The organism is Thioalkalivibrio nitratireducens DSM 14787, from assembly GCF_000321415.2.
In the GTDB taxonomy this organism is placed as follows: Bacteria; Pseudomonadota; Gammaproteobacteria; order Ectothiorhodospirales; family Ectothiorhodospiraceae; genus Thioalkalivibrio; species Thioalkalivibrio nitratireducens.
This window is the reverse complement of the sequence record NC_019902.2, coordinates 2,386,314-2,443,545: the sequence shown is the minus strand read 5'-3', so window position 1 is coordinate 2,443,545 and position 57,232 is coordinate 2,386,314. Positions and strand designations below refer to the sequence as shown.

The following is a 57,232-nucleotide window of genomic DNA, read 5'->3' as shown; positions in this document are numbered from 1 at the left end:
AAGGCCTCGACGTGCTGTATCGCCGCTTCCACCGAGCGTCCCCAGGTGTAGAGCCCGTGGCCGCTGACCAGGTAGCCGGAGACGCCGGGGTGCCGATTCATGTAGTCGTCCACCTGGGCGGCCAGCTGTGGTACGTCCTGGGTATTGGGGAACACCGGGACGGGCAGCGAGGTCTCGTGCGACGTGATTGCGGGAAATGCCTTCAGCACCACGTAGTCGTTCAGCGTGAGGCCATAAGGGAACAGCCGGGAGAGCACCGTAGCGTTTGCCGAGTGGGTATGCAGCACCGCCCCGATGCTCGGGTCGCGCCGGTACATGATGATGTGCAGGAAGGTTTCGGCGGACGGTGTCTTTCCGGGCGACAGGATGTTGCCCTCGAGATCGACCACCATGAACCCGCTGTCGTCCAGGTGCCCCTTGTGGCGCCCGGAGACGGTGATCACGATCTGCTCCTCGTTCAGCCGCGCGGAGAAGTTGCCGGCGGTCGCGGGAACCCATCCGCGCTGGGCAAACAGCCGGCCAGCGTCGGCGAGAAGCCGCACCTGCGCCTTGTATTCCAGGGAATCTTCAATCATGCATATGCCGGCAAAAGGGCAGAAGCTTACGCGAGCCCGGGACGTAAGAAAACATCTGAGAAAACTCCCGCGGCTGGCAAGCCCCCCGGAGGTGCGCGCAAACGCAGCGATTCGCATCGCCGCCCGGCTTTGCCAATGCCGATTCCAGCATGCTGGCCGTCGAACGGCTCCATCAGAACCCTACTTCACGCGCATGCCGGGCCGGGCGCCTTCGTCGGGGGCGAGCAGGAAGAGATCCCCGCCACCCGGCCCGGCTGCGAGCACCATTCCCTCGGACACGCCGAAGCGCATTTTCCGCGGCGCCAGGTTCGCAACCATCACCGTCAGCCGGCCATTGAGATCCTCCGGGCGGTAGGCCGAGCGGATGCCGGCGAACACCTGGCGCTGCTCCGCCCCCAGATCCAGCGTCAGGCGCAGCAGCTTGTCCGCACCTTCGACGTACTCGGCAGTCGCGATGCGGGCGATGCGCAGGTCGACTCGGGCGAAGGTCTCGAAATCGATGGTCTCGGCGATCGGGTCCATGGCGGGAGTCTCTCCGGCGCGGGGGGTGGGCGCGGGTTTTGTCGGCGCCAGATTGGAACTCGAGGCCGCGAGCAGGCCTTCGACCGCAGCCGGCTCGATCCGGGTCATCAGAGGTTCGTAGGGCTGGATGCTGCCGCCGGTCAGCGCCTGCGCGCGCGAGGCCCAGTCGAGTTCGGGCCGGTTCAGGAACGCGCCGGCGCGGGCCGCCAGCCGGGGCAGTACCGGCGCGAGATAGATGGCCAGGATGCGGAACAGCTCCAGCCCCTGGGTGCAGATCGCCTGCACCTCGCTGGCACGCTCTGGATCCTTTGCGAGCACCCACGGGCGGGCCTCGTCGATGTACTGGTTGGCCTGGTCGGCCAGCGCCATGATCTGGCGCATCGCCTGGGCGTACTCGCGTGTTTCGTAGTGTTCCGCGATCTCGGCGCCTTCTGCCGCGAAAAGCTCGTGCAGGTCGGGGCGGGGCAGGGTACCGGCAAGGCGGCCGTCGAAGCGCTTGGTGATGAAGCCCGCGCAGCGGCTGGCGATGTTCACCACCTTGCCGACCAGGTCGGCGTTCACGCGCTGCACGAAGTCGTCGAGGCTCAGGTCGATGTCGTCGACGCCGGCGCTGAGCTTCGCCGCGAAGTAGTAACGCAGCGCCTCCGGGTTCAGGTGGCCGAGGTAGTCGCGCGCGCGGATGAAGGTGCCGCGCGACTTGCTCATCTTCTGGCCGTTCACGGTCAGGAAGCCGTGGCAGAAGACCGCAGTCGGCGTGCGAAAGCCGGCGCCGTGCAGCATCGCCGGCCAGAACAGGGTATGGAAATAGGCGATGTCCTTGCCGATGAAGTGGTACATCTCGGTATCGGAGTCCGGGCCCCACCAGGCGTCGAAATCAAGCCCGTGCTTTTCCGCGTAGGCCTTGAAGCTCGCCATATAGCCGATCGGCGCGTCGAGCCAGACGTAGAAGAACTTGCCTGGCGCATCCGGGATCTCGAAGCCGAAGTAGGGCGCATCGCGGGAGATGTCCCAGTCCGCGAGACCGGCCTCGAACCACTCGTTCAGCTTGTTGCGGATCGCGCTTTGCAGCCGGCCGGAGCCGGTCCAGTCGCGCAGAAAGGCCGCGAAGTCGGTGAGCCGGAAGAAGTAGTGCTTGGAGTCGCGCGCGACCGGGCGGGCGCCGCTGATCGCCGAGACCGGGTCGATCAGGTCGGTCGGGCTGTAGGTCGCGCCGCAGACCTCGCAGGAGTCTCCGTACTGGTCAGCCGCGCCACACTTCGGGCAGGTCCCCTTGATGAAACGGTCCGGCAGGAACATGCCGGCCTCGGGATCGAAGGCCTGCTGAATCGTGCGCGTCGCGATGTGACCGCCGGCCTTCAGCCCTTCGTAGATTCGCGTTGCGCAGTAGCGGTTCTCTTCCGAGTGGGTGCTGTGGTAATGGTCGAAGTCGACGAGGAACTCGGCGAAGTCGGCCTCGTGTTCCTCGCGGACCCGTGCGATCAGCTCTTCCGGCTCGATGCCCTCGGCACGGGCTTTCAGCATGATCGGCGTTCCGTGGGCGTCGTCGGCGCAGACGTAGATCGCCTCGTGGCCGCGCGCGCGCTGGAACCGGGCCCAGATGTCGGTCTGAATGTACTCGACCAGGTGCCCGAGGTGGATCGGGCCGTTTGCATACGGCAGCGCGCTGGTGATCAGGATCCTGCGCGGGGTTACGGGATTCACGGGCGTCATCGCGGGGGGCTGATCCTCGGTGGGAGCGGGGGCGCTGAGCGGAACCCGATATTTTCGGGTCTGCGGGCAGTCTTGTCGAGCCACGGGGTCCCGGTGCCGCTTTCCGGCCCGGGGTTCGCATCGCGGGGCGCCCATTTTGCCCCGGCATGTGCGTGATTTGGCGGCGCCCTTGACGCCCGGTACTATGCGCGTCCTACACAAATATCAGGAAACCACGCAACCATGTCCGAGCTATCGCGTCTGCAGATCGAAACGGCCCTGAAAACGGTTCAGGACAGGTACATCGAGAAGGACCTGATGGCCGCTGGCGAGGTCAAGGATATCCAGATCGACGGCGCCCGTGCTACGGTCATGATCGAGCTCGGTTACCCGGCCGCGGGTTACTTCGACGAGTTGCTTGCGGAGGTCGAGAAGGCCTTGCAGACCGTGCGTGACCTCGAGGGCGCGGAGGTGCAGATCTCCAGCCGCGTGGTCTCGCATGCGGTGCAGAAGAGCCTGCAACCGATGCCGGGCATCAAGAACATCATTGCGGTGGCCTCCGGCAAGGGTGGCGTCGGCAAGTCGACTACCGCAGTAAACCTCGCGCTCGCGCTGGCCGCTGAGGGCGGCAAGGTCGGTGTGCTGGATGCAGACATCTACGGCCCCAGCCAGCCGCGGATGCTGGGCATCAAGGACCAGCCGGAGTCGAAGGACGGCAAGACCATGGAGCCCCTGCAGAAGTACGACCTGCAGGCGATGTCCATCGGTTTTCTGATCGAGGAAGACACTCCGATGATCTGGCGTGGGCCGATGGTCACGCAGGCGCTGGAGCAACTGCTGCGCGACACCAACTGGCACGATCTCGACTACCTGGTTGTCGACCTGCCGCCGGGCACCGGTGATGTGCAGCTGACGCTGTCGCAGAAGATCCCGGTCAGCGGCGCGCTGATCGTGACCACGCCGCAGGACATCGCGCTGCTGGACGCCCGCAAAGGATTAAAGATGTTCGAGAAAGTCGACGTTCCGGTGCTCGGTATCGTCGAGAACATGAGTATCCACATCTGCTCGAACTGCGGTCACGAGGAGCACATTTTCGGTCACGGCGGCGGCGAGCAGATGGCGAAGGACTTCGGGGTCGACCTGCTCGGCGCGCTGCCGCTCGACATCCAGATCCGCGAGCAGGCGGATGGGGGCGAGCCGACCGTGGTGCGCGAGCCCGACAGCAGGATCGCCGAGATCTACCGGGAAATCGCCCGCCGCACCGGCGCGAAGCTGGCCGAGCAGAGCAAGGACTACAGCGGCAAGTTCCCGAACATCGTGATCAAGAACACCTGACCGATGCCGATCAAGTCGGACCGGTGGATCCGGCGCATGGCCGAATCCACCGGCATGATCGAGCCGTTCGAGCCGGGGCAGGTGCGGTTCCGCGGGGATCACCGCATCGTGTCCTACGGCACCTCGAGCTACGGCTACGACGTGCGCTGTGCTGATGAATTCAAGATCTTCACCAACATCAACAGTTCGGTGGTCGACCCGAAGTCCTTCGACGAACGCAGCTTCGTCGACGTGAAGGCCGATGTCTGCATCATCCCGCCGAATTCCTTCGCGCTCGCGCGCACCGTCGAGTATTTCCGCATCCCGCGCAACGTGCTGACCATCTGCCTTGGGAAATCGACCTATGCTCGCTGCGGTATCATCGTGAACGTGACCCCGCTGGAGCCCGAGTGGGAGGGACATGTAACGTTGGAGTTCTCGAACACCACGCCGCTGCCGGCCAAGATCTACGCCAACGAGGGCATTGCCCAGATGCTGTTTCTGGAGTCCGACGAGGTCTGCGAGACGTCGTACCGCGACCGTGGCGGAAAGTACCAGGGCCAGCGGGGCGTCACGCTCCCGAAGACCTGAGCGCGCCAAGCGCGGGCTGCCGCCGCGGGCTGGCCCGGAGGGCGGGCGCAGCGTCATCCACCGCTCGGCGCTTACGCCGATCCCGTTCCGGCACCACGCGACTGCCCCGGTGTGGGAACGGCGGTGACGGCCTTCGGCGGCCGGGTCAGAAATTCTCGGTCGAGGTGAACAGGCCGACCCGCAGGTCCTTGGCGACGTAGATCTCGCGGTCGTCCACCCGCACCGAGCCGTCGCCGATCCCCAGCACCAGCTTGCGGGTGATCACCCGCTTCATCTCGACATGGTAGGTCACCTTCTTTGCGGTGGGCAGTACCTGGCCCGTGAACTTCACCTCGCCGACGCCGAGCGCCCGCCCACGCCCGGGGTTGCCCAGCCACGCCAGGTAGAACCCGACCAGTTGCCACATCGCGTCCAGGCCCAGGCATCCCGGCATCACCGGATCGCCGGGGAAATGGCAGGCGAAGAACCAGAGATCGGGGTGGATGTCGAGTTCCGCGACCATCTCGCCCTTGCCGTACTGCCCGCCGTCGCTGTTGATCCTCAGCACCCGGTCCATCATCAGCATGTTCGGAACGGGCAACTGGGCGTTGCCCGGGCCGAACATGTTGCCGTAGCCACAGGCCAGTAGCTCGTCGCGGTCGTATTGATCCTTTTGCATCACTGATCCCGGCGGAAACCGGGTATTGGACCGAAACCGGCCGGCAAAAGCAATTATCGACCCGGCTCCGGCCCATCCCGCCCGTTCAAGGATGGCGAGTGGGCCATGCGGGAGGCTCACCATCAGACCGCGTTGCCAGACACGCCGGCGCGGCAGTGCCCCAAACCGGCCGTCGACCCTGCATCGGGGTCCCGGATCGGCCATACTTCGCGGTCCGATGGGGCGGTTGGGGAGGTTGCGTGACGGTAACGGTTCTGATCTGGGTTGCGGCTGTGGTCGCCGCCATCGTGCTGCTGGACCTGGCGCGCCACCCGATCCGGCGTTTCCTGGTGGCCACCGCGACGCTGCTCGCCCGGATCACCTGCGGTCTGCGGACCCAGTTCGTCCGGTTGCGCGACCGCGTTGGCCGCTGGCACGGCGCCCACCTCGCGCGCCTGGAAGCGGGCCAGCTTGTGGATGCCATCGATGCGCTGGAGCGCGATTACGCGCGCCTGATCGGCCACGACCTCGCGCAGTTGCCGGCATTGCGGCAGGACACCCACCAGGTGCTCAGGGAACTGGAGGCGGCCTACGCACGGGAGGAGACCGGGCTCACCGACGAGCCCCCCTGGGTGCAGCGACTCGAGGTGCTCGCCCGGACACCGGCAGGGGACCAGCCGCAGAGCCAGCGGCTTGCACGGGACATGCAGGAAACCGTGCTGCGTATCGCGCGCCTGGCCCTGGAGGAGCACCGGCAGCACGCGCGGGCACTGGTGAACACGCGGCGGCGGCTGCGGGAGCCGCTCGGAGAACTGGTGTCTCGCCTGGCTTCGCTGCAGGAACGCCTCGCACAGCTGCAACAACAGGCGCAGGGTCTGGACGACACGCTGCAGCGTTTCGAACGCCATCGCGGGCACCGGTCCCTGCGCCTCCCGGTCTATGCCCACGCCGGGAGCCAGTGGGTATTGCACGCTGCGGGTCTCGCGCTTGCCGGGCTGGCCGTGTATGTGTACCAGCAGGTGTTTGCAGGCTCGTTCGAACTGCTGTTCCCGGGCGCTTCCGGTACCGAGGTCAGGACCGCTGATCTCGCGATCTGGGCGCTGCTCGGCACCGCGGGCCTCAGCGGCTGGATCCTGGCCGAGACGCGCGTCGCGGCCCCGCCCGGGATCACCCCGCTCGGTAGCCTGGGGGCGCTGCCGAGGGCCGTGGTCGGCGTTCTGGCCGGAGGGGTGTTGCTGGCTACGGTGATCGTGTCGATGGTGAACGGTTATCTGCGCGACTGGCTGATCTACCGCGTGGAATTGATCGACGTACTGATGGCGGGTAACGACGCCCCCCCGGTTCCGGACGTGAACTGGGTGGCGCAACTGCTCGGCGGGCTGCTCGGGCTGGTGCTGCCGCTGGTGGTCGCGCTCGCGCCGCTCTGGCTGGTCGGCTTGATGGCCGCCACGCGCGTGCTGTTCGGCGCCGCCCTCTGGTTCCTGCTCGCGCTGCTGGCCGGGCTGCTGCAATGGCTGGCGGGGGTCTCCTGCCACCTGCGTCGTTGGCTGCCGGCAGGCTTCGATCTGCTGATCGTCCTGCCCGAAGCGGTACGGCGCTGGCGCTACGGAGGTGCGGAGTTCCGCAGCTGACGGTTCCCGATGGGGAGGCACCGCGCGCGATGGCTGGTAGACTGGCGCGCGTTTGACTGGATACGGCAGGCAACGGCCGGGAGAGAGATGCCATGGGTTTAAGGTTCGCCGTCGTCGCGATCGTCGCAGGGCTTGTCGTGGCGTTTTCCATGCAGGCAGCGGCGCAGGACGCGACGCGCTATGTCAGCGAGGAACTCGAGGTCGGTGTGCGCGCCGGCAAGACGCTGCAGCACCGGATCATCCGCAGCGCGCGCAGCGGCCAGGAAGTGACGGTGCTGCAGCAGGATGCAGACGGTCACTCGCTGATCCGTTTTGCCAATGGCACCGAGGGCTGGATCCTGACCCGGTACCTGCAGGACGAACCCCACTCGCGCGAGCGGCTCGCCGCGGTCCAGGCCGAACTCGACGAGATCCGGTCGGGTACCGATGACCAGGCCGGACGCATCGCCGAGTTGCTGGAGACGCGGCGCGACCTCGAGGCCGAACGCGAGTCGTTGCAGCGCCACATCGCTGGCCTGGAGAATGAGTTGGAGGAACTGCGCGACGTTGCGGCCCGTCCCCAGGAGATCCGCGCGCAGAACGCGCAGCTGCGCAGCGCGCTGCTCGAGGCGCAGGACTCGGCCGAGGACTATCGGCGGCGGGTCGAGGTGATGCGGGCGGACAACCACCGCAAGTGGTTCATGACTGGCGCACTGGTCACCGTGGGGTCGCTGATTCTCGGGATCCTGCTTACCCGGATTCCCCGGCGTCGGCGCAGCAGCGAGTGGTGAGCCGCTCGGACCCAGCGCCAGCGAGGTCGCTTGCGCGGGCGCGGATCCGCCGCTAGCCTTCGCGGGGTTCTGGGGGCAGTCGTGTAACCCCCTGCTCTCTGCTTCGCGGCCAGGCTGGTGTTGGCCGTTGCTGCCGGGTGAGGCCCGGGTCCATCACCAAGGAATCCTGACTGGATGCTTTACGCGATTCTGTCGACCTTTCTGCTGGCTGCGCTCGCGCCCTGGGTGCACCGGCTGACCGGCCGGTACAGCGGCTGGGTGCTCGCGCTGCTCCCGGCGTCGCTGTTCGTCTATTTCTTGAGCTTCCTGCCCGAGGTGGCCGCCGGCGGGACGGTGGTGCTCGGTCCGTCGGCCGGAGGATGGGCGCCGGCCTGGCTGGACGCGGCGCTGGGCCGAATGCTCTGGATGCCGGGGCTGGAGATTCAGCTGTCGTTCCTGGTCGACGGCCTGTCGCTGCTGTTCGCACTGCTGATCTCGGGGATCGGCTTCTTCATCGTCAGTTATGCGGGGCGCTATCTCGAAAAGAGCCGGGATCTGGGCCGGTTCTATGTCGTGATCCTCGCGTTCATGGGCTCGATGCTCGGGCTGGTGCTCGCGGACAACCTGATTGCGATGTTCATCTTCTGGGAGTTGACCAGCGTCACCTCCTATTTGTTGATCGGCTACAACCACGAGGATGCTAAGGCGCGCAAGGCCGCGTTGCAGGGCCTGATCGTGACCGTCGCCGGCGGACTCGCGCTGCTTGCGGGCATCGTGATGCTCGCGCTGGCCAGCGGCAGTTACGAGCTCTCCGAGATCCTGAATTCCGGCGATGCGGTCCGTGAGCACGCGCTGTACCTGCCGCTGCTGCTGCTGATCCTGCTCGGGGCGTTCACCAAGTCGGCGCAGGTGCCGTTCCATTTCTGGCTGCCGAACGCGATGGCGGCGCCGACCCCGGTCTCCGCTTATCTGCATTCCGCGACCATGGTGAAGGCGGGCGTGTACCTGCTGGCGCGCCTGAATCCGTCGCTGGGGGGCACCGAGGTCTGGTTCACGCTGCTCGCGCTGTTCGGTGCGGTAACGATGTTCGTCGGGGTGTTCCTGTCGTTCCGCAGCACCGGCATCAAGAGCGTGCTGGCGTATTCGACCGTGATGGCGCTGGGCACGCTGACGATGCTGATCGGCATCGGCACCGATACCGCATTGCTCGCGGCGATGGCGTTCCTGCTCGCGCATTCGCTGTACAAGGGCGCGTTGTTCCTGGTCGCGGGCATTCTCGACCACAAGGCAGGCGCGAAGGATTTCCTGCAAACCGGCGGGTTACGAGCGGCGCTGCCGGTCACATCGGCGTTCGCGATTCTCGCGGCATTGTCGATGGCCGGTGTATTGCCGCTGTTCGGTTTCGTCGCCAAGGAACTGATGCTCGAGTCGGTGCTCGGTGCTCCGGGCCTGGTGCCGCTGCTGGCGCTGCTCGCGATCGCCTCGGCAATCCTCGGGGTTGGCGTCGCGGCGATTGTCGGTATCCGGCCATGGTTCGGCCCGCGCGTGGAGACGCCGAAGACACCGCACGAGGCGCCGCCGGCACTGATCGCGGGTCCGGCGGTGCTGGCGAGCCTCGGGCTGGTGTTCGGTCTCGGCACGGGCCTCGCCGAGGACGGCATCCTCGCCGCCGCGGCGCAGGCGGTGAACGGCGGCGTGCCGGTGGATGCGTACCTGGCGCTGTGGCATGGGCTCAACTGGCCGCTCGCGATCAGCGTGCTCGCGCTGGTGGGCGGGCTGTTCCTGTACAGCCGCTGGGACCGCGTGCGCGAGCAGCTGGCCTGGGTCGATACCGCGTCGCGCTACGGTCCCGAGCGCGGCTACGACAAGATGATGGACGGCATCGTCGGCGTCTCGGACTGGCAGACGCGGGTGCTGCAGAGCGGCTATCTGCGCTTCTACATCATGTTCGTGATCGTCTCCACCGCGCTGATGGTCGGCGTGACTGCGCAGATCTTCGGCGTTTCCGTCGGCCCGCTGGCGATTGCCGATCTGCGCCTTTACGAGATGGCGATCGTCGCGATCATGGCGTTGTCCGCGCTGTACGCGATTCTTACCCGCTCGCGCCTGGGCGCGGTCGCGGCGCTGGGTTCGTTCGGCTTTACCGTCGCGTTGGTGTTCGTGCTGTTCAGCGCGCTGGATGTGGGCATCACCCAGATCCTGGTCGAGACGCTGACGGTGATCCTGCTGGTGCTGGTGCTGTTCCGCTTGCCCGGCTTCCTCGGCCTGTCGCCGTGGTGGGTGAAGCTGCGGGATGCGACGATCGCGCTTGCGGCCGGCGGCATGGTGACATTGCTGATCCTCAGCACGCACAGCGCGCGCGAGTTCGATTCTATTGCGCGGGAACTGATCGAGTGGTCGGTGCCCGAGGGCTATGGCCGCAACGTGGTGAACGTGATCCTGGTGGATTTCCGGACGCTGGATACGCTGGGTGAGATCTTCGTGCTGGCGCTGGCCGCCGTGGGCGTCTACGCGATGATCCGATTCCGCGCGGAGGACCGTCGATGAACATGTATTCGCTGATCCTGCGTACCGCAGGAAATTTCCTGCTGCCGCTGCTGCTGCTGTTCTCGGTGTTCCTGCTGTTGCGCGGCCACGACGAGCCCGGTGGCGGATTCATCGCCGGGCTGGTCGCCGCCGGTGCAATCGTGCTGTACGTCTTCTCGATGGACATCGCGTCCGCGCGCCGGCTGCTGCGCGTCGATCCGCGTGATCTGCTCGGTGCGGGGATGGTGATCGCGGTGCTCAGCGGCGCGCCGGCGGCGTTTCTGGGTCAGCCGTACTTCACCGCGCAGTGGTGGGAGTTTGCGCTGCCCGGTGGTGGCGAGCTGAAGCTGAGTACGGTGCTGATCTTCGACATCGGCGTGTATCTGGTGGTCGTCGGCGCGGTGCTGACGATCATTCTCAACCTGGCCGAGGCGGAGGACTGACGATGGAAGTCGTGATGGCCGTCACCGTCGGCTTCCTGTACGCCGCGGCGCTGTACATGATGCTGCGCCGGTCGATCGTCAAGCTCGTGATCGGCCTGGTGCTGTTGTCGAACGCAGCGAACCTGTTGATCTTTACCGCTGCCGGCATGGTGCGCGGCGCGCCCCCGCTGATCTACCCGGGCGAACTCCTGCCGCCCGGCGTCAGCGCCGACCCGCTCGCGCAGGCGCTGATCCTGACCGCGATCGTGATCGGGTTCGGGGTGCTGGCGTTCGCGGTGGTGCTGATTCACCGCGCCTACGAAGTGGTCGGCGCCGATGACATGGATCAGATGAAGGACACCGATACATGAGCGCGTACATGGACGCGCTGGTTGCGCTTCCCGTCATCCTCCCGCTGCTGATCGGGGCACTGTCGCTGGCGCTCTGGCGCTCGCATGCCGCGCAGAAGCTGCTGGGCGTGTTCGGCACGCTGGCGCTGCTGGCGGTGTCGGTGCACCTGCTGTTCGAGACCTGGGAGCATGACCATCTGGTGATGCACATGGGAAGCTGGCAGGCGCCGTTCGGCATCGTGCTGGTTTCCGACATGCTCTCGGCGATCATGGTCGTGCTGACCGGGATCATCGGTCTTGCGACCGCGATCTATTCGCTGTCCGACATCGGCAGCCGGCACGAGCGCTTTGGCTACTACCCGCTGTTCCACCTGCTGCTCGCGGGCGTGAACGGCGCGTTCCTGACCGGCGACATCTTCAACCTCTACGTGTGGTTCGAGGTGATGCTGGTCGCGTCGTTCGCGTTGCTGATCCTTGGCGGCGAACGCGCGCAGATGGAAGGCGCGATCAAGTACGTGACGCTGAACCTCGTCTCGTCGATGCTGTTCCTGACCGCGATCGGTCTGCTCTATGGCCTGACCGGCACGCTGAACATGGCCGACATCGCGGTGCGGCTGGGCGAGGTGGAAGACACCGGCCTGGTGACCGTGATCGCGATGCTGTTCATGGTGTCGTTCGGGATCAAGGCCGCGGCGTTCCCGTTCTTTTTCTGGTTGCCGGCGTCGTATCACACGCCGAAGGTCGCGGTCTCGGCGCTGTTCGCGGGCATGCTGACCAAGGTCGGGGTGTACGCGCTGTTCCGGGTGTTCACGCTGATCTTCAACCAGGACGTCGACTACACGCACGAAATCCTGCTGTGGATCGCGATGCTGACCATGCTCACCGGCGTGCTCGGCGCGGCGGCGCAGTTCGAGTTCCGGCGGATCCTGTCGTTCCACATCATCAGCCAGATCGGCTACATGATTCTCGGCCTCGCGCTGTTCACTCCGCTCGCGATCGTCGGCGGGGTGTTCTACATCATGCACCACATTATCGTGAAGGCGAACCTGTTCCTGATCAGTGGCCTGACGTATCAACTGAAGGGATCGCACGAACTCAAGGAACTGGGCGGGCTGTACCGTTCGCATCCGATGCTCGGGGTGCTGTTCATGGTGCCCGCGCTGTCGCTCGCAGGTCTGCCGCCGTTATCCGGGTTCTTCGCGAAGTTCATCATCATCCGTGCCGGCATCGAGGTCGAAGCCTGGCTGGCGGTAACGGTGGCGCTGGTCGTCGGTCTGCTGACCCTGTATTCGATGGTCAAGATCTGGAACGAGGTGTTCTGGAAGGCGCAGCCCGAGCCTGCCGGCCGCGCCGCCGGCAGCGGTGCGCCGGCCGGGTCGCTGTTCTGGATGTGGCCGCCGATCGTCGGCCTCGCGCTGATGACGGTGATGATCGGGCTCTATGGCCAGCCGATCTTCGAAATGGCCGAACTGTCCGCCGAGCAACTGCTGGATACCTCGCGCTATATCGACGCGGTGCTCGGTGCCGACTACGTCGAGTCCCTGCAGGAGATGCGGCGATGATTGCGCTGATCTGGAACATCGCGCTGGCGCTGATCTGGATGGCGCTCACCGGCTCCTTCACCGGCGCGAACCTCCTCCTTGGATTCGTCCTGGGCTATCTCGTGCTCGCGCTGACGCTGGGGCGCAAACCTGACGTTCGCAAATACCTGTTGAAGGTGCCGCGGTTCTTCGGGTTCGTCGGCTATTTCTTCTGGGAACTGCTGCTGTCGAATCTCCGGGTCGCCTACGACGTGCTGACGCCGACGCATCACATGAGCCCCGGCGTGATCGCGATGCCGCTGGACGCCGAAACCGACGGCGAGATCACCATCGTCGCGAACCTGATCTCGTTGACGCCCGGGACACTGAGCCTGGACGTGTCGAGCGACAAGAAGGTGCTCTATATCCACGTGATGTACCTGGACGACCGCGACGCGGTGATCCGGAGTATCAAGGTCCTGGAGGCCCGCGCGCTCCAGGTGTTGCGCTGAGGGACCGGTATGTTCGATTACGCGATCTTTCTCGCCTACGCGCTTCTCAGTCTGGCACTGGTGTTGAGTTTTATACGCCTCGTTCTCGGGCCCACGCTACCCGATCGCGTGGTGGCGCTGGAGCTACTCGCGTCGCTGACCGTCGGCTTCATCGGCGTTGCGGTGGTGGCCACGGGTCGATCCGCGTACCTGGACGTGGCACTGGTGCTGGCGCTGACCGCGTTCCTCGCTGCGATCGCCTTTGCACGCTATCTCGAGAAGGGAGGGCACCGCGTCGATGATTGAATTCTCGATGATTGAGTTACTGACCGCGGTGTTTCTGGTGGCTGGAGCCGGCTTCATGCTGATTGCCGCGATGGGTTTGCTGCGCATGCCGGATCTGCTTACACGCATGCACGCTACAACCAAGGCGGGCGTGCTCGGTGCCGGTCTGATCATGGTGGGTGCCGCGATCTACATTGGCCAACTGACGGTGGTGGTTAAGGCCATTGCGGTGGTTGCTTTCCTGATTCTCACCGCGCCGGTAGCCGCGCACGCGATCGGCCGCGCCGGCTACTTCGTCGGAGTGCCGCTCTGGTCGCAGACGCACACCGATGAGTTGAAAGGCCGCTACGATCAGAAAACCCACACGCTGGCATCGTCGGGCGAGAAGGGGTCTGCCCAGCGGGACCAGGGGGCGCGCGGTAACCGTTCGGAATCGTGAGTGTCACGGGGCAGGGGCGGCAGTTGCCGCCCCTGCGATCGTGGGCGATGGTCAGGCCGCGTAGCGCGCCTTGGCTTCCCGGGCCGCCTGCGCCTCCTCGGCCGAGTAGGCCTTGCCCGACCAGAGCATTTCGTACGCGATTTCCTCGTTGCCGTTCTCGCACAGGTCGAGTACTTCGCGGAACAGTGGCTGGAACGTCTCGCTCCGGTGCGAGGCCTCGTGGTCCTCGAAGGATCTCCAGAACGTGATGATCAGGGCCTCGCGATCCTTCAGCGGGCTGTCCACGGCCTGGCCGACGGTCGAGCCCTCGTTCGATACGGCGCCGGAATTCAGCGCGACGAAGCCGCCGACGAATCCCGTGTCCGAATGGTAGGTCTTCACATTCTCGCACAGTACCGCGACCCGCTCCTGCAGATCGTCCACCGTGTACTCGGGCTTGATGATCACGCGGTTGAGGGTCACGACACCATCGGTAGGGAAGTTGCTGATGAGCTGACTCATGACTGCCTCCTGGGCTGGATACCGCCCCGGGACGGGGCGTTTCGGTACATCGTTGAACGCTAATCTATATTCCTGAGTGAAATAGTCAAGAATAGCCCTGCCCGGCGTACCCCGATTGACCGGAAGGCCGCGCTGGCGGCGAGCGCCGCCGACGATCAACGGCGGCGCTGGAATCCCCGGATTGCGCCGGCGATCCCGGCGAGCATGCCGCCGAAGGCCACCGCGTAGGCGAGCAGCGACAGCGCGAGGCCGGGTTCGAGCGCCCGGGTCGCCTGTGCGAGCAGCAGTGCGAGCCCGGCAAGCGCCACGGCAACACCCACGATCAGCAGCCGCATCGACGCCACCTCAACGGTGCAGCCAGCAGGCGGCACGGTGCCCGGGGCGCGGTTCGAAATTGGGCGGATCCTCCCGCTCGCAGGTGCCTTGAATCATCTGCGGGCAGCGCGGGTGGAAACGGCAGCCGGAGGGCGGGTTCATCAGGCTGGGGGCCTCGCCCGGGGGTACCGCCCGTTCCCGTTCGGCATTGTCCGGGTCGGGATCGGCGATCGCGGCGAGCAGCGCCTGTGTGTACGGATGCTGCGGGTGGTTCAGCAGATCGTCGACCGCTGCCTGCTCGACGATCCGCCCGGCGTACATCACGAAGATCCGTTCCGCGAAATGGCGCACGGTGGAGAGGTCGTGGGTGATGAACGCCAGGGTCAGGCCGTATTCCTGCTGGATCTGGCGCAGCAGCTGCAGGATCTCGACGCGCACCGACGCGTCGAGCATCGACACCGGTTCGTCGGCGATGATCACCTGCGGGCGCAGGATCAGCGCCCGTGCGATCACCACGCGCTGCTGCTGGCCGCCGCTCAGCATGTGCGGGAACTTCGCCAGAAAGTCCTCCGGCGGTGTCAGGCGCACCTCCTCGAGGACTGCCCGCGCGCGCCGGTCGCGTTCGCTGCGGTCACGCACGCCATGCACGATCAGCGGCTCGTGCAGGATGCGGCGGACGTCCATGAACGGCGGCAGTGCGCCGTACGGATCCTGCTGAACGTAGCCGACGCGCGCGAGATAATCGTTGCGCTCCGAGGGGCGCATCTCCTGCAGCGGGCGGCCCTCGAACACCACCTCGCCGCGGGTCGGCGGGTGCAGGCCCAGCAATGTCCGGGCGAGCGAACTCTTGCCGCAGCCGCTCTCGCCGACGAAGGCCACCGACTCGCTGCGGCCGAGTTCGAAGCTGACCCCGTCGACCGCGCGCACCGAACCCACGCGCAGGAATCCCCACTGGCGCAGGTCGAACCAGGTGTGCAGATCGTGCACGGCCAGCACGGGGCCGGACGCCGGCGGCATCGTGGACGGTTCGGCGCTCATCGGCGTATCCCCGCGGCATGGAGCCAGCAGCGTACCCGGTGCCGGTCGCCGACAGCGATCGGCTCCGGGTCGAGGCCGCAGCGTTCGAAGCGGAAGGGGCAGCGCTCGGCGAACCGGCAGCCCTCCGGCGGATTCAGCAGGCTCGGCGGCTGTCCCGGAATGTGTTCGGGCCGCTGGCGCTGGTGCAGGCGCGGGACGCTCGCCATCAGCAACTGCGAATAGGGGTGCGCCGGTTCCCGGAAGAAGTCCCGCGCATCGGCGAACTCGACGATCTGGCCCGCGTACATCAGCGCGACCCGCTCGGCGATCTCGCTGGACGTGGCCACGTCGTGGGTGATCAGCAGGAAGCTGGTGCCGAGCTCGCGCTTGATGCGCTTCAGCGCATTCATGATCCCCGCCTGCGTCAGTACGTCGAGCGCCGAGGTCGGCTCGTCCATGATCACGAGATCCGGTTCGGTCACCAGCGCCATTGCCAGTACCGCGCGCTGGCGCATCCCGCCCGAGAGTTCGAACGGGTAGCGCTGCAGGAAGTCCGGTGAGATGCCGACCAGGCCGAAGACCTCGGCGGCGCGGGCCAGCGCCCGTTTGCGCGGCCAACCCCGGTGTACCCGCAGCGGCTCGGCGACCTGTTCGCCGACCCGCACGACCGGGTTCAGCGCGTTCATCGCCGCCTGCATCACCAGCGACAGCCGCACCCAGCGCACCTCGCGCCGGAACCGCTCCTCCGAGTAGCCCATCGTTTCGGTGCCGTCGACCTTTACGCTGCCGCTGAACTGCTGCACGTTGCGCGGCAGCACGCGCGTCAGCGCCTTCGCCAGCGAACTCTTGCCGCAGCCCGACTCGCCGAGCACCACCAACGCCTCGTTGCGCCGCAGGTCGAAGCTGACGCCGTCGACCGCACGCACCACGCCGCGCCCGCTGCGGTAATGCAGCCGGAGATCCTCGACCTGCAGCAGGGGTTCGCCGGCCATCGTCTACATGGCCCTCAGACGTGGGTTGAAGACCCGGTCCAGCGCGAAGCCGAGCATCGCGAAGCCGAGACCGGTCAGCATCAGCAATGCCGCCGGCGACAACACCCAGTAGTAGAAACCGTGGTACAGCGCGCTCTGGGTCTGGGCGTCGTTCATCACCTTGCCCCAGGTGGGCAGAACCGGGTCGCCGAGCCCGAGCAGCGCGAGCGACGCCTCGAGGAACACGAACGACGGGATCAGCGTGACGAACGTCGGGATCAGCACCGGCAGGATGCGCGGGATCATGTAGCGCAGCACGATGCGCGCGTTGCCGGCGCCGTAGGCGCGGGCGGCCTCGATGTACGGCGCCTCGCGGATCGGCAGCAGCATCGCGCGGTACATCTTGATCCCGGCGCTGAAGATGCCGAGCGCGATCACCACGCCGAGCATCACCCAGATGCTGGTCGAGTACAGCGTGCCGACCATCACCAGCACCGGCAGCAGCGGCAGGATGATATTCACCTCGGTGAGCCGCTGGATCACCGCGTCGACCCAGCCGCCGTACCAGACCCCGGCGGCGGCGATGACCAGCGTCGTCACCGTGGTGCCGACGGCTGCGAGCAGGCCGAACGCCAGTGCGACCGGGATCCCCCAGAGCAGTGCCACCATCAGGTCGCGGCGCTGATGATCAGTGCCGGCGAGGCCGTGCACCCGGCCGTAGACGACCAGGTCGGCGTCGATCGTGGCCTGTTCCTCGAACACGATCGCGTCCAGCACCAGCCGGTAGCGCCCGGGCAGCGCTTCCGGAACATCCTCGGCCCCGGGTTCGGCGAACAGGCCCACGTGTGGAACCCGGCCGAGGCGCCGCTCGAGGCCCCAGTCCTGCGAGATCGAAATGCGCTCGTCGCGTGCGAGCCGGCGTCCGCCGAGTATGAACTCGCGCCCGTCGGGGGTTTCCCAGGTCAGGCGCACGAACGGCTCGCGTTCGGCGAACTCCGAGGTCAGGAACAGGTTGAGTTCGCTCGGGAAGCCCTTGTGGGCGTAGTCGAACTCCAGCGGAATGCGCACACGGCTGCCGCCCTCGAAAGGCTCGTGGTCGGTGGCCGCGTCGCGGCTCGAGATGACCTGGGTGCGCGGCAGGTCGCCGCCCGCGATCCGGTCCACCCAGACCGGCCGGGCGTTCACCGGGTGCATGCGCCAGACCTCGCCCCCGCGCCAGAGCTCCAGTGCCTGCCCGTACGGAATCGTGACCACGGTGAACACCGCAGTCCCGACCAGCGCCGCGATGATCAGAAGCCCGACCAGCGCCGACGGATAGCGCGCAAGCTGGCGCAGGCCTTCCAGGATCGGCCTCATGTCGCCACCTCTGCCATGGTGCCGGCGCGGCTCATCGTCCCGCTCCCACGCGCACCCGCGGATCGAGCATCGCGTAGAGGATGTCGAGCAGGAAGACCGTGATCGCAAGCAGGTAGGCGAAGATCACGACCGTGCCGATGATCACCGGCGTGTCCCGGTGTCCGATCGCCTGGAACAGCAGCGTGCCGAGCCCCGGCCAGTTGAAGACCTGCTCGAGGATGATCGCGCCGCTCCACAGCCCGATCAGCATCAGCGCGAAGCTGGTGATGATCGGCGACAGCGTGGGCCGCAGGATGTACCGCTGTTCGATCAGCCGCGAAGGCAGCCCCTTGGCCCGGGCCATCTCCACGTAGTCCTCGCTCGAGTGGATCAGGAAGAACGTGCGCCACGAGTAGATCGAGATGAAGATCGTCGAGATGAACATTGCCGCGAGTGGCAGCAGCATGTGCCGCAGCAGGCTCGCGGCGTACTCCAGCGTACCCTCCGGAGGCGGCACGTCGACCATGCCGCCCGCGGGCAGCACCGGAATCAGGAACGCGAAGATCAGGATCAGGAAGATTCCATAGAACCAGCCCGGCGCCGCGGAAGTCGGGGCCAGCGCGATCACGCTGCGGTCGAGTGCGCTGCCGTAGCGTCGCGACAGCCCGAGCGCGATGAACACCGAGGTGAAGAACACCAGCAGGTTCGCGGTGCCGAACAGCAGCAGTGTCGCCGGCAGCCGCTCGACGATGATCCAGTACACCTCGCGGGCGCCGCGGTCGCTGTGCATGTGTTCGGCGCGGCCGAGATCGAGGCGGATTGCCTGCTGCAGGTAGTCGACGCTGCGCACGATGAACGGCTGGTCCAGGCGCAGCCGTTCCACTTCGAACTGCGCCTGGCGTTCGATCAGCTCGTTGCGTTCCTGCAGGCTCATGTCGAAGAACGCCGGGTCCGCCCGCACCTGCTCCGCGACCGTGCTCTGGATCTGTACCAGCCGCAGCTCGTCGACCTGTCCGCCCATGTTCGCGATCAGGATCGTCAGGTACACCCCGACCAGCACGGTCAGGAACAGCGCGATCAGCCGCTTGGAGGTGAACAGCACCAGCTGGCGGATATCGCGCAGCAGGCCCCGTGCCGGTGCCGCCGCGGTGCCGGTCATCGCGAGCCTCCGTTGCGCGCGGCCGACGGCGCCGGCAATGTCGCGAACACCTGCGACGCGAACGAGGGCAGGGCCACGCGCCGGGAAATCACCGCGAACTCGAGGCTGTTCGCGCCGGTGCCCAGCGCGGCGATGGTGTCCGGCTCCAGGCGCAGGCGCCAGCTACCCGGCCCGTCCGCCTCCGGCGACCCGCGCCGGACCAGCGAGCCGACGCCGTCGAACAGCAGGTACTGCACGTTCTCGATGTCGTCCAGTGGGTACGGCTCGCCGTCGAAGGTCGCGCGCAGCGTGAATTCGGCGGCCGCGCCGGCTTCCACGACCATCGGCCCGTCGAGCTCGAGTTCCGGGATCGCCGGTCGGGTGAAGCGCAGCCATTTGTCGGAGCGGTCGGGGAAGTCCTCGAAGCGCCGCAGCACCAGCGTCCGCTCGAGTGCATGCACCGAGTGCAGGTAGAACGGTCCGTCGCCGACCCAGAAGTGGCCGCGGGCTTCCCGCCAGTCGGCGAGCGCCCGGAACCGCGCGCCGGCCTCGTCCGCGCCGACGAAATCGGCCAGCGCCTCGGGGAACGGCACGAAGCCGTCGTGCAGCGCCGCGTCGAGGTGCCGGTCGAGGATCGCGAGGCTCGGGCCGGCCACCAGGCTCATCCAGGTCAGGCGTTCCCGGTCGGCCTTCAGCGAGGAGAACGCGAGATCGCCGGCCGCCTCGGCACGGATGCCGAGCGCCAGCGTGTGCCACGGCGAGGCCGAAGGCGTGCGCGCGGCGACGATGGTCTCCGCGTCAGGATAGATCTGGTCGCTGTAGATCTCGATCACCAGCGGATCCTGCGAGACGATGCGCCAGCCCCGAAAATGGCGCTGGAAGACCTCGAAGGTCGGTACATGGCTGGGGTCGAACAGCGCGCTGTTCTCATCGGCCCGCTCGAAGCTCAGGATCCACGGCAGCACCATGTCGGCGAGCGAGACCGGCGAACCGTCGTGCCACTGCCGTTCCAGGTATCCCGGCTCGTAGAGTACGCGGGTGCGGGTGCGGGCGGTGACGCCTTCGGGATGGCGTTCGGCGACGGTGACAAAACGCCCGGCAGCGCCGTCCCAGTCGATCCAGGTGTCTTCGGGCACCTCGATGCGCTCGGCGGTTTCGAGACTCAGCCAGTCATGGCTGCGTACCACCGGAACGCCCTCCTGGACGGTCAGTTCCGCGCGCTCGATTCGCTGCGGCCAGTACAGCCCGGTGAACGGATCGGGGATCAGCTCGATGTCGCCGAGCGCGCGCATGATCATCGTATCGAAGATCCAGTTGCTGCCTGCGACCGGGTTCCAGGGCTCGGTCAGCAGGTTCGGCACCGCGAACACCACGCGACCGCCGACCCGGTCGCGGAAACGGATCGTATATGGCCACAGGCGCGATCCGGAGATGCCGCCGGCAAGATCCACCGCGAGTTCGACTTCCCGGGCGTGCGGCAGCACGTTCAGCTGATCGGCGACCCAGACCCGCACCGAGTCCTGCATCGCCAGCTCCAGCGCGCGCGTCATCAGCGCCTCGCGTTCGTCCCAGCTTTCGTAGTCGCGGCGCTGCAGCCGGTCAGCGGCCTCGTCGAACTCGGGATCGGGCGTGTAGACCTGCCAGAGCGGGTCCGGGCGCCCGCGCGGCGTGTAGTAATAGCTGAAGTTCTCGGCCAGATCGCGGTTGATCACGGTCGAGATCCAGCCACCGGTGTACAGGTGCCAGCGCCCGGCGTGCGGATCGCCGGCGATCCAGATGCGCGAGGCCTCCTCTGCGGTGCGGTACAGGCGCTCCACCCGAAATCCGAGATCCTCCATCAGGTTCGCCACGTAATCGCCGACGCGCTTGCGCGCGTCCTCGGTGCGGATCAGCACGCTCACCCGGACCGGCTGCCCCTGATAGACCCAGCGTCCGTCTTCGCGCGTGGCCCCGAGCCGTTCCATCTCGCGCTGAATCACGCGTTCGGCGCGCACCGGGTCGTGCTGGTAGCGCAGCTCCAGCGCGCGCGCCGCCTCGGCAAGCCGCGCATAGTCCGGGAATACGGTGTTCAGCGGCAGGAAACGCGGCACGGCCAGCCCGCCGTAGAGCTCCTCGGCGACGTAGCGGCGGTTGATCAGCCAGTTCAGCGCTTCGCGGACCTCGCGCACGTAAAAGGGGTTGAGTTCGCCGCTGGCGAAATGCGGCCCCGCGGGATTCACGGTCAGTTCCATCGACGAGCCGAACGCGAGATCGTACGCCGCGCGTTCGGAGTCGCGCAGGCGCTGGAACACCGTGGTGCTGGTGACGCCCTGCCCGAACACGTGGTGCGTGCCGGCCTCGATCAGCCCGGTGACCTTGCCGACATCGGACTCCTGCGTGAATACGATCTGATCGACCAGCGCCCCAGTGCGCTCGGCCGGATCCCCCGGCACACCACGGTCTGCGGGCGCCCCGGTACCGGTACTCTCGGGGCGCAGGAAGAGGAGGGCCGCGATGCCTGCGAGAAGCAGCGCGGCTGCGGCAAGTCCGAATCGGTTCATCGTGACTGGGCCAGGGCCCCTGTGGTCGGAAAGCTGCGGACACGATAGTCAACGCGTCCGGGCGCGACAAGGGTGGGGGTGGTCCGGGGGCTTGGAAGGCCGATCGAGTTCAGGCGGCGGCGAAGTCGCGCGCCGCTCGACGATCCGATATAGTCCTGGACTGTCGGATGATGGAACCTTCGTGGCGAGCGCGGTGGTCGACGCTGGGGGAGTTCAGGGGGGCGCGGTGGAGTACCGACCACTCAAGGCATTCCGGGTCCTGGTGTCTGTGATCGGCCTGATCGCCGTGGCCAGCCCGTTCGCTTCGGCGCAGGCGCAAACGTCGCCGGCCCCACCGTCCCTCGGCCCCTCCGACCTTCCGGCGGAACTCCTCGAGCTCGCCCGGCGCGATGCGCTGACGGTGCACGCATTGCGTGCCTGGGGCCTGTTACCCGAACGGTTTACCGGGCTCGCTCTGGCGCTTCGCGCGCAGGACATCGACCTGCTCAGGGCCGACCTCCCCGCGCTTAACCGCTTGGTGCAGGACGCGGCGGTGGCCGGGAGCGTTCTGGCCCCGTACCGCGATGACCTGGGGGCACTGGTGGATGTTTTGAAGCGGATGCTGCAGGCCGCGGCTGTCGCCAGCACCGCGGAGGTGGATGCTGGCCCGGGCGCAGTGACGGTGGCCGACCGCCTGTCAGGGGAGATCCGTGCTCCGATCGACCGGGTGGCCGCTCACGTCGAGGATGCGTTGCTGGCCCAAGATCTGGACGCCTTGCTTGGGTTGACCCATCCGGACCGACGCGAGGCGATCTGGGCAGAGCTGGCCGGCGTCGAGGCGGACATGCTGATCCTGGGCCGCTGGCTGCAGGAGCGGAATCTGGTGCGAGCCTCGGGCGATGCCGCGGAGTTCGATATCGCCATCGGTGACGCAGTCCTGATGATGCGACTGGTTCGGGAGGGCGATCAGTGGTTGCTCTGGGATCTGTGAGGCCCGCCGTCCTGCTTCCAGCCCCTTCCGGCACCCGGGATGCTGTGTGATGCGCGGTCGTCGCTTTGACTGCCATGGCAGCATGGGCCCCGATACCGGCGCCAGCGCGTATGAAGGCAGGAGCACTGGCTTCCCTCGCGATGCTGTGCGGAGGCACAGCCTGATCATGGCGTGCGCGCTCCTGTTGCGGCGCGGGCGGTGGCTTCTTGCGGTCCTGCTGCTCCTGGCCTCGCCGGGCATCGTCCCTCCGGCATCCGCCTACGACGACGTCACCGCGCATCCGGCGATCAACGAGAGCGCGTTCCGGATCTGGTGGAGCGAAACCCATCGCCAGACCCGGCCGGTCGACATGAGTGCCTACGTGCTGGGCCGGGACGACTGGCCGCTGTTGCGGCGCCTGGAGGGTTATACGGTGTTCGAGGCCGGCCGCTGGCATTCCGACATGGTGACCGGGCCGACATCCCGGAACCTCGTCGATTGGATCAAGGACGGTGGCCGTACGGCCGACGCTCCCCATTGGTTTCAGTCTCTGCGCCATTTCTACGATCCCACGAAACCGGAGGGTGAGCGCTACCTGACCGACGTGCCGGAAATGGCGCGCCTGTATGCGAAGTTCCAGGCTGCCGCCGGGCTGGGCGACGGCGTGGCGATCGAGAATCCCCGAATCGATGCACGCCACTGGGCGCTGGACGGCACCGCGCGCGCGCCAGATACTCCGGACAACCGCTATGCGTGGCCGAGGGGACTGGAGGCGATGCGCGCCGCCTTCCGGGAACGGGATCCCGAAACCAAGGAGGAGCTGTTCGCGTTCGCCTGGCGCGTTCTAGGGGAAACGATGCACCTGCTCGCGGACATGACCGTGCCGGCCCATGTCCGCGACGACGCGCATCCTCAACCCGAGTACGTCACCGCCTTCAACCTCCGCGGCGACCCTTATGAGGAACGGATCTTCGGACCCCATGTGATGCAGGTATTCGAAGGCCTGTCGCGTGGGCACATGGGCGGTATCTTCATCGACGACGACATCGATGCACGCCTGGCCGCTTCGGTCCGCCGGGCTGAGCCCGAGGAACTGTTCCACCTCGTCGCCAGTTATGTGAACCGGAACTTCTTCTCGGCAGATACGGTGACTGGAACCCGCAACGGTGAAGAAGTCCTGCCGGCCAACGGTCGGGTCTACCCCTCGCCGCGGCTCGAGGAGCTGACCTGGGAGCAGCACGGGAATACCGGTGGCTACTACGCCGACATCCCGGTGGGGACGAGGGGTTCCCGGCGCGTGCTCCTGCTGCGCGAAGGTACCGATCGGGCGACTCTGGTCGATTACCTACGCGGTCGCTGGCACGATCGCCGCACCTTCGAAACCACCGCAGAGAGCGCGATGAGCCAGGCCCGCGTGCTGCTGCCGATCGCGTTCCTCGGCTCGGCGCGCCTGCTCGATCTGTACATGCCGCGGGTGGAGGTGACCCTGGCCGACTACGATCCCGAGGACCGCAGGCTGGTCGGCGAGGTGATCCACCACCCGTACGGTGCCCACACCGAGAAAATGGTGTTCAACGCAACCGAAAGCGACAAGCGAGTGTTCGACCTGTACCTGAACGGGCGCCTGCAGAGCCCGGCGGCGCACGCCCTCGAGGTCCATGCTGGAATCCTCCAGGGCACCCTGCACGGCCTGCAGGTCAACGCGGGCGACCAAATTCAACTCGTCGTCCACGTCGGCGGAATCCCGATCCGTTCCAACGCGCTGCGTGTCGAGGCGGTGCCCACACCACGGGAAGGCGACCCCATCGCCAGCGGCTGCCCGGGGATCGATCACTCTGGTCTGCGCGTGGTGACCGACGAGTACAGCTTCCGGCCGGGTCGATACCATGTCAACGACCGTGGCGAGAAACATGGTCTGGAGCAGAACTGGTTCGACGCGGCGCGGACTCGGCTGGCCATGCAGAGCTGCTATCGCGACGGACAGCGCCATGGCCAGCAGAAGTCCTGGTACGAGAACGGCAACCCGAGGGACGAGTACCACTGGGTCGGTGGAAAATACCACGGAAGCTATACCCGCTGGGACGAGAGCGGCAACCGGCGCAGCGAGGGAGGCTTCCAGAACGGCATCCCGCACGGAGCTCTGCGCGTCTGGAACGCGTCCGGGCTGCTGGTCGTCGAGCGTCACTACGATGCCGCCTATGGCAAGCGCTACGACCAGGGGGGGCTGCACGGTTCCAACCGGGAATGGTTCGGCAACGGAAATCTGCGTCTCAGCGAACAGTGGGAACGCAATACCCGCCACGGGCCGGCTGTGTACGGGTACGAGAACGGCAACCGGGAATCCGAGGGCGCGTTCCAGCACGGGAGCAAAGACGGCCCCTGGAACTACTGGTCGGAGAACGGAAACAAGGCTGCAGAGGGCGCGTATGCCGAGGGCCAGCGCGTCGGCGTATGGACGTTGTGGAACCGGGATGGTCGCTGCATCACGGTGCGCGACCACAGCACGGGCGAGATCCTCGGGTGTCCGTGAAGGCCGCGCGATGCCTTCCCCACGGCGTCGTCCGGCGGACCGTCCAAGGCAGAATGGACATCGACGGATCGGGCCTTCGCCAGCACACCCGGCCGAGCGAACGGTCGCCAGTGGAGCGGTGCCCGCAGACCTGTCAGTCCGGCTGTCGTCGCAGCGCTGGAGACAGCGAGAGGGCGCACGAACCGGAACGATTCAGATGACGATTGAATGGTCGTCCTGGCGCAGGGCACTGTGGTGCCTGCCACTGGTCCTGGTCTGCGTCCCGGCCGGCATCGCCAGCGCCGGTGTCGTGCAGCTACTGCTTACCTCCGACGACTGTCTGCTGGTGCTGACGCAGGAACAGGGGCTTTTTCGCGAGTGCCCCGAAGACCTGCGCCCGCGCTGGCAGGCCGAGCTTCCCGAACGCCCGGCAGCCGCCACCGAGACCGGAACCGGCCAGCTGTGGCTGGCGACCCGGGGCGGGCTGCTGCGCCAGGATCCCGGTGGTGACTGGGTCCCGGTGGCAGCGGCCGCGGCGGCCTGGGTCCGCTGCGGCGCTGCGCACTGCGTGGCCAAGTTCTGGGGCCGGGGGCTGCATCGCCTCGACCGCGGGGAGATCAGCCGCGTGACCACCGAAGGCTTGCCGCCGATTCCGGTGCAGGATGCACTGCTGCAGTCTGACGGCAGCTTGATCGCCGCGGGATTCGGCACGGGCGTATATCGTCTGGGACCGGGTTCGCAGCGCTGGGAACCGCTGCACGCAGGACTGGACAACCGGCAGGTGCTGGCCCTGGCGGAATCCCCGGAATCCAGCCTCTACGCGGCGACCTTCGGCGGCGGGCTCTACCGGCTGGATCCGGGCCAGCAGGCATGGGCCCGGCTGGAAAACCTCCCGGCAACCGACATCACGGCGATCGCCGTTGCATCCGATGGGCATATCCTGCTCGGCACCCGCCGCCAGGGGCTCTGGTGGTCGACGGACGCGGGCAGCCACTGGTCTAGCGACTCCGGGGTCGACGGGTTGATCGTCTCGGTCGCACTGGGTCCCGCCGGGCTCGGCTGGGCGGCCGACGACGCGGGCGAGCTGTACCGACTGAGCGATGCGCAATGGCGCCGTGTCGCGTTCCGTGACGGCTTCGCGACCCGCGCGGTGGCCGTGGACGACGAGGGCACGATCGTGATCCTGCAGGGGCGCACGTTGTTCCGGACCCGCTACCCTCTGCCGGCGACTGGACCGTCGTCGCCGCGCCGCCCGCCGTGGACGACGCAGCGGAACGGATCGCAATGACCTTCGCACCCTCGGGAGCGTTGTACCTGGGCGCCTGGGACCGGGGGCTGTACCGGTCCCGGGATCAGGGCGGGCACTGGCGGGACGCGGCGGACGGGCTTCCCGGGCCACCCGGTACTGGCGTGCGTACCCTGGGGGTCGCCCCGAACGGCGACCTGCTGGCCGTGGCCAACGACCATGGTCATTCCGCATTCACCGCGCCTCGGGCCAGCTACCGGCAGGAGGATTACCGTCCTTCCGATTACCGCATTTACCGGCGCAGTGGGTCTTCCTGGGAACCCCTGTTCAAGCTCGGCCAGACCCCGGGCGATGAGCCGGTGAACGGCATCGGCCTGCTGCCCGATCGGCGGCTGCTGGCCTGGGGCCGGAACGCGATCGGCATCGCCGACGCCGGCCTGACGGGCTGGCAGGTGGCTCCCTTGCGGGACATGGCGGCCGGACCGCCGCAGATCGCCGCCGACGGCGCGATCTGGGTCGACCGCGGCCGGCCGGGCCACAGCGAGTACTGGGCCCTCCATCCGGGCGAGCCGGACTGGACGGGACCCAAGGCCAGACCCGACGAGCGCTTCCACGGCTTCGTCCCGGTGGACGGCGGCGACTGGCTCGCGCTGACGCCTGAAGGCAGGCTGGCACGGCTGCGCCATACCTCGGAAGGGCTCTCGGTGCTGGCCGTGCACGCCGCACCGATTCCGCTGGAACGCTTTGCCGCCAATGCGGCCGGACACGTCGTCGCCGGCGCTCGCGACAGGGTATTCCTGTCCAGCGACGGAGGGGCGACATGGGACGAAATCACCCCGTAGCGGTGCCACCATGAAAAACCTGCTCGCACGGTTGCTGCTCCCGGTGCTGGTCCTCGGCGCCCTGCTGGCGTGGTGGTATCCCGAGCCGGCACTGGTCGGAATCGAGGTCACCGACTGGGCGCAGCAGTACGAGCGCAGCTATACGCCCCCCGCGCACCGCATCGGCGCAATGGCGGCGGCCCGGGATCTGCTGCAGCGGCGGCAGCCGTCGGTGCCATTGCCGCTGTACATGGAAAACCACGCGGGCGAGCGATGGATCGAGGCCGACACCGGCGACGATCGGGAGCAATGGTCGGCCGTTGTCGGCGAGCTGGCCGATCGCGACCGGATCTTTCTGCAGCCCGCGCAGTGGATCCCGAACTGGCCCCGCGAGGTGGAGTCGCTGCCGGGCTACCTGATGCTGCGCGATGGCCACGAGGTCCATTTTCTCACGCTGCAGCGCTGGCCGCCCTGGGACTTCGGCAGGGCCGGGGTTCCTGCGGACCAGCGCTATCCCCTGCGTAGCCAGTGGCCGCTCATGCTGCTGGCGATTGGGGCGGTCGCCGCATGGAGGGTGCAGCGCGGCCGTTTGCGCCCGGCGACGGCGCACGCGGTCGACAGCACCGCGGGTACCGTGCTCGCGTCGATCCTGATGATGGCGGTCGTCGGGATTGCACTGCTGCTGGTGCCGCATGTCTACGGCATCTGGGGGGGCGACATCGGCCTGCCGATGATGTCGAGCCTGCTCGGGATCGTGCTGCTGCTGTCCGCGGTGCTCGTGAGTCCGCTGTACATCGGCCAGTTCCGCCGCCTGCAGCGGCTGCTGCGTGGCGAGGAACGCCTTGCGCACTGGACCTATTCGCCCGAGGAGTGGCGCGACCATGTGCGCGCCCAATACGGCGAGCAGCGCCAGCTGGCCCGCGCCAATCTGTGGTTCCTGGGCGGAACCATCGTGGTGGTTACGGTAATCCTGGTCGTGTTCATCGACCGCGAGGCGGCCGGCGTCATGGTCGCGAGTGCCGCCGGCCTGGTCGCGCTGCTGACCTTCGTGGCCATCGTGATGCCCCGGTTGACCCGGCGCAGACTGGAGCGCGGGCCTTACGAGGCGCACATCGGCGAGGATCTGCTCTACCTCGGAGGCCAAACGCATTTCTGGAGCGGCTGGACGAGCCGGTTCGAGTCGATCCAGGCGGTCGGCGGCGCCCGACCGCATCTCGAGATCGTCTACTCGGACCTCCAGGTGTCCAACCCGAAGACCGTGTCCATGCATCGGGTCGGCGTCCGCCTGAACGTCCCCATCCCGGCCGGACGCGAAGCCGAGGCGCGGGACATCGCCCAGCAACTGCAACAGCGGTGGGAAACCCCTGCACAAGGATCGAAGACAAAGGGATAGGAGCAGGTCAGGCGATTACAATCCGTATCGCGGAGCATGTGGCGCCTGCGGATCCGGCGGATTGCGCCCGCCCATGCCGTTGTTGCACGCTTTCTGGAGGTTACGGCATCCCGGCTGCGTGCCCCACGTACGGTGACTGGATTCCCAGCGGAAACGCGAAACCCGGTGCGCAGCGACAACCGGGCAGCGCGGTGTTCTTGCCTTACCGCCAGTCGGTTCCCGCAAGGTCGTGCATATGTTCGGCCAGCGCTTCCAGCTCGGGTGCGAAATCCGCCCACGGTTTTTCGGCCGCCTTCGCTTCGGCTGCGAGTCGCCGGATGTCGGTCAGATCCAGGCTCCACAGGTCGATGTCGTGAGTCCGAAGGTTCAGCGCCAGCCGATCAAAGCGTGGCGGCAGCTGACCCCAGGCACGCAGCACCCGTACGGTGACGCGCTCGGGCTCCTCGGTCGGGTCCGCCTGGTCGGGCACCGGGAGTTCTGGGGCGGCAGGTTCCGTGTCGGGTACAGTGATCACCTCCACCCAGCGATACCGGAACACGTCCGGTTCGTCGGCCTTCACCAGTTTCACCGCGGTCCATCCGGATGCCTTGCCGGTGACCTCCCCGGCGTCATCGACGGTCGCGATTTCCGGGTCCCTTGATTCTGCGGTCCAGCCGACGTCGGGAGCGTCCCAGGGGTCTGCGAGCGTGGTGCGTCCGCCAACCGGTACGCGCAGCGGGTCGGTTTCGACCGGTGCCTGGACGAGTTTTCGAACGCGGATATCCGATGGCACGGTGCCAGTTGCCGCGGCTTTCCGATCGAGAATCAGCGTTTGAAAGCCGGAGGCCGCCGGGCTTTCGAAGCGCAGGGCCTGAGGCCTGGAGCCGGCCAGCACGACTTTGTGCCGGAGTCGCGCGTCGAAGCTGTTGGGATGCCCGGCCTGCACGACATCGCCCCGGACTTCGAGTACACCATCGATCAGATTGTTGTGGTGGGCATGTGCCGAACGGGTCACGAAACGGCCGCCGATGCGCACGAGATCGTCCCCCCGATTCATGCGCAGCGTTCCGTCGCTGGAATCCGTGTCGGGTTGCCCCTCTTCGGCGAGCGGTTCGATGCGGTAGTCGCCATCGATCCACAGCATGCCGCCGTTGACCGAGATCTCCGCCGCGGGCTGGATCAGGTCGCCGCGAACGATGAGCCGCCCGCCAGCCAGGTTGATCCTGGCCCGATGCTGCTGGAGGAGCCCGCTTCGCAGTTCGAGCGTCTGGGCGTTCAGGTTCAGAGTCTGCGTGAATCCCGGAAACCATCGATCATCGTCGGTGTTCAGGACCACATCGCCGTCGAGTTGCCAGCCGCGAAGCGGACTCGAAACGTAAACCTGGTCATGCGCCACCGTTAGTTGCTGGAAACCCGACCGGTCGGGATTGGCGAACACGACGTCCTGCCGCGAGTCGCCGGACAGGACCACGCGATGCTGATTGCGCGCGTCGAAGCTGTTTGGATCCCCGGCCTGCACGAAATCGCCGCGGACTTCGAGTACGCCAGCGCGCAGATTGTTGTGGTGGGCACGCGTCGAGCGGGTCACGAAATCGCCGGCGACGAATACCCGATCCTGGTCTGAATTCATGAGCAGGGCAGCATCGCTGACTTCAGGCCCGTCGCCCGAACCTTCCGGGAGCCCCTCGATGCGATAATCGCCATGAACGCGCAGTTCACCGCCGTTAACCCGGCAATCTCCGGATGCCTGGATCAGGTCGCCGCGAACGATGAGCTGTCCTCCGGCCAGGTTGATCCGGGCCCGATGCTGCTGGAGGAGCCCGCTTCGCAGTTCGAGCGTCTGGCCGTTCAGGTTCAGATTGCGGGTGAATCCCGGAAACAGTTGGTCATCGTCGGTATTCAGCACCACATCGCTGTCGAGTTGCCAGCCGCGAAGCGGGCTCGATACGTAAACCTGGTCATGCGTCACCGTCAGTTGCTGGAAACCCGACCGGTCGGGATTGGCGAACACGACGTCCTGCCGCGAGTCGCCGGACAGGACCACGCGGTGCCGGAGTCGCGCGTCGAAGCTGTTGGGATCCCCGTCCTGTACGAAATCGCCGCGGACTTCGAGTACACCATCGCGCAGATTGTTGTGGTGGGCACGCGTCGAGCGGGTCACGAAATCGCCGGCGACGAATACACGATCCTGGTCTGAAGTCATGGTCAGGGTGCCACTGCTGGCTTCAGGCCCGTCGTCGGAACCTTCCGGAAGGCCCTCGATGCGATAATCGCCATGAACGTGCAGTTCACCACCATTGACCCGCAGGTCGCCACCCGCCTGCTGGTATAGCCCCTCGATCACGAGCCGGTGACCGTTGAGGTTGATTCTGCCCGCCGTATGAATCACCGACCCGGCAATGGTCTGATCCGCATCCAGCACCCAGTGCTCGTGGATCTCCCGGACCAGGGCTTCGCCAATCGAGGTTTCGGGTTCGACCACCGTGAACGCAACGGTTGCCGACCCCGCATCCGGCAATCGATCGCCGTTATCCAGCGCCACGCGCAGATGCATCGGCCCCTCGAAGCCGCCACGATCCTGGTCGCGGTAGGAGATTTCGCGGTAACGCCCGAGCGGGCCGTTGCGCCAGTAGTACGCATGAATCACATCGCCTCTGCGCACCAGGCGCAGCCGCCCCTTGCGTTCCTCGACCACCAGCGGGTCGCGGTGCATCGCGGTTGCCGCGCGATAGCCGGGCCGCGTTTCCCGAATGACCCCGTAGCTCGCCCCGCGGTCCGACCATTCGTAGCCCACCGATACCCCCTGTTCGTCGAGCGTGACGGCGCCCAGCGTCCAGCGCAGCACCTGACCGGGCTCACGGTTCAACTCCCTGGCGTCGAAATGCACCGATACATCGAAATCGCCTTCCAGCACCTGGCCGTGCAATGCCCTGGCCGATCCGGACAATCCCGCGTCCACCGACAGGACGGCGGTATCGGCAGCGGTCTCGATCCGTCCGCCAACGGCAAAGCTCTGCCATTCGGGACGCGGCAGGGCATACCAGGGCACGGTGTGCAGGCGCACGTTGCGCAGCGTGAACTGCGCCGATGCGGTACGGGCCGGGTTAATGAAGGCCCAGCCGGCCCAGAACGTCTCCGGAACCTGCGGAGCCTGTTCGAGGCGGTGCACGTTCCAGCGTTCATCCGCGCTGCGCCATGCGGCTGTCCAGACCGATCCCCGCCGCGAAAGCCGGATGCGCACGATGTCGTCGTCCGGAGACGGCCAGAGATCGCGATTGGGCTCGTTCAGCGCGGCGACGCGGAGGCTCGCGTCCCGCGCCAGAACCACACTCGCTCCCAGCTGCAGATAGTGCTGTCCCGGCCCATCGGCGCCGGTGCCCGGGAACTGTCCGGCCAGCGTACCCGCATGGCTCCCCGGCGCCCGCACGATCCATTCGATTCCGGCATGCGGCGGCCCTTGTACGCTGACCTCGGCTTCGAGATCGAAATCGCCGGTGATCTTGTGCAACAGACGCGGCGCGGTATTGCGCCGGTCGTCCAGGGAACTGCCTGCGGGCACCGTGACCCGGGCGGAACCCTCGGGGTCGACCTCCACTTCGGCACGGGGCGCGTGGTTGCCAAAGGATCGATACCAGCGGGCCGGCGGGTCGGCCCATAGCCAACCGGATTCTTCGGCGGTCGGCTCGAACGGGCCGGGCTTGGCGCCGAACGGCTCGGGTCGCGGTTGCCAGAAATCGAGCTGCAACGGGATACCGTCCGACGACAGTGTCGCGCGTTCATCCGGTGCATCCACTGCCACGGCGCGGTCGTCCTCCCAGCCGATGCGCTGGCCTTTGCGGATCACCCTAAGGCCGGGGCCGGACAGAACCTCCACCGACCCTTCGAGAACCTCGATCCCGGTCGCGGTCACGGTGAAGGTCGTGCCGAGCGGGCGCACGCGTATTACCTGTCCCGACGGATCCTCGACTTCGAATTCGTCGAAGTCCTCGCCTTCGGTCCGGAAGGTGCCGCCGCTTCCGGCGTTGACGACCACGACACGCAACCTGCCTTCATCGTTCGTTTCCATGCGCACCTCGCTGTTGGCTGGAACGCGCATCACCGCGCCGTTGGCCAGAGCGAGGGTGACATCGGACCGTCCCGCGCGCAGTGTGTCGCCAGGCATCAGGGGCGAACACGGTTCGGCCACTTCCTCCGGAATCGGACCCAGATAGATGATCGTCCCGGTGAAACTCTGTTCGTGTTCGACGTACCCACCGGCATGGCCGTGACTCGCCGCCACGCCAAAGCGCACCCGGGCCTGACTCGGCCGGTCGACGACGAATTCGCGTTCGATCTCGCCTTGTGGCCGGTTGCCGGCCGAGGCCGAAAGCCCCACCAGCGAGCGGCCCGTTCCGCTCAGGCTGTGCCCCCGGACGAACTGCTGAACGGACATCCCGGTGTTGTAGTTTCCGGCGGTCATCGAGTGCCGGATATCGGGAGCGAACAGCAGGTGCGCCTTGTAGCGCCCGGCTTCGAGTGCGATCGGGCCGGCTTCGATTGGCCGGTTCGGTGACGGATCGAACGGCGGCAGCCACCCCGGATTATGGGATTCCCATTGTCCGGAAAGGCTGAAAACGGCGGATCCCGGTTCTTCGTCGGGCATTGCCGGCTGACTGCGCCGGATTCGGGCGCCGGATGCGTCGAGGAGGTGGGCGAGCGCGCCCTCGGTTTCCTGCCAGAGGTCTTCCTCCGTCTTGCCGTACCGCAGGAACCACTGAAATGCCCGGTTCTGCGCCATCTGGCTCAATTGCTCCGGAGTGATCGTGTAACCGACCCGGTCGAGCCCCATTGCGCGCATCGTCGCCTCCATGCTCTCCGCACTGAGCGCGGGACTCGTCAGTGCGGTCCAGAGGTCTTCCTCCGTCTTCTTCAACTCGAAATAGGCGCTCAGTCCGTGGGTGCGCATCGGCGCAAGCACCGAGAATCCGTACACCATCAGCGCCCGCATCTTGCGGGCGTCTTCGGGGTCCTGCGGCGGATGTGGCCAGTCGCGTGGATCTCCGGGCAACATCAGCGCTTCCTCCATCGCGATGATGTCGGCCATCGCGCGCAACTCCTGGCCCAGCCGGGGGTTCGCGAATGCCTGTTCCATCTCTTCGGCAATCTGATAGGCGAAATCGTGGCGCATCGCGATCGCGTCCAGCGAATCGACCGGGGGCAACGGTCCAACCCGGTCCTTCAGCTCGCTTCCTCCCCACCAGTTCGGGGCGTACCAGTTGCCGTACCGGAACAGGTGCATGCCGCGACGGACCCTTCCCTCGAGCCAGTTGCTCCATTCCTCAGACGCCTGCTGGACGAAATCGTCAAGCCGCGGAACCTGATCGCCCATGGTGTGGGGGTCCAGCGTGTCCCAGTCCAGGAGATAGCTGCGCATCCGGGCCATGGCCTCGTCTTGGGTCAGTCCGCGCCGGCGCGTTTCGGAACACATGGCGCGAATCCGCTCCGCGCCAGTGGCCCTGGACGGGTGCGGCTGCACGATCACCGGCGGGGTGACCAGTCCGGCAATCCGTTGGTCGAAAATCTGCGCAAAGCGCGGGTGCAGGTCGCGCCGCAGGTCGGACATCAGCGCCAGCTCGGCAAAGGCTTCCATCGCCAGATCCGGCGACTCGGGCACCAGCTTCGCCAGCGTGTCGACGTACGACTCGAGCAGTAGCTGCAGGATCGGCTCCGCCAACTCCTTCATGGCTCCGGCCTGATCGCGGGTTTCCGGACCGCGCACCTTCGACAGTTGCTCCAGCAGTTTTCTCTGGCGCCCCTCAAGGCGGAGCTCGCACTCGATCCGATGCTGGCGGGCCAGCCGTTGACACATATCCACCATGCGATCCAGGTATTTCCCGGCCATGGAATGAAACAGCTGGATATCGGTCTCGAGTTCCTCGATCCTGGCGTTGATTCGGCCGAGTTCGCCGAGTTTTTGATCGCGCTCGGCGGCGTATCTCTGTCTCTCGTCCGCCGACTGCGCGCTGGCAATCTGTCGCTCCAACGCATCGATCGACTTCTCTAGCGTCGCCACATCCGCCTCTAGTTGGTCAACCCTCCCGTACCGCGAGCGGGCGTCGTCCATGGCTCGCCGAACCTGGTCGTGCATTTCACGGACGTATTCGCCAGCCTCGACAACCTCGAACGTCACGCCGTTTGCTTCGCGCCTGCGGTCCTCGACGCGCGCCGCGTCGTCCCGGATATAGGCCGTGCCCCCCCGCTTGTTGATCATTGTCGAGATCTCGACAAAGTCGTCCGTGTGGTCGGGGTGCGGCATGAAATCCGTGTTGGTATCCACTGGTCTGAGCTGCAGCGCAGCCCCATCCGGATCCTTGTTCTGCAAATACTCGTCGACTCGCCGTTGATACCGTTGATCGAGTTCGCGCACGTCGGCGAGCGTGATGGGCCCGCCGTCCAGCCTCCTGATGATGATGTCGGTATCGGTTCCGGGGTTGTGCCGCTCTTGCTGTTCTCCGGGGGCGTCCCTCCGTTTCGGTGCTTCCTGGAACTTGCCCTCGAAACCCAACTCGGCCAGCACGCCTTCCGCGAGTTCACGATTCCTTGTCCGGAACACCTCCTGCAGGATCTGATACTGCGCGTCGGTGAGCGGTGCCGCTCCATCGATCACCGGTCTTCCGCGCAAAGCCAGGCGGTTGATCTCCTGGTTGTGGCGAAACACGATCGCCTTGTACTCCTCGTCGGCGGCGTCGCCTTTTTCCACGACCTCGTGGATCGCCTGCTGCAGCCTCGTACCGTGGTCGACCGTGGCAACGGCCGCAGGCAGCACAAGGAACAGAAGCAGGAGCAGCACACTGAGCAGCAGGCCTGCCCAACGGGCGGGGATCGCCGGTGCGTTTGCGGCTTTCAGGGGGTGCGATGTCGACGGACTCATGGCGTGGACTCCCGTCGTACGATCCTGCCTTGCTCGTCTGACGGGGATTCGAGAGAAGTAGCAGGGCGGGAGGGTCGAACGGCTACGATGGTGCAGTCGGACCAGACTATTTCCACACAAATAATGTAGCCGATGCCGGCACGCTTTTCCCGGATTGCGATCGCCTGGGCTGTATTACGGTCATGTTGCGTGTTGCGGCCAGCCACCGCGTCGAACCCGCCGGACGGCTCGGGGAGCAAGCCCGTCTCAGTGGCGAAAATGAACGAACAGACGCCCGTGATTCCGGGAGTCCTTTTCAACGCGGTGGTACCGCGCGCGGATATCGGGCCGTTGCAGAAACCGCAGAACGCGCTTCTTCAACTGGCCGCTGCCCTTGCCGTGAATGATCTCAACCGTCGCGATGTGCTTGGCGCAGGCATCGTCGATCGCCCCCTCGAGCGCCGCGTCGATCTTCCGTCCGTCGCGAAAGCATTGATGCAGATCGATCGAAATGCGAGCCATAACGTCCGGGATGGTAGTGGAAACACGACTCAGTCGCCGGCCGTCTCACGATCCTCATCGACCAGCGATCGCCGGATCCCCCAGGCGATAAGCGCGCCTCCGACGAAAAAGAATGGATACCCCAGATACTGGAACTCGGACCATGGAAGCCACCACCAGGCATCGGGTCGTGGCACGCTGATGATCAGGAACAGCCAGGCGAAATACGACGCGATGATCAACAGTCCGGTGCCGATCAACTGGTTGCCCGTGCTGGAAGGGTCGAATACGAAGCGCGTTTTCGGTCGGGGCCAGCGTCTGCGTACCAGGCGATGGGCAGCAAAGCCGAGCAGGAATCCGATCGAAAACAGAATGAGCACGATCAATGCCAGGATCAGCGGGGCCACGATCAGGTCGTAGATGCCGGCACTACCGGGGCGCAGCATGGCTTCTTCGAAAGCGACGACCAGCGTCCCGATCAACCAGGGCAGCCAAAGCCACCGCCACCGGCCCAGCCAGCCGAGCACGATGGAGACAAGAAAAAGAATCGCGATGAGCATGATTCGGTCCTCGGTTCCAGAAAGACAAGCCCACGTGTGGAGACGTACGCGGGGCGGGGGTGGATGCGTGTCATCGCGCTTCCGGGAGCGCGGTCAGGTAGAGGTCGTAGCCACCCTGGCCGCCGGGCCGGTCGGACGAGAACAGCAAGACCTTGAGATCGGCCGCATGGCGCAGGCCCAGGGTCAGCAGCGACGGGCGGAACTCGTTCGCGGCGGTGTTCACGGGAACGTCTGCCGGCATGAATTCCTGAAGGTTTGCCGGCCGTTCCCAGCCCTGCGGCCCATGACGAGCCAGATACAGGTCGTAGCCACCGAAGCCGCCCAAGCGATCCGATGCGAACAGGAGCAGATCCCCCCTGCACGAACGGCGCCAGCGTGTTGCCCTCGGCATTCAGTGCTGGCACCGGTTCGATCGCCGCGGCGCGCGCCGGGTCGCCCAGCCAGCGGGCGAATCGGGTGTTGCCGTCGGAATTCACGTAGCGGTAGATCCGGTAACGTCCCGAGCGGTTGGAGCTGAAATAAAGTACATGCCGTTCGAAGTCGTAACTGGCGTAGGCGTCGTCGGCGTCGGCGCGGTTGCCGAAGAACGCTTGTTTCCGGCCCTGAGGGTCGACGAAATACAGGTTGCGCCGCCCGGCATGATCCGAATCGAACATCCATACGGCGCCGTCCGGGAGCTGGCCGCGGCCGGACCAGGGCAGCGGCTCGCGTTCCAGATCCAGACTCATGGTCATGTGCGGCGGGAACGGCTGATCGTAGATCCTTCCGGAAACGCGGGTATCGCTGAGAGGGGTGGGTCCGAGTTGATTCCCCCCGGAGGCGGGGATGCCCGCGAAGCGCCCGGTACGTTCGGCGCGGATCCGCGGTGCCGGGGCCTTGCCATCCGCGCGTTGGGAATAGGGGGCCTGGACCAGTTGCAGCCGCGCGGTTTCGATCTCGAACCTGCGCCCCTGCGTAGCGGCATTGCTGGCGAACACGAGCAGGGTGTCCAACTTCAGTGGCGGCGGGATCGCCACCGCGTTGAACTCGTCGAACGGCGTGTTCAATCCCGCCAGGGCATGGACCTTGGGTTCCATTACGACCCGATCCGGCGGATTGCCGTAGATCGCCTGCATCAGGCACCCACCAAGAAACCAGGGACCCGCCAGCGCCAGCAACGCGCCCGCGGACACCCGCCACCGCTGCATCGGTTGCCCCGTTCGCTTCACTACCGGCATCGCCCCTCCGGAACCTCCAGCGCGCGGTGCAGCCCACGGCGGTCGCCGACACCCCTTCACCGGGCCAGCCCAGGAGCGTCGGGGTGGACATAGTCCTTCTTGGGACCCTTGGCCGGGATGCGAAAAATCACACAGGAAACGCTTCCCATGCGAGCCACCTCGGGCGTTGTCATGGGCTCTGCAGCCGCAGGTAGCTGCGAAGGCGTGCCGCCCGATCCGCCACCTCGGTATCGGGCAAGATCTGCAGACTCTCCTCCAGCCGCTCCAGTGCACCCGCGTAGTCGCCGCGGCCCAGCCGCTCCATCCCTTCCCGGCGTAGCCTCAGGGCGTGCTCGTCGGCAAATGGAGGCATCTCGGGAGCGAGCGCGTGATCTGTCTCCAGTTCGAGCAGTGCCGCCAATTCCTCGTCGAGATCGTCCACTGTGCCCCATGCGGGCAGATCCCGGATAGCGGCCAGCGCCATCGCGGTGCGCTCGAATTCTTCCGGCTCGACCTCGAGCAGCAGCCAGCCGTCGTGCTCTTCCGTGTTCCGGCGAAGTATCCAGTGGGAATCGCGGTCCGGACGCGCGCGAACGATGCGCTGAGTCCCGGCCGTTCCCTCCTCGCCCTCGAAGCGCAGGACGAAGACCTGCTCGAAAGCGCCTGCGGCCGGATGGAACGCGTGATTGAGGACGGGGCGTCCCGAACGCTCGCCCGCAAGCGGCCGCATCTGCGCATCCATCAGTTCGAGCCGCCCCGCCTCGGGGATCAGTACCCAGAGCCGATGAGCAACCCCCAGGTCCATGACCTGCCGGTGATCGTCGAGCCCCGGTGCAAGAGCCGTGGCAGACCGCGGCGCAGAATCGGCAGCGGCAGATGCGGTCACGCGGTCGGGACCGTTCGACTGACGGGCTTCCGGCAATCCGAATCCAGGGGACACCGCTGAAGTCTCGGACGCATGGCAGGCGCCGGCCAAGGCGGAGAGCACGACCAGGGTCGCGCCGACACCCGCCACCCAGATGGAAACAGGTGTTCTGACCTGCGGCGCCTTCATCTCATGTCCACGCGGCGCTCAAGGATGAAATCGGCATCGTAGTATTCCATCACCCCCTTGTCCTCATCCATCTTGATCCAGCCCGTGGTTTCGGCGACTTCTGTTCCTGCCCGGCGCATACGTTGCTCCTCCCAGCGGAAACCACCGTGCGCTTTGTCATCGACATAGGTTCTCGACTCAGCAATGCCCCCGGGAATCCGTTTGGAGTAGTAACGGGCAGGGCCGTGCCTCTTGTCATTGGCCCATTCAATGTGACCCCAGGTCCAGCCGCGAATGTAGAGGGTTTCGAGACCGTGCTGCTCGCCGTTCACCCAAGGGGTTCTTCGCCGGATCCACGGCTGTCCATCCGAGAAATCCCATTGTTCCCAGACGCCGTGCTTCGTGCCGGCACGGTATGCACCGTTCTCGAACACATAGGTCAGGGCATCCATCAACGCGCGCTGCACACTGAGGAGGCGTTCCAGTTCCGCCTCATCGTCGACCTTTGGTGCCCCGATCTGCAGGGTCCGGATTCGCTCGCGGAAAGCATCCGGATCGTCATCCATGCCGTGCCGCGCCAGGACATCCCGGATCGCCGCATCCCGGTCCACTCCGCCGCGATGGCCGTAGCGCACGAACCGGCCGTCGGGCATGCAGTAGTAGCGATGCCTAAGATTGATGTATCCCGGTGGCCCCACGCCCTGAATCTGGTGACCTTCGATATAGCCCTGTTCCTGCAAGGCCTGCGCCTCGTGACGAAACTCCTGCCGGCGTGGCGACGAGTAATCGTGATACACGATCTCGCTGCACTCGTAGCTCTGCCGCACCGTGCCGCCGAGGCTGTTTACGAGTAACACCGGGCCGCTGCGGGGTTCGATGCGCATCGATGCCCGGGCCTGGTCGAGCAGACTGCCGGTCGCGAGGTGGGCCAGTGCGACGGTCATCTCCCCGTACCGCTCTTGGTCCGCTTGGTCGAGCACCGCGTTGAACCACCACTCCGGCGTTTCAGTCATCGCGGTCTGGTCGCCGAAGCTCCAGAAGTAGGAATACGCGACATCGGGATCGGCGCCCTCCACAACGGCCTGGATCCGTTCGTAATCGCCGTCCCGGAAGGCGTAGCTGTCGTGTTCGAACGCAATGCTCTCCTGCGCCGTGCGAACCAGCACCGCGTCGCTGACCGACCGGTACACGGTGCGTTGCAGTCCCGCGTACTCCTCTCCGAAACCCGCGAGCGTGACTTCAGCTTCCACCGTCACCGGATAGGAATCCGGAATCGCCGGGAGTTGCGCCCGCCAGACGCCGGGCTCCACCTCCACCGCGCCCGGAAGCGAAATGCGGTAGGCCACGTCGATGCTGGGTTCGTGGCCGGTGAGGTTGCCGAGGTCGTGACGGATTCCGTTGATGGTCTGATTGAAGCCGCCGGATAGCCCGATTACGACCTCGACCACGAAATCGTCCGGCGTATCGCGCGGCAGCGTGATCGGGCTCATCGGGTCCGTGCGAAGATTCAGATACATCCAGCGCAGGATGTCGATGCGGGCGAGCACCGAGTCGATCCGTTCTTCCAGACGGCGCTGTTCATCTTCAAGGCGCGCCTGCTCCTCGCGTGCCGCCTCGAGGTTCTCGCGTGCCTGCCGGGCGGTACGGTGCAGCGTCGCGCCGCCGACCTGCACCGCGATCAGTGCCTGCTCGCGGTCGATTCCTGCATTCAGCAGCGCACGAAAGAGCCGTGTCTGCGCCTCGGTCTCGGCGACGGTATCGTCGTACTCCAGGTCGGTGTGATCCCAGGCGGTTACCATGCGCACCGGAATATCCGCGAGGTAGTGCGTGGCATCGGCAATCCCGTGGGCCATGCCGTAGCCCATGTCCTTGGCGTTCTCCCACATGTACCAGGCGCCGCCGTCGGGCCCGACCCCTTCCTCGACCACCAGCACCGGCGACTCGATCTCCTGGCCCGCGCGGCGCAATGCCTGTGCTCGGGTCTCCAGTGCGTCGAGGTCCCCGGCCAGCACCGCGTCTGCGACTGCGGTCCGGGCCTCGGCGGCCGACATTCCTGCCCGGCGGAAGCGGATTTCCCACTGAGTGAGGTAGGCTTCGAGGTTTCCTTCATTCGCCCGGCGAACTTCGGCCGAAGCGCCGACGTAGTCAGCCATACTAGTGCCGATTCGTTCGCCCGTGCCCAGCATCGTGCCGATCGGCGAAAGCGGTGGCACGTTGAGCGCGTTGCGCACGACCTGGCTCAGCGGCGCCTCGCCGTTCATGTAGTCCTCGAAGGCCCGCACTGTATTCACCACGTCGACGATGTCCGTCGCCAGACTGAACGCGGCATAAGCCCTTGACGCCCCTGTCCAGAGCCGCTCAGTGGCCGCAGTCTCGGGACCGGCGACGCGCGCGCCGGGATCCACCGGCCGTGCTCGCGTTGTTTCCGGCGCGGTGCCCCGCGTCGCACGTACCCGGGTTTCCGCGTTGGCGTTTGCGGTCGCCATCATCTTGCTGCGCGAGTCGACGATTTCCTCGCGGATCAGGCGCTCACGGGTCTGCAGTGACCTCTTCAATGTGTCGCGCCGGGCACGTGTTTCCGGTCGGTCGCTCATCGCCTCGACCCTGCGGATCTGCTCGCGGACCCGATTGGCTTCCGCGAGTTTCGCGTCGAGTTCGGTCTGCGCGCGAGTGTAGGTCTTGCTCTCCGCGGTGGCGAAGACATCGCGGCTGACATCGCGCAGCTTACCCGCCTCGGCAGGGTCGCTGATCACGACGCGCTGCTCCTTGATTCCGGCCATCCTCCGGCGGAACTGCTCCGGCGTGTCGGTCACACCATGCTGCTGCAGAATGGTCGAGAGTTCCTGATCGCTGATGTCGCCCATCTGCAGCGTCTTGTTCGTGCCCTTGGCCATGATCTGCATGCGGTCGGCGTGCTGGACGAGCTCCGCATTGGACGAGAACAGGCCGTCGGAAGCCTTTTTCAGGTGGTCTTGCACCTCGACGAAATCGGTACCCGCCTGCTTGGTCCCCGCGACGCGATTGCGCATCCGCTCGGACATGTAGACCTCGTGGTTGCGGGCATCGACGTTGTTGCGGATGTGGTGGTACTCGGAGCCGGCGGCCGGCGCGAGCCCGCCCTTGTGGATGCAGAGTTCGAACTCGCCGCCGATATCGAGCGTTCCGGGGCTGTCCCGGACCGGCAGATGGCCCAGGCCCATTTCCTTCAGCACGTCCTGCATGTGCCGGGCCGTGATCTCGCCGCCGCCGGCATCGAGATCGCCCCGGATTCCCCGGTGGCCAGGATCAGTCACGGGAGTGCCAAGTGTCGCCCTGATCTGCTCGCGCGTCGCGTGGCCACTTCTGGCGGCTCGGGCATTCGACTCGTGAATCAGAACCTGCTGCACCTGGTCACGCTTGCCGGCGAGCCGCTGCGATTCGGCGCGGTGGTAGCTCGCCTCCTTCCGGAGCAGGAAATCCTTTTGACGCTGCGGCATCGCCGATGCCTCGATCTCCGCCACCCGGCCATCGTAGCGCGCGAGTTCCGCCTGCCATTCGGCGTGGGTCTGTTCCCAGAGATTCCCCACCGCCCAGAGTTCGCGCTCGGTGTACAGCACGCCGGCGTTCAGACCGGCCCCGGACAGAAACAGCAGGAGCACCCCGAACCACGCGCAGATGCGCTGCCGGAATCCGGGGGGTCCAGGCTGTGTGGAGTCGTGCATGGTGTCACTCCGGGTGTCGACGGGGCTCCGCGGACCGACGGGTGCCACCCAAGCGTACTCCCAACCGACCCGAGGTGGGACCCCTGCCGGTCGCCGGCCACCCATTGGCAGCCGGCTCCCGCAGTTGTGGGTCAGGAAATGGGCGGTGGCGGTGGATCCTCGTTTTCCCCGTTCTTCTCGCGCTCGGCGCGTTCGCGGATCTCTTTCAGGTAGTCGACCTTTTCTTTCACCAGCACGCCGGCGAGCAGGATCAGTGCGAGCAGGTTGGGTACCGCCATCAGGCCGTTCAGCGTGTCGGCCACGTCCCAGATCGTGGTCAGCCCGCCGATCGCGCCGAGGAACAGGAAGCCGATGAAGATGATCCGGTACGGGGTCACCACGCGCGAACCGAAGGCATACTCCCAGCTCTTCTCGCCGTAGAAGTTCCAGGTGAGCATGGTGCTGTAGGAGAACAGCACGATCGAGATCAGCACGATCCAGCCGCCGAGGCCGGGCAGCCCAGTACTGAATGCGCTGGCGGTCAGTTCGGCGCCAGTCTGACCGGTCTGGATCACGCCGGTGACGAGGATCACCAGCGCGGTCAGGGTGCAGACGACCAGCGTATCGATGAAGACTTCCCACATGCCCCAGAGACCCTGGTTGTAGGGTTTGCTCCTGGCCTGGGCGTGCACGATCGACGCGGAGCCAAGGCCGGCCTCGTTCGAGAAAATGCCGCGCGCGAAACCGTAGCGGATTGCCATCGCCACGGTCGCGCCGGCGAAGCCGCCGATCGCCGAGGTCGTGGTGAACGCACCGGCGAAGATCATGCCGAACGCGGCCGGGATCTGGTCGTAGAAGCTGATCAGCACACCGATCGCGCCGATCACGTAGATGATCGCCATCGTCGGCACGATGCGCTCGGCGGTCACCGCGATGCGCTTGATCCCGCCCAGCGTCACGACACCGACCAGCGCCATCACGACCAGGCCGGTGACCCAGTTCGGAATGCCGACACCGGTTTCCAGCACGTGGGCCATCGTGTTGGCCTGCACCATGTTGCCGATGCCGAACGCCGCAAGCCCGGCGAGGAAGGCGTAGAGCAGCGCGAGCCATTTCCAGCGTTTTCCGAGGCCGTATTCGATGTAATAGAACACGCCGCCGGAGACCCTGCCGTCGGCGTCGATCTGCCGGTACTTCAGGCCCAGCGTGGCCTCGCCGAGCTTGGTCGCCATGCCGACCAGCGCGACCATCCACATCCAGAACACCGCGCCAGGACCGCCGAGTGCGATCGCGGTCGCGACGCCGGCGATGTTGCCAACCCCGATGGTCGCCGCCATCGCCGAGGTGACCGCCTGAAAGCCGGTGATCGCGCCGACTTCGTGGTGAACCGTGCGTCGAAGCAGGCGGCCGAAGGTATGCCGCCAGGCAAAGCGCATGTGGGTGAACTGGAAGAACCCCAGCCGAATGGTGAGATAAAGCCCGGTCCCCACCAGCAGGATCATGAAAGGCGGGCCCCAGACGATGCTGTTGAGCCAGTCGTTGAACAGCACGAGCGATTGGATCATGACTTCCCCCCTGTTGGTCGATCCAGCCTGTGTTCTGTCAGCCGGCAGGTCGTCGCGGCGGCCCGCTACGCGCCCCGCGATAGTATCCCCTGGCGGGTCATGCGGGAAGCGCGGCGCACCGCCGGGTGCCCGCAGCCAATCCGCACAGATTCTGCCGCCAGAAAAAAACCCGTGCTGCGGTCGTTCCCGGCGCCGGGGAGGTGTGCGGTACCGGGTTTTGTGCCTCCTGCGTCGGCGCAACGTACGGCCCGCGTTCCTGCTCCACCCCGTTCCGATGAGGAGTGCCGATGGGCGCGAGGGTGTTGCAGGGGAGCGAACCCCCAGTCGGGGCAGGGGTTTATTCCCAGCCTGCAGCTCAAGAATTCCCCTCCGGGGCTTTGCGGATTACACTGACGCGATGGATATCCACGACCCCGATCCGATCCGTCGCCTGCGCGCGATCATGGCGCGCCTCCGGGATCCGGAGGGCGGTTGCCCGTGGGATCGTGCGCAGACGCCGGAAACGATCGTGCCCTACACGCTCGAGGAGGCCTACGAGCTTGCCGAGGCGATCGCGGGCGGCGAGGCCGACCTGATTCGGGCCGAACTCGGCGACCTGCTGTTCCAGGTGGTATTCCAGGCCCGCCTCGGGGAAGAGGCCGGAAGCTTCGACCTCGACGACATCGCCTCGGCCATCGCCGACAAGCTGGTGCGGCGGCATCCGCACGTGTTCGGCGACGCCGAGTTTGCCCACGATGCCGAACGCGAGGCCGCGTGGGAGTCGGCCAAGGCCCATGAGCGCCGCGAACGGGATGCCCACGCGACGCTGGATGACATCCCGCTGGCGATGCCGGCCCTGGCGCGTGCGCTGAAGCTGCAGCGGCGCGCGGCCCGGGTCGGCTTCGACTGGGACGAACCCGCTGCCGTTTTGCAGAAGATCCGCGAGGAGATCCGCGAGGTCCAGACCGAACAGAGTCGGGGCGCGCAGCCCGAGCGTCTGGCCGACGAGGTCGGCGACGTGTTGTTTGCCGTGGTCAACTGGGCGCGGCACCTGGGGGTAGACCCGGAGACTGCCCTGCGCGGCAGCAACCGGAAGTTCGAGCGCCGCTTCCGCTCGATGGAAACGCTGGCCACGGAACGCGGCCAGCGCTTTGCCTCGTTGAGTTCGGTGCAGCTCGAGGCCCTGTGGTCCGAGATCAAGCGCTCGGAGTCCATCACCCACTGAAGCTGGCGAACCGAAGCCGCTTCCAGCAACCCTGAAGACGCAGCGCAACGACGCAGCGCAAAATGGTGTCTCAAGGAACGTCCATGCCGGATTTCGCGTCTGTGCCCGAGCATTTCATTCCCGCGCGCATCGAGCGGATCGACCAGGTGACTCCGCTGATCAAGGTCTTCCTTCTGCGGACCGACCCGCGGCGTTTCCACTCCCGTGCTGGGCAATGGCTGGATCTCGCGATCCCGCAGCAGGGGGGAGAGCCCTGTGTCGGCGGCTACTCGGTCGTGTCCGCGCCAAGTGGCGACGGTCTTCTGCAACTCGCGGTCAAGTATGCCGATCACCATCCGGCCACCTATCATCTGCACACGCGCGCGCGGCTGGGCGACCAAGTGTTCGTGACGGCGGGGCAGGGGCCGTTCTATTTCGAGCCCGGCATGGGCCGTGAGGTCGTGCTGCTGGGCGCCGGCATCGGCGTCACGCCACTGATCAGTATCCTGCGTTTCATCCATGCCGAGGTGCCGGAGGTGCGGGTGCACCTGGTCTACAGCGTCGCGTCGCGGCGCGAAGTGCTGTTTCCGGAGGAGCTCGCCGACCTGTCGCACGCGCCGAACATCGGCGTGACCCTGACGGTGACCCGGGATGCCGAGGACTGGCTGGGACACACCGGGCGCATCAGCCACCGGCTGCTGGAGTCGCTGAACCTGCCCCGGGAGGCGCTGTACTACTACTGCGGCTCGCGCGAGTTCATCGAAGACATGACCGAGTTGCTGCGTGAGTGGGGCATCCCCGAGGCGCAGCTTTGCTACGAGAAGTGGTGGTAGGGTCGCGCACGCGAGGATTCCCGGGCGTCGCGCACACGACGAGCGTATCCGTTCAGTCCCGCCCTTTGGGGGAGGGGAGGCCCACGAGGATTGACGTGAAAGAACGTGGCGCGCGTCCCAGGTGACCCGTAGGGCGGATGACGGCCTTCGGCCGCTTCCGCCCTACTTCTTTTCCATCATCGGGGTGGCCCCCCATGACAGTTCGGCAGGGGGGAACGCATACCGACGAGCGGCGGGGTGGGTGCCTGGCCGGTCAGACGAGACGCAAGGAGAAGTCGATTGCGCGCAGGTTCTTGGTGAGCCCTCCGACGGAAATGTAGTCGACACCCGTCGCGGCGATCTCCGGAAGGCTGTCGTCGGTCACGTTTCCGGATGCTTCGGACACCGCACGCCCGCGGATACGTCCGACGGCCTCGCGCAGATCCTCCAGCGTGAAATCGTCCAGCATCACTACGTCGGCCCCGGCGTCCAGCGCCTGGTCGACCTCGTCGAGATTCTCCGTCTCGACCTCAATCCAGCGCCCTTTGCCCAGGGTGCGTGCACGTTCCACCGCGATGTGGATCGAGCCACAGGCCAGGATATGGTTCTCCTTGATCAGCACCGCATCCCAGAGCCCGAGGCGATGATTGTAGCCGCCGCCACAGCGCACCGCGTATTTTTGTGCGACCCGCAGGCCGGGCAGGGTCTTGCGGGTGTCCAGCAGCCGAGAGCGGGCGCCGGCCAGCAGCGCCACCAGGCGGGCGGTTTCGGTCGCGGTTCCGGAGAGCGTCTGCAACAGGTTCAGCGCGCTGCGTTCCGCGGATAGGATCGCGCGCACCGGCCCGCTGACCTCGGCCACCACGCCCGGAGCAGCGACGTGCTCGCCTTCGGCCACCCGCCACTCGACGCGAGCCCCGGGCGCCAGCGCGCGGAAGCAGGCATTGAACCAGGCCTGTCCGCAGACGACCGCGGGTTTGCGCAAGTGCAGCTCGCCCCGGGCCTTCTGGTCGGCCGGAACGAGGCTTGCGGCCAGATCCCCCGGGCCCAGATCCTCGCGCAGCGCTGCCTGCACTGCGACTTGGACCGCTTCCGGATCCGGAGGCTCCAGCGGTTCCCCGAACGGATCCTTCACCCGGCTGGCGCTGCGCTGCGTGTTCATGTGCGCAGAAGATGGTCTGCGGCGGGGCGGTGCGCCGGGCGGTTCACGCTGCGCTCGTGAGCCACCCTCGCCGGCGGGCGCGGCGTCACCGCGTTGTCGCAGTGGTAGCCAGCGGTGGAAGCGAGGATCTCGTCGCTCTGAGTTCGCATGTCCCGGGCCCCCTGCCCGTAGTCGAGTGGGTTGAACCCGGTCCCGCAGGCGCCGATGGCCTCCACTCGCGGATCCTGCATCCCGGGGTTCAAGGCACACTGTATAGCGGATTCTCCGCGCTCTGAGAAGGCCCGTGGTCGTCCCGCTGCCGGCGATCGTGCGCGGAAACGTTCTCCGGAATCGCGACAAGAAGGCACCCGGGTTCTTGTGTACGGCGCCGCGTCCCGTGTGACCCGCGCAGCGCGGCCGGGAGGATGTTCGAACCGGGCGAGTTGCCCGTCGTCGGCGGACGGGTCCGGCTGGGCTACCAGATCGCGGCCTGACCTTGGTGCGCACGCGAGCGCGGAGGGAGCCACGGTTCCCGCCCGCGGCTGTGGAAGGAATACCCACGCAGGCACCTCCATGCCGGGTCGTCGGCTGGTACGGTGCGGTCCGCGCAGTTGGAACCCGGTAGACTCGTGTCCTGGAATCAGAACGCGCAGGGGGATGCAGAGATGAACGACCATCACCCGTCCCGCGCCGGCATGCTGAGCCTCGGCACGCTGGCAGTGCTGCTGGCACTGGCCGTGTTCGTGGCCGCTACCGGGGCGATCTGGCCGGTGTTGCAGGTGTGGTTGGCGGATCTCAGCACGCTGCAGCTGGGCATCCTCGCAAGCTTCGTCGCCGGCATGTTCACCGCGGTCGGTGCGATCCCGGTTTTCTTCATGCGCAGCGTGTCGCGCGAGGTCGAGGACTCGCTGATGGGCTTCGGCGCCGGGGTGATGCTCGCGGCGACCGCGTTCGAGCTGGTACTGCCGGCCGCGGGCATCGCCGAGGCCGATTTTGGCAGCCCCTGGTGGGCGGCGCTGGTGGTCGGTACCGGCATCGCGCTGGGCGGCGGTTTCCTGCTCGCGCTGCACCGGCTGGTGCCGCACGAGCATTTTGTGACCGGCCCGCAGAGCGGGGCCGATCCGCAAAAGATCCGCCGTGTATGGCTGTTCGTGTTCGCGATCGCGCTGCACAACCTGCCGGAGGGGCTGGCCGTGGGCGTCGGCTTCGGCGGCGAAGAGCTCAGCGACGGCGTCGCGCTCGCGATCGGCATTGGGTTGCAGAACATTCCCGAGGGGTTGGTGGTCGCGATCGCGCTGCTGTCACTCGGCTACAGCCGCTGGACCGCATTCGGTGTCACGCTGCTCACCGGTCTGGTGCAGCCGGTGGGTGGCCTGATCGGCGCCGGCGCGGTTACGCTGATGGAAATGCTGCTGCCGTGGGGGCTCGCTTTTGCCGCCGGCGCGATGCTGTTCGTGATCAGCCACGAGATCATCCCCGAGTCGCACCGGGAGGGCCACGAGGGTAAGGCCACCTTCGGCGTGCTGCTCGGCTTCATCGTGATGCTGACGATCGACCTGGTGCTCGATTAGCGGGCCATGCGGAAAGTTCATCACCCGATCGCTTCGCCAGACACGCCGGCGCTGCGTTGGGCAAGTTTGAAGTAGGTTGGTTGGCTATTCCTGCACTTGCCCGCCTTGCTCCGGCGCGCCCGGCTGTGCTCCATAGGCACCGAAGTTTCCGCATGGCCCTGGGGAAGCGCTGATAAATTCGTCATCGCGAGGAGCGAAGCCTTTAGCCGCGAGCGCAGCGTGGCGGGTCGTGGCGATCCATAAAGCAATGATTTCGTTGGCGCCGCTTGGATTATTCGCTGCGCTCACCCTTCGGGCCAGCCTGCGGCTGTTCAATGCGCTTCGCGCATTAGTGCCGCGCTTCGCTCGCAATGACAGGGCCCTTTGTTCAGGTTTCCCTAGCGGTGCGGCGGGGAGGCTTCGGGGCCGCGCTTGCGTGCGATCACCCACAGAAAGGTTTCGCCGCCGGTCTCGATCCGGTCCGCCGCGATGGGATCGAGCCCGGCCCGGCGGAGCTTGTCCAGCGCTACCTCCGGGCGGTCGTGACTGTAGGGCAGGCGCTGACCCAGGAAGTCGAGCTCGCCGTCGAACTCGTCGGCGCCGGTGTATTCGCGGGTCGCCAGCGTCAGCAACAGCAGACCGTGCGGGGCCAGCACCCGCGCGAAGCCCTCGAACAGCGCGCCGTGCTCGGTGCGCGGCAGGTGGAACACGCAATACACGGCCGCCAGCAGGTCGAACGACCCCGCGGGAAAATCCAGACTGCGCAGGTCTAGGTGCCGGAAACGCGCTTCCGGCACCTGGCGCCGGGCGATCTCCAGCATCCGCTCCGATACGTCGATGCCGGTCACCTCGTCGCCGCGGTCGACGAAGAACCGGGCCACCGGTTCACCTGCGCCGCAACCGGCATCGAGCACCCGTGCCCGCCCCGCCAGGAGGCCCGCGCAGCGCCGGAGGATCGGCGTGGTATCGAACAGGTGCCGCCCCGCGGCATAGCTGTCGGCCAGCGCATCGTATGCCGCCGCCAGCCGGTCCACCATGTTCTGTGCCGTCATCGGCCTCCCCTATGTCAGCCCAGATATCGGCTTTTCGACCCGCGATCACGCCGAGCCGCTTTCACTCGTAGAGCGGCAAAGGCCGCAGGCCGTCATCCGCCGTTGCGGTGCTGCGGGTTGCACGGACGTCGGTGGCTGTCCCGGCGTTGCCTGGTGGATGACGCTTCGCTCTTCCACCCTACAGGCCATCTCCGCCGGAAGACCGGGTTCGCCTGCATCGCGCGGATTCCAACTTGCACCCCTCGCGCGTGCGCGTCAGCGCTCGTGATCCGTTTCCAGCACCGTGACCGGCCGTCCCTCGATTCCTGCGTAGAACACCAAGATCTCGGCGGGAACGTTGCCTTCGTTCCTCCCATAGTGCCATTTCTCGACCAACTCGATGATCGCGTCGCCCGCGCGCAGATGCAGGCGTTCGCCGTCTTCGGCCACGACCGTCAGTTCGCCCTCGAGCAGCACACCGGCGTTGATCACCGGATGGTGGTGCGCGGGCAGGCGGGCCCCCGCGGGGATGCGGATCCGCAGGATCCGGACCTCCGGCTGCCCGGGCGGATACGCGGGGAGCAACGCGCCGTCCCAGCTGCGTGAGGTCTGTGCCAGCACCTCCACCTCGGTTTGTCCCCCATCGCGTGCCAGGCCCGTGGAAAGGGGCAGCAGCAGCACCAGCACCAGTGCCAACAGCCAGCATCTTGTCATCCCCTCATGCCTCTCGCTTGCAGGTTGGGGTGGGCGATCAAGGCGCTCTGGGCACGCCACGGTCTACCGCTCAGATTAGATCATCGGCACGACTGCCGCCCGTCGAATCGGCCGGGCAGCCAGGTGCCACGGCCCAATCATAAAAAAATCTGATCGCCGCCATCAGGAGAAAATGGGGCACTAGAACCGCGGGTTTGGCTCGCCAGCGGCCAACGGACCGGTGCTCAGCAGGGGCAAGGCCTGGCGCCATTCTCCCCCAGTTTTTCCACAGCTTGCCCAGCGTGTTCGCACAGCAGGGCCACAAGATATTGTGCCTAGGAAAGATCCGGAACACGTCCTATAGTAGTTTGCCGTAACCCCCGGTACAGCGTGAGGTCACTTATGCACAGCGAAGCCCCGCCCGTTTCCCCGTCGGTCCCGACCGAAAACCGCCATGCCCCCGACGCCGGGACCCGTGCCGAGCTGCTCGCGACCTCGCCCGGGCAGCATCAGGTCATCCGCCGCAACGGCAAGGTCACCGGCTTCGACGCCGCGAAGATCAGTGTCGCGATCACCAAGGCGTTTCTGGCCGTGGAGGGCGGCGGCGCAGCCGCCAGCCGGCGCATCCACGAGATCGTGCAGGAGCTCACCGGCCAGGTGACCGAGAACCTGTTCCGGCGCGCGGGCAGCGGCGCGGTCACCGTGCACATCGAGGACATCCAGGACCAGGTCGAGCTCGTGCTGATGCGCGGTGGCCACCACAAGGTCGCACGCGCGTACGTGCTGTACCGTGAGAAGCAGGCCGAGAAGCGCGCCGCCGAGGCTGCGAAACAGAAGCCGGCCACAGCCGCCGCGGACGTGCTGCACGTAACCCGTGCCGATGGCACGCGGGCGCCACTCGACGAGGCGCGCATGGCCACGCTGGTCGACGAGGCCTGCCGCGGGCTCGACGAGGTCGACGGCGCGCGCGTGCTGGCCGAGGCCCGGCGCAACCTGTTCGACGGCGTCGCCGAGAAGGACGTCGGCACCGCGCTGGTGATGGCCGCGCGGCCGATGATCGAGCAGGAGCCGAACTACTCGCAGGTAACCGCGCGCCTGCTGATGGACAGCCTGCGCCGCGAGGCACTGAGCTTCCTGGCCGGCATGCCGCAGGAGGCGACGCAGGCCGAGATGGCCGGGCGCTACCCCGAGTACTTCCGCGCCTACGTGAAGCGCGCCGCTGAGCTCGAACTGCTCGATTCGCAGCTCACCCGCTACGACCTCGACGCACTCGGCAAGGCGCTGAAGCCCGAACGCGACCTGCAGTTCACCTACCTCGGCCTGCAGACCCTTTGCGACCGCTACTTCATCCACTCCGGCGGCACGCGCTTCGAGCTGCCGCAGGCGTTCTTCATGCGCGTCGCGATGGGCCTGGCGATCAACGAGATCGACCGCGAGGCGCGCGCGATCGAGTTCTACGAACTGCTGTCGAGCTTCGACTTCATGAGCTCGACGCCGACGCTGTTCAACTCCGGCACCCTGCGCCCGCAGCTCTCGTCCTGCTACCTGACCACCGTCCCCGACGACCTCGATGGCATCTTCGAGGCGATCAAGGACAACGCGCTGCTGTCCAAATTCGCCGGCGGCCTCGGCAACGACTGGACCCGCGTGCGCGGCATGGGCTCGCACATCAAGGGCACCAACGGCAAGAGCCAAGGCGTGATTCCCTTCATGAAGGTGGCCAATGACACGGCGGTCGCAGTCAACCAGGGCGGGCGCCGACGGGGCGCGGTCTGCGGTTACCTCGAGACCTGGCACATCGACATCGAGGAGTTCATCGAGCTGCGCAAGAACACTGGCGACGACCGGCGGCGCACGCACGACATGAACACCGCGAACTGGATCCCGGACCTGTTCATGCAGCGGGTGGTGGAGGAGGGCGACTGGACGCTGTTCTCACCCAGTGAGACGCCCGATCTGCACGACCTCGTCGGCCCCGCGTTCGCCAAGCGCTACGCCGAATACGAGGAAAAGGCCGCGCGCGGCGAAATCAAGGTGTTCAAGAAGCTCAAGGCCGTCGACCTCTGGCGCAAGATGCTCGCGATGCTGTTCGAGACCGGGCATCCCTGGATGACCTTCAAGGACCCCTGCAACCTGCGCAGCCCGCAGAGCCACGTCGGCGTGGTGCACAGCTCCAACTTGTGCACAGAGATCTGCCTGAACACCTCCGACGACGAGATCGCCGTCTGCAACCTCGGCTCGGTGAATCTCGCCGCGCACGTGACCGACGGCGCGCTGGACCTGCCCAAGCTCGAGCGCACCGTGACCACCGCGATGCGCATGCTCGACAACGTGATCGACTACAACTACTACAGCGTGCCCCAGGCGCGGCGCGCGAACCTGCGCCACCGCCCGGTTGGCCTCGGCATCATGGGCTTCCAGGACGCGCTCTATGCGATGCGCCTGCCGTATGCGAGCGAGGACGCGGTGGCCTTCGCCGACACCTCGATGGAGGCGGTGTCCTATTTTTCGATCCAGGCCTCGACGCGGCTCGCCGAGGAACGCGGCCGCTACACCAGCTTCGAGGGCTCGCTCTGGAGCCAGGGCGTGCTGCCGATCGACTCGATCGCGCGGCTGGCCGAGGCGCGCGGTCAGTACCTGCAGCAGGACACCAGCGCCACGCTCGACTGGGACGCACTGCGCGAGCGGGTGCAGACCGTCGGCATGCGCAACTCCAACACCATGGCGATCGCGCCCACCGCGACCATCTCCAACATCTGCGGCGTGTCGCAGAGCATCGAGCCCACCTACCAGAACCTGTTCGTGAAATCGAACCTCTCGGGCGAGTTCACCGTGATCAACCCCTACCTGGTGCGCGACCTGAAGGAACGCGGCCTGTGGGATGAGGTGATGGTGAACGACCTGAAGTACTACGACGGCTCGGTGCAGCCGCTCGACCGCGTGCCCGAGGACCTGAAAGCGCTGTACGCGACCGCGTTCGAGCTCGACACGCGCTGGCTGGTCGAGGCCGCGTCGCGCCGGCAGAAGTGGATCGACCAGGCGCAGAGCCTGAACCTGTACATGGCCGAGCCCTCGGGCAAGAAGCTCGACAACCTGTACAAGCTCGCCTGGGTGCGCGGCCTGAAGACGACGTACTACCTGCGCTCGATGGGCGCGACCCACGTCGAGAAGAGCACCGTCGCCGACGCCAGCCGCGCGAACAAGCTGAACGCCGTGAACGGCAACGGCAAGGCCAACGGCAGCGCCCAGCCCGCCGAGCCCTCGGCCCCGAAAGCCTGCTCGATCCTCGACCCCGACTGCGAGGCCTGCCAATGACCGACTCGACCGATAGGGCGAACCTCGGCCGATGGCCACCTCCGTCATTGCGAGGGCCTGTCATTGCGAGGCCGAAGGCCGTGGCAATCCAGGCGGTGGTATGGATTGCCGCGCCCCTGCGGGGCTCGCAATGACGGCTCGCCCACCCGCGTAGGGCGGAAAAGGCCGAAGGCCGTCATCCGCCGATCGGTGCCCGGGCTGGCCAGAACGCCCGGGCCTGACAAACGCAAAAACGGCGGATGACGCTGCACTCTTCCGCCCTACGAACGACGAACGACTTTCGGAGGAACCGCCAATGCTCAACTGGGACGACCCCATCGCCGCCGCCACCAACAAGCAGCCCGCCGTGCGCCCCGGCATGGGCCTGCAGGAGAACGACGCGCTGATGCAGACCGCCGGCGCCGCCCCGAGCGTGAACCCGGACCCCGCCGCTTTCCACGCCACCGAGGCCCCGGCAACCGCAGACGACCAGGCCCCCGCCGGCAACATCGGCCTCGAAGACCCGGAAATGGGCGCCGAGCGCATCCGCGTCGACGACAAGAAGATCATCAACTGCCGCGCCGACCTGAACCAGCTCGTGCCGTTCAAGTACAAGTGGGCCTGGCAGAAATACCTCGACGGCTGCGCGAACCACTGGATGCCGCAGGAAATCAACATGAACGCGGACATCGCGTTGTGGAAGGACCCGAACGGCCTCACCGAGGACGAGCGCATCATCGTCAAGCGCAATCTCGGTTTCTTCTCCACCGCCGACTCGCTGGTCGCGAACAACCTGGTGCTCGCCGTCTACCGCCACATCACCAACCCCGAGTGCCGCCAGTACCTGCTGCGCCAGGCCTTCGAGGAGGCGCTGCACACCCACGCCTACCAGTACTGCGTCGAGAGCCTCGGCCTCGACGAAGGCGAGATCTTCAACATGTACCGCGAAGTGCCGAGCGTCGCGCGCAAGGCCGAGTGGGCACTGCCGTTCACCCGCCACCTCGCCGACCCGCACTTCCACACCGGCACCCCGGAGGACGACCAGAAGCTGCTGCGCGAGCTGATCGCGTTCTACGTGATCTTCGAGGGCATCTTCTTCTACGTCGGCTTCGTGCAGATCCTGTCGATGGGCCGGCGCAACAAGATGACCGGCGTCGCCGAGCAGTTCCAGTACATCCTGCGCGACGAATCGATGCACATGAACTTCGGCATCGACGTGATCAACCAGATCAAGATCGAGAACCCGCAGCTGTGGACGCCCGAGTTCAAGCAGGAAATGGCCGACATGATTCGCGAAGCGGTCGAACTCGAGGCCCAGTACGCCCGCGACACCATGCCGCGCGGCGTCCTCGGCATGAACGCCGGCATGTTCGAGGAGTACCTGCACTTCATCGCCAACCGCCGCTGCGCCCAGATCGGCCTGCCCGAACTCTACCCCGGCGCCGACAACCCCTTCCCCTGGATGAGCGAAGTGCTCGACCTCAAGAAGGAAAAGAACTTCTTCGAGACCCGGGTCACGGAGTACCAGACGGGTGGGGCGCTGAGCTGGGATTGACGCGGAGCCGAGCGATGCCGACGGTGCTCAGGGAAGGGCCCTACCGTTTCTACTGGTACAGCCACGAGCCGGGGGAGCCGCCACATGTCCACGTGGACCATGGCGACCACTCGGCCAAGTTCTGGTTGCGCCCCGTGGCGCTGGCGCGGAACATAGGCTATTCAGCTCAGGACCTGCGGCGTATCCGCCGGATCGTCGAGGCTCGGCAGCAAGACCTCCTGGAGGCATGGCATGGGTACTTTGGCAGCGAACGCCGATGAGCGTGTCGCCTCGGTGGAATTCACGGAAGACTCTCTGGTCGTCGGCTTGATGGACGGGCGGCGGATCTCCGTTCCACTTGAATGGTACCCGCGCCTGGCGCACGCCACTCCGGACCAACTCGCCGTCTGGGAGATCTGCGGCGGCGGCTATGGGATTCATTGGCCCGAGCTGGATGAAGATCTGAGCACCGAGGGCCTATTGCGCGGGGCGCCGGCACCGGCGGTTGGGGCGTAGTCGGGGGCGGCGTGTCAGGGCTCATTTGCCATGTTTGCAAGACCGGGCAGGCGGCTCCTGGCAACGCTACCGTGACACTCCAGCGTGGCGATACTACCGTCGTCATCAAGGATGTTCCGGCGCACGGCTGCGACAACTGCGGTGAGTATTATCTCTCGGCGGAGATGACCGAAAAGGTAATGGCGCTCGCTGAGGCTGCCGTCCGCAAGGGTGCCGAAGTGGAGATTCTCCGGTGGGCCGCATGACCGGGTAGGGCCACGCGCGGATACCGGGGTCAGACCTTGCGTTTTGTATCCGTTCAGTCCCCCCTCCCAAATCCGAGTGCGAGGGTTAGGAAAGCGCCTGTCATTGTCATTGCGAGCGAAGCGCGGCAATCCAAACGACGCAAATTGAATCACCGCCTTATGGATCGCCACGTCGCTTCGCTCCTCGCGATGACGCATTTTCCTGGGCAGGGGGGCGACGAGGATGCGGACGGGGGCTGAACGCATTCTGCGTTTTGCCTCGAATCGAACCCTGTTTCTGATCGTGGGGGCGTCTGGCGGCTTGCCGGCCCTCCAGGGTCATCCGCAGGGTGGCCGTGAGCCGCGCGAACCGGATCCGGCGCGCACTTACGGTGATGATTCAGGCACTCGCGGTGGGCCGCCGGGGCGGGTCCCAACGCCCGGTTAAACGTACGGCATCAGCGCGCAACGAGCGATCTGGTGATTGCCGGAAACGCTCTCAGAAGCTTGGCGTCCATCGTTACCAGAGTGGCTCCAAGCGCTTGTGCAACTGCCGCGAACGCACAGTCGTATGCTGAGCAATCGCTGGCCCTCACGAGTTCCAGTACCTGCATCGAGTCGACCTCGTGCTCACCCCCATTCAGCAGCTCCTCGGCCTCTCGCTGTATCGCGCATGCCCGGTCGAAGCTCAGGACGCCTCGACGCAGGTACCCGGCCAATATGTTCCGGAACTCACTTCGCCAGAGAATCGGGACGTGCCAGTCCGAATCTGCCTCCAGTAAGCGCTCCGCTTCGTCGGTGAACTCGCCTGGAAGGTAGAGGTAGGCCAATACGTTCGAATCCACGACGATCATGGACGACCCTGCCGCTTGAACGCCTCCGTGTCGTGTGCCCGAAACTCGCCAGCCTTCAGTTCCGCCCGGAGCGCGCGTGCTCGGGCAAGCCGCTCGCCCGGTGTCAGCTTGCTGGGCACGAGCATCGCCTCAAGGCACACGATCGCTTCGTTGTTCAGACTTCGCCGGTGTGCTTCAGCGGACGCCTTCAGGCGCCGGTACACGTCGTCGGGAATATTCTTCAGAGTCAGGGTCGTGGGCATGATCGGCACCTCCTCGAAACCATTTTGGTGCCGTTACGGTTATCCGTCAATCGCGTCCTCGGCCGACTATGGGCTGAACCGGACCGCGAAGACGTTTTCATGCATTCCGGTTCCGAACTGGCGGTCACGATCCCCTTCAAACGTCCGATCAAACCGATTTACATCACCCAGTTTCTTGCTCTGCTGGATGACATTGGAGCTGAATGATGGCACCGAATTTTGACTATCCCTTCGAACTGCGACCCCTCGAGAAGGAGGATGGCGGAGGCTGGTGAATCGTCT

The 57,232-nt window shown here is 66.3% G+C and carries 47 protein-coding genes (2 of these 47 only partly in view); 25 read left to right on the top strand and 22 right to left on the bottom strand.

The window, feature by feature from the left end:
• Together TVNIR_RS11195 and metG are read right to left on the bottom strand one after the other, a co-directional pair.
• Positions 1 to 572, bottom strand: the 5' portion of a protein-coding gene (locus tag TVNIR_RS11195; protein WP_211263195.1) for a methylthioribulose 1-phosphate dehydratase. The gene continues 49 nt to the left of window position 1, outside the view; 572 of the gene's 621 nt are visible here — the first part of the coding sequence; it begins with the start codon at positions 570 to 572; the stop codon falls past the left edge of the window.
• Between the two features lie 183 nt (positions 573 to 755).
• Positions 756 to 2,807, bottom strand: a complete 2,052-nt coding sequence (gene metG / locus TVNIR_RS11190; protein WP_015259136.1) for a methionine--tRNA ligase — start codon at positions 2,805 to 2,807, stop codon at positions 756 to 758.
• Positions 2,808 to 3,029: 222 nt separating this feature from the next.
• Here metG and apbC point away from each other — a divergent pair, with 222 nt between their 5' ends.
• Both apbC and dcd read left to right on the top strand, forming a co-directional pair.
• Positions 3,030 to 4,121 (top strand): iron-sulfur cluster carrier protein ApbC, encoded by a 1,092-nt coding sequence (gene apbC / locus TVNIR_RS11185; protein ID WP_015259135.1) that lies wholly within the window; start codon positions 3,030 to 3,032, stop codon positions 4,119 to 4,121.
• Positions 4,122 to 4,124: 3 nt separating this feature from the next.
• A complete protein-coding gene (gene dcd, locus TVNIR_RS11180; RefSeq protein ID WP_015259134.1) occupies positions 4,125 to 4,691 on the top strand; it encodes a dCTP deaminase in 567 nt (188 codons plus the stop codon).
• A 145-nt stretch (positions 4,692 to 4,836) separates the two neighbouring features.
• Here the strand turns inward: dcd and fabA are convergent, their stop codons facing one another.
• Positions 4,837 to 5,349, bottom strand: coding sequence for a 3-hydroxyacyl-[acyl-carrier-protein] dehydratase FabA (gene fabA / locus TVNIR_RS11175; RefSeq protein ID WP_015259133.1), 513 nt, complete (start codon positions 5,347 to 5,349; stop codon positions 4,837 to 4,839).
• 254 nt (positions 5,350 to 5,603) lie between these two features.
• On the opposite strand from fabA, the gene TVNIR_RS11170 reads away from it, so the two are divergent.
• The 9 genes from TVNIR_RS11170 (at position 5,604) to mnhG (ending at position 13,741) form a co-directional block, all read left to right on the top strand.
• Positions 5,604 to 6,959: a hypothetical protein gene (locus TVNIR_RS11170; protein WP_043740588.1), complete on the top strand. Its 1,356-nt coding sequence runs from the start codon at positions 5,604 to 5,606 to the stop codon at positions 6,957 to 6,959.
• A gap of 92 nt (positions 6,960 to 7,051) precedes the next feature.
• Complete coding sequence (locus tag TVNIR_RS11165) at positions 7,052 to 7,729, top strand: TIGR04211 family SH3 domain-containing protein (RefSeq protein ID WP_043739654.1); 678 nt, start codon at positions 7,052 to 7,054, stop codon at positions 7,727 to 7,729.
• Between the two features lie 174 nt (positions 7,730 to 7,903).
• Complete coding sequence (locus tag TVNIR_RS11160; RefSeq protein WP_015259130.1) at positions 7,904 to 10,255, top strand: putative monovalent cation/H+ antiporter subunit A; 2,352 nt, start codon at positions 7,904 to 7,906, stop codon at positions 10,253 to 10,255.
• Positions 10,252 to 10,677 carry a Na+/H+ antiporter subunit B gene (locus TVNIR_RS11155; protein WP_006749081.1) on the top strand — a complete coding sequence of 142 codons (426 nt, stop codon included), beginning with the start codon at positions 10,252 to 10,254 and terminating at the stop codon, positions 10,675 to 10,677. Before TVNIR_RS11160 ends, TVNIR_RS11155 begins: the two co-directional genes overlap by 4 nt.
• A 2-nt stretch (positions 10,678 to 10,679) precedes the next feature.
• Positions 10,680 to 11,027, top strand: coding sequence for a Na+/H+ antiporter subunit C (locus tag TVNIR_RS11150; RefSeq protein WP_015259129.1), 348 nt, complete (start codon positions 10,680 to 10,682; stop codon positions 11,025 to 11,027).
• 8 nt (positions 11,028 to 11,035) lie between these two features.
• A complete protein-coding gene (locus TVNIR_RS11145) occupies positions 11,036 to 12,568 on the top strand; it encodes a Na+/H+ antiporter subunit D (RefSeq protein WP_043739652.1) in 1,533 nt (510 codons plus the stop codon).
• Positions 12,565 to 13,038, top strand: coding sequence for a Na+/H+ antiporter subunit E (locus tag TVNIR_RS11140; RefSeq protein WP_015259127.1), 474 nt, complete (start codon positions 12,565 to 12,567; stop codon positions 13,036 to 13,038). The genes TVNIR_RS11145 and TVNIR_RS11140 overlap by 4 nt, the downstream gene beginning before the upstream one ends.
• A 9-nt stretch (positions 13,039 to 13,047) precedes the next feature.
• Positions 13,048 to 13,323 (top strand): monovalent cation/H+ antiporter complex subunit F, encoded by a 276-nt coding sequence (locus TVNIR_RS11135; RefSeq protein ID WP_006749077.1) that lies wholly within the window; start codon positions 13,048 to 13,050, stop codon positions 13,321 to 13,323.
• A gap of 7 nt (positions 13,324 to 13,330) precedes the next feature.
• On the top strand, positions 13,331 to 13,741 hold the full coding sequence (gene mnhG, locus TVNIR_RS11130) for a monovalent cation/H(+) antiporter subunit G (protein ID WP_043740585.1): 411 nt from the start codon (positions 13,331 to 13,333) through the stop codon (positions 13,739 to 13,741).
• A gap of 51 nt (positions 13,742 to 13,792) precedes the next feature.
• Here the strand turns inward: mnhG and TVNIR_RS11125 are convergent, their stop codons facing one another.
• From TVNIR_RS11125 to TVNIR_RS11095, 7 genes are all read right to left on the bottom strand, one after another.
• Positions 13,793 to 14,242 carry a hypothetical protein gene (locus TVNIR_RS11125; protein ID WP_015259125.1) on the bottom strand — a complete coding sequence of 150 codons (450 nt, stop codon included), beginning with the start codon at positions 14,240 to 14,242 and terminating at the stop codon, positions 13,793 to 13,795.
• A 155-nt stretch (positions 14,243 to 14,397) separates the two neighbouring features.
• Entirely contained in the window at positions 14,398 to 14,577 is a 180-nt protein-coding gene (locus TVNIR_RS11120) for a hypothetical protein (protein WP_015259124.1), read from the bottom strand.
• 10 nt (positions 14,578 to 14,587) lie between these two features.
• A complete protein-coding gene (locus TVNIR_RS11115) occupies positions 14,588 to 15,595 on the bottom strand; it encodes an ABC transporter ATP-binding protein (RefSeq protein WP_015259123.1) in 1,008 nt (335 codons plus the stop codon).
• On the bottom strand, positions 15,592 to 16,566 hold the full coding sequence (locus tag TVNIR_RS11110; RefSeq protein ID WP_015259122.1) for an ABC transporter ATP-binding protein: 975 nt from the start codon (positions 16,564 to 16,566) through the stop codon (positions 15,592 to 15,594). The genes TVNIR_RS11115 and TVNIR_RS11110 overlap by 4 nt, the downstream gene beginning before the upstream one ends.
• Before the next feature lie 3 nt (positions 16,567 to 16,569).
• Positions 16,570 to 17,901, bottom strand: coding sequence for an ABC transporter permease (locus TVNIR_RS11105; protein WP_015259121.1), 1,332 nt, complete (start codon positions 17,899 to 17,901; stop codon positions 16,570 to 16,572).
• A 31-nt stretch (positions 17,902 to 17,932) separates the two neighbouring features.
• Positions 17,933 to 19,039 (bottom strand): ABC transporter permease, encoded by a 1,107-nt coding sequence (locus tag TVNIR_RS11100; RefSeq protein ID WP_015259120.1) that lies wholly within the window; start codon positions 19,037 to 19,039, stop codon positions 17,933 to 17,935.
• Complete coding sequence (locus TVNIR_RS11095; protein ID WP_015259119.1) at positions 19,036 to 21,558, bottom strand: solute-binding protein; 2,523 nt, start codon at positions 21,556 to 21,558, stop codon at positions 19,036 to 19,038. Before TVNIR_RS11095 ends, TVNIR_RS11100 begins: the two co-directional genes overlap by 4 nt.
• Positions 21,559 to 21,649: 91 nt before the next feature.
• On the opposite strand from TVNIR_RS11095, the gene TVNIR_RS11090 reads away from it, so the two are divergent.
• The 5 genes from TVNIR_RS11090 to TVNIR_RS11070 all read left to right on the top strand — a co-directional run bounded on the left by TVNIR_RS11090 (position 21,650) and on the right by TVNIR_RS11070 (position 28,476).
• Positions 21,650 to 22,528, top strand: coding sequence for a hypothetical protein (locus tag TVNIR_RS11090; RefSeq protein ID WP_157092265.1), 879 nt, complete (start codon positions 21,650 to 21,652; stop codon positions 22,526 to 22,528).
• 166 nt (positions 22,529 to 22,694) lie between these two features.
• Positions 22,695 to 25,037, top strand: coding sequence for a toxin-antitoxin system YwqK family antitoxin (locus TVNIR_RS11085; RefSeq protein WP_015259117.1), 2,343 nt, complete (start codon positions 22,695 to 22,697; stop codon positions 25,035 to 25,037).
• 196 nt (positions 25,038 to 25,233) lie between these two features.
• Entirely contained in the window at positions 25,234 to 26,304 is a 1,071-nt protein-coding gene (locus TVNIR_RS11080) for a ligand-binding sensor domain-containing protein (RefSeq protein ID WP_015259115.1), read from the top strand.
• Complete coding sequence (locus TVNIR_RS11075; RefSeq protein ID WP_015259114.1) at positions 26,301 to 27,104, top strand: hypothetical protein; 804 nt, start codon at positions 26,301 to 26,303, stop codon at positions 27,102 to 27,104. Before TVNIR_RS11080 ends, TVNIR_RS11075 begins: the two co-directional genes overlap by 4 nt.
• 10 nt (positions 27,105 to 27,114) lie before the next feature.
• Entirely contained in the window at positions 27,115 to 28,476 is a 1,362-nt protein-coding gene (locus TVNIR_RS11070) for a hypothetical protein (RefSeq protein ID WP_015259113.1), read from the top strand.
• Positions 28,477 to 28,678: 202 nt separating this feature from the next.
• Here TVNIR_RS11070 and TVNIR_RS11065 read toward each other — a convergent pair whose 3' ends face one another.
• The 7 genes from TVNIR_RS11065 to TVNIR_RS11035 form a co-directional block, all read right to left on the bottom strand.
• Complete coding sequence (locus TVNIR_RS11065; protein ID WP_015259112.1) at positions 28,679 to 35,365, bottom strand: FecR domain-containing protein; 6,687 nt, start codon at positions 35,363 to 35,365, stop codon at positions 28,679 to 28,681.
• A gap of 246 nt (positions 35,366 to 35,611) precedes the next feature.
• On the bottom strand, positions 35,612 to 35,866 hold the full coding sequence (locus tag TVNIR_RS11060) for a Smr/MutS family protein (RefSeq protein WP_015259111.1): 255 nt from the start codon (positions 35,864 to 35,866) through the stop codon (positions 35,612 to 35,614).
• 29 nt (positions 35,867 to 35,895) lie between these two features.
• Entirely contained in the window at positions 35,896 to 36,405 is a 510-nt protein-coding gene (locus TVNIR_RS11055) for a hypothetical protein (protein ID WP_043739646.1), read from the bottom strand.
• The gene (locus TVNIR_RS20215; protein ID WP_157092263.1) at positions 36,324 to 37,520 is read right to left on the bottom strand and encodes a TolB-like translocation protein; all 1,197 of its coding nucleotides are present in this window, start codon (positions 37,518 to 37,520) and stop codon (positions 36,324 to 36,326) included. Before TVNIR_RS20215 ends, TVNIR_RS11055 begins: the two co-directional genes overlap by 82 nt.
• 271 nt (positions 37,521 to 37,791) lie before the next feature.
• Positions 37,792 to 38,406: a hypothetical protein gene (locus tag TVNIR_RS11045; protein WP_015259108.1), complete on the bottom strand. Its 615-nt coding sequence runs from the start codon at positions 38,404 to 38,406 to the stop codon at positions 37,792 to 37,794.
• 245 nt (positions 38,407 to 38,651) lie between these two features.
• Complete coding sequence (locus TVNIR_RS11040; protein WP_015259107.1) at positions 38,652 to 42,335, bottom strand: hypothetical protein; 3,684 nt, start codon at positions 42,333 to 42,335, stop codon at positions 38,652 to 38,654.
• A gap of 131 nt (positions 42,336 to 42,466) precedes the next feature.
• Positions 42,467 to 43,879 (bottom strand): alanine/glycine:cation symporter family protein, encoded by a 1,413-nt coding sequence (locus tag TVNIR_RS11035; RefSeq protein WP_043739640.1) that lies wholly within the window; start codon positions 43,877 to 43,879, stop codon positions 42,467 to 42,469.
• 397 nt (positions 43,880 to 44,276) lie between these two features.
• Here TVNIR_RS11035 and mazG point away from each other — a divergent pair, with 397 nt between their 5' ends.
• Entirely contained in the window at positions 44,277 to 45,083 is an 807-nt protein-coding gene (gene mazG, locus TVNIR_RS11030) for a nucleoside triphosphate pyrophosphohydrolase (protein ID WP_015259104.1), read from the top strand.
• Between the two features lie 83 nt (positions 45,084 to 45,166).
• Positions 45,167 to 45,895: a ferredoxin--NADP reductase gene (locus TVNIR_RS11025; RefSeq protein ID WP_043739638.1), complete on the top strand. Its 729-nt coding sequence runs from the start codon at positions 45,167 to 45,169 to the stop codon at positions 45,893 to 45,895.
• Positions 45,896 to 46,148: 253 nt separating this feature from the next.
• On the opposite strand, the gene nadC is transcribed toward TVNIR_RS11025, so the two are convergent.
• Positions 46,149 to 47,033: a carboxylating nicotinate-nucleotide diphosphorylase gene (gene nadC / locus TVNIR_RS11020; protein ID WP_015259102.1), complete on the bottom strand. Its 885-nt coding sequence runs from the start codon at positions 47,031 to 47,033 to the stop codon at positions 46,149 to 46,151.
• 644 nt (positions 47,034 to 47,677) lie between these two features.
• Between nadC and TVNIR_RS11010 the strand changes: the two genes are divergently transcribed.
• Positions 47,678 to 48,583: a ZIP family metal transporter gene (locus TVNIR_RS11010; protein WP_043739637.1), complete on the top strand. Its 906-nt coding sequence runs from the start codon at positions 47,678 to 47,680 to the stop codon at positions 48,581 to 48,583.
• Between the two features lie 377 nt (positions 48,584 to 48,960).
• Here TVNIR_RS11010 and TVNIR_RS11005 read toward each other — a convergent pair whose 3' ends face one another.
• Positions 48,961 to 49,614, bottom strand: a complete 654-nt coding sequence (locus tag TVNIR_RS11005; RefSeq protein ID WP_015259099.1) for a class I SAM-dependent methyltransferase — start codon at positions 49,612 to 49,614, stop codon at positions 48,961 to 48,963.
• A gap of 255 nt (positions 49,615 to 49,869) precedes the next feature.
• Positions 49,870 to 50,307: a cupin domain-containing protein gene (locus TVNIR_RS11000; protein ID WP_043739635.1), complete on the bottom strand. Its 438-nt coding sequence runs from the start codon at positions 50,305 to 50,307 to the stop codon at positions 49,870 to 49,872.
• A 381-nt stretch (positions 50,308 to 50,688) separates the two neighbouring features.
• Here TVNIR_RS11000 and TVNIR_RS10995 point away from each other — a divergent pair, with 381 nt between their 5' ends.
• The 5 genes from TVNIR_RS10995 (at position 50,689) to TVNIR_RS10975 (ending at position 55,875) form a co-directional block, all read left to right on the top strand.
• Positions 50,689 to 53,601: a ribonucleoside-diphosphate reductase subunit alpha gene (locus TVNIR_RS10995; protein WP_015259097.1), complete on the top strand. Its 2,913-nt coding sequence runs from the start codon at positions 50,689 to 50,691 to the stop codon at positions 53,599 to 53,601.
• Positions 53,602 to 53,896: 295 nt separating this feature from the next.
• Positions 53,897 to 55,135 (top strand): ribonucleotide-diphosphate reductase subunit beta, encoded by a 1,239-nt coding sequence (locus TVNIR_RS10990; protein ID WP_015259096.1) that lies wholly within the window; start codon positions 53,897 to 53,899, stop codon positions 55,133 to 55,135.
• Between the two features lie 14 nt (positions 55,136 to 55,149).
• Positions 55,150 to 55,395 (top strand): DUF4160 domain-containing protein, encoded by a 246-nt coding sequence (locus tag TVNIR_RS10985; protein ID WP_015259095.1) that lies wholly within the window; start codon positions 55,150 to 55,152, stop codon positions 55,393 to 55,395.
• Entirely contained in the window at positions 55,367 to 55,630 is a 264-nt protein-coding gene (locus TVNIR_RS10980) for a DUF2442 domain-containing protein (RefSeq protein ID WP_006749060.1), read from the top strand. Before TVNIR_RS10985 ends, TVNIR_RS10980 begins: the two co-directional genes overlap by 29 nt.
• An 11-nt stretch (positions 55,631 to 55,641) precedes the next feature.
• Complete coding sequence (locus TVNIR_RS10975) at positions 55,642 to 55,875, top strand: type II toxin-antitoxin system MqsA family antitoxin (RefSeq protein WP_043739633.1); 234 nt, start codon at positions 55,642 to 55,644, stop codon at positions 55,873 to 55,875.
• Positions 55,876 to 56,312: 437 nt separating this feature from the next.
• Here the strand turns inward: TVNIR_RS10975 and TVNIR_RS10970 are convergent, their stop codons facing one another.
• Complete coding sequence (locus tag TVNIR_RS10970; protein ID WP_043739632.1) at positions 56,313 to 56,708, bottom strand: type II toxin-antitoxin system VapC family toxin; 396 nt, start codon at positions 56,706 to 56,708, stop codon at positions 56,313 to 56,315.
• Positions 56,705 to 56,950 (bottom strand): FitA-like ribbon-helix-helix domain-containing protein, encoded by a 246-nt coding sequence (locus TVNIR_RS10965; protein WP_015259093.1) that lies wholly within the window; start codon positions 56,948 to 56,950, stop codon positions 56,705 to 56,707. Before TVNIR_RS10965 ends, TVNIR_RS10970 begins: the two co-directional genes overlap by 4 nt.
• Before the next feature lie 275 nt (positions 56,951 to 57,225).
• Between TVNIR_RS10965 and TVNIR_RS10955 the strand changes: the two genes are divergently transcribed.
• Positions 57,226 to 57,232, top strand: partial view of a toxin-antitoxin system HicB family antitoxin gene (locus tag TVNIR_RS10955; protein WP_335338132.1) — the start only. Its footprint extends 287 nt past the window's final position; the window shows 7 of its 294 coding nt (coding positions 1–7); its start codon is at positions 57,226 to 57,228; the stop codon falls past the right edge of the window.

Bases quoted from the DNA above. Each gene is read 5' to 3' on its own strand.
- metG (WP_015259136.1), bottom strand. From the start codon at position 2,807: ATGACGCCCGTGAATCCCGTAACCCCGCGCAGGATCCTGATCACCAGC.
- apbC (WP_015259135.1), top strand. From the start codon at position 3,030: ATGTCCGAGCTATCGCGTCTGCAGATCGAAACGGCCCTGAAAACGGTT.
- dcd (WP_015259134.1), top strand. From the start codon at position 4,125: ATGCCGATCAAGTCGGACCGGTGGATCCGGCGCATGGCCGAATCCACC.
- fabA (WP_015259133.1), bottom strand. From the start codon at position 5,349: ATGCAAAAGGATCAATACGACCGCGACGAGCTACTGGCCTGTGGCTAC.
- TVNIR_RS11165 (WP_043739654.1), top strand. From the start codon at position 7,052: ATGGGTTTAAGGTTCGCCGTCGTCGCGATCGTCGCAGGGCTTGTCGTG.
- TVNIR_RS11160 (WP_015259130.1), top strand. From the start codon at position 7,904: ATGCTTTACGCGATTCTGTCGACCTTTCTGCTGGCTGCGCTCGCGCCC.
- TVNIR_RS11155 (WP_006749081.1), top strand. From the start codon at position 10,252: ATGAACATGTATTCGCTGATCCTGCGTACCGCAGGAAATTTCCTGCTG.
- TVNIR_RS11150 (WP_015259129.1), top strand. From the start codon at position 10,680: ATGGAAGTCGTGATGGCCGTCACCGTCGGCTTCCTGTACGCCGCGGCG.
- TVNIR_RS11145 (WP_043739652.1), top strand. From the start codon at position 11,036: ATGGACGCGCTGGTTGCGCTTCCCGTCATCCTCCCGCTGCTGATCGGG.
- TVNIR_RS11140 (WP_015259127.1), top strand. From the start codon at position 12,565: ATGATTGCGCTGATCTGGAACATCGCGCTGGCGCTGATCTGGATGGCG.
- TVNIR_RS11135 (WP_006749077.1), top strand. From the start codon at position 13,048: ATGTTCGATTACGCGATCTTTCTCGCCTACGCGCTTCTCAGTCTGGCA.
- mnhG (WP_043740585.1), top strand. From the start codon at position 13,331: ATGATTGAGTTACTGACCGCGGTGTTTCTGGTGGCTGGAGCCGGCTTC.
- TVNIR_RS11125 (WP_015259125.1), bottom strand. From the start codon at position 14,242: ATGAGTCAGCTCATCAGCAACTTCCCTACCGATGGTGTCGTGACCCTC.
- TVNIR_RS11120 (WP_015259124.1), bottom strand. From the start codon at position 14,577: ATGCGGCTGCTGATCGTGGGTGTTGCCGTGGCGCTTGCCGGGCTCGCA.
- TVNIR_RS11115 (WP_015259123.1), bottom strand. From the start codon at position 15,595: ATGAGCGCCGAACCGTCCACGATGCCGCCGGCGTCCGGCCCCGTGCTG.
- TVNIR_RS11110 (WP_015259122.1), bottom strand. From the start codon at position 16,566: ATGGCCGGCGAACCCCTGCTGCAGGTCGAGGATCTCCGGCTGCATTAC.
- TVNIR_RS11105 (WP_015259121.1), bottom strand. From the start codon at position 17,901: ATGAGGCCGATCCTGGAAGGCCTGCGCCAGCTTGCGCGCTATCCGTCG.
- TVNIR_RS11100 (WP_015259120.1), bottom strand. From the start codon at position 19,039: ATGACCGGCACCGCGGCGGCACCGGCACGGGGCCTGCTGCGCGATATC.
- TVNIR_RS11095 (WP_015259119.1), bottom strand. From the start codon at position 21,558: ATGAACCGATTCGGACTTGCCGCAGCCGCGCTGCTTCTCGCAGGCATC.
- TVNIR_RS11085 (WP_015259117.1), top strand. From the start codon at position 22,695: ATGGCGTGCGCGCTCCTGTTGCGGCGCGGGCGGTGGCTTCTTGCGGTC.
- TVNIR_RS11080 (WP_015259115.1), top strand. From the start codon at position 25,234: ATGACGATTGAATGGTCGTCCTGGCGCAGGGCACTGTGGTGCCTGCCA.
- TVNIR_RS11075 (WP_015259114.1), top strand. From the start codon at position 26,301: ATGACCTTCGCACCCTCGGGAGCGTTGTACCTGGGCGCCTGGGACCGG.
- TVNIR_RS11070 (WP_015259113.1), top strand. From the start codon at position 27,115: ATGAAAAACCTGCTCGCACGGTTGCTGCTCCCGGTGCTGGTCCTCGGC.
- TVNIR_RS11065 (WP_015259112.1), bottom strand. From the start codon at position 35,365: ATGAGTCCGTCGACATCGCACCCCCTGAAAGCCGCAAACGCACCGGCG.
- TVNIR_RS11060 (WP_015259111.1), bottom strand. From the start codon at position 35,866: ATGGCTCGCATTTCGATCGATCTGCATCAATGCTTTCGCGACGGACGG.
- TVNIR_RS11055 (WP_043739646.1), bottom strand. From the start codon at position 36,405: ATGCTCATCGCGATTCTTTTTCTTGTCTCCATCGTGCTCGGCTGGCTG.
- TVNIR_RS20215 (WP_157092263.1), bottom strand. From the start codon at position 37,520: ATGCAGGCGATCTACGGCAATCCGCCGGATCGGGTCGTAATGGAACCC.
- TVNIR_RS11045 (WP_015259108.1), bottom strand. From the start codon at position 38,406: ATGGACCTGGGGGTTGCTCATCGGCTCTGGGTACTGATCCCCGAGGCG.
- TVNIR_RS11040 (WP_015259107.1), bottom strand. From the start codon at position 42,335: ATGCACGACTCCACACAGCCTGGACCCCCCGGATTCCGGCAGCGCATC.
- TVNIR_RS11035 (WP_043739640.1), bottom strand. From the start codon at position 43,879: ATGATCCAATCGCTCGTGCTGTTCAACGACTGGCTCAACAGCATCGTC.
- mazG (WP_015259104.1), top strand. From the start codon at position 44,277: ATGGATATCCACGACCCCGATCCGATCCGTCGCCTGCGCGCGATCATG.
- TVNIR_RS11025 (WP_043739638.1), top strand. From the start codon at position 45,167: ATGCCGGATTTCGCGTCTGTGCCCGAGCATTTCATTCCCGCGCGCATC.
- nadC (WP_015259102.1), bottom strand. From the start codon at position 47,033: ATGAACACGCAGCGCAGCGCCAGCCGGGTGAAGGATCCGTTCGGGGAA.
- TVNIR_RS11010 (WP_043739637.1), top strand. From the start codon at position 47,678: ATGAACGACCATCACCCGTCCCGCGCCGGCATGCTGAGCCTCGGCACG.
- TVNIR_RS11005 (WP_015259099.1), bottom strand. From the start codon at position 49,614: ATGACGGCACAGAACATGGTGGACCGGCTGGCGGCGGCATACGATGCG.
- TVNIR_RS11000 (WP_043739635.1), bottom strand. From the start codon at position 50,307: ATGACAAGATGCTGGCTGTTGGCACTGGTGCTGGTGCTGCTGCTGCCC.
- TVNIR_RS10995 (WP_015259097.1), top strand. From the start codon at position 50,689: ATGCACAGCGAAGCCCCGCCCGTTTCCCCGTCGGTCCCGACCGAAAAC.
- TVNIR_RS10990 (WP_015259096.1), top strand. From the start codon at position 53,897: ATGCTCAACTGGGACGACCCCATCGCCGCCGCCACCAACAAGCAGCCC.
- TVNIR_RS10985 (WP_015259095.1), top strand. From the start codon at position 55,150: ATGCCGACGGTGCTCAGGGAAGGGCCCTACCGTTTCTACTGGTACAGC.
- TVNIR_RS10980 (WP_006749060.1), top strand. From the start codon at position 55,367: ATGGGTACTTTGGCAGCGAACGCCGATGAGCGTGTCGCCTCGGTGGAA.
- TVNIR_RS10970 (WP_043739632.1), bottom strand. From the start codon at position 56,708: ATGATCGTCGTGGATTCGAACGTATTGGCCTACCTCTACCTTCCAGGC.
- TVNIR_RS10965 (WP_015259093.1), bottom strand. From the start codon at position 56,950: ATGCCCACGACCCTGACTCTGAAGAATATTCCCGACGACGTGTACCGG.